48 protein-coding genes (1 of these 48 running past the window's edge) are annotated in these 57,671 nt (G+C 44.2%); 19 read left to right on the plus strand and 29 right to left on the minus strand.

Going from position 1 to position 57,671, the window contains the following annotated elements; all coding sequences use genetic code 11:
• The 7 genes from ACVW0P_RS12855 to ACVW0P_RS12885 form a co-directional block, all read right to left on the minus strand.
• Nucleotides 1–523, minus strand: a 523-nt coding sequence (locus tag ACVW0P_RS12855) for a glycoside hydrolase family 125 protein (RefSeq protein ID WP_457132459.1), incomplete at its 3' end; no start/stop codon positions are given.
• Between the two features lie 69 nt (nucleotides 524–592).
• A complete protein-coding gene (locus ACVW0P_RS12860; RefSeq protein WP_457132460.1) occupies nucleotides 593–1,753 on the minus strand; it encodes a glycoside hydrolase family 76 protein in 1,161 nt (386 codons plus the stop codon).
• 55 nt (nucleotides 1,754–1,808) lie between these two features.
• Nucleotides 1,809–2,948: a SusE domain-containing protein gene (locus tag ACVW0P_RS12865; RefSeq protein WP_457132461.1), complete on the minus strand. Its 1,140-nt coding sequence runs from the start codon at nucleotides 2,946–2,948 to the stop codon at nucleotides 1,809–1,811.
• A gap of 36 nt (nucleotides 2,949–2,984) precedes the next feature.
• Nucleotides 2,985–4,637: a RagB/SusD family nutrient uptake outer membrane protein gene (locus ACVW0P_RS12870; protein ID WP_457132462.1), complete on the minus strand. Its 1,653-nt coding sequence runs from the start codon at nucleotides 4,635–4,637 to the stop codon at nucleotides 2,985–2,987.
• A 12-nt stretch (nucleotides 4,638–4,649) separates the two neighbouring features.
• Nucleotides 4,650–8,000, minus strand: coding sequence for a TonB-dependent receptor (locus tag ACVW0P_RS12875; RefSeq protein ID WP_457132463.1), 3,351 nt, complete (start codon nucleotides 7,998–8,000; stop codon nucleotides 4,650–4,652).
• A gap of 264 nt (nucleotides 8,001–8,264) precedes the next feature.
• Nucleotides 8,265–9,215, minus strand: a complete 951-nt coding sequence (locus tag ACVW0P_RS12880; RefSeq protein ID WP_457132464.1) for a FecR family protein — start codon at nucleotides 9,213–9,215, stop codon at nucleotides 8,265–8,267.
• A 71-nt stretch (nucleotides 9,216–9,286) separates the two neighbouring features.
• Nucleotides 9,287–9,880, minus strand: a complete 594-nt coding sequence (locus ACVW0P_RS12885; protein ID WP_457132465.1) for an RNA polymerase sigma-70 factor — start codon at nucleotides 9,878–9,880, stop codon at nucleotides 9,287–9,289.
• Between the two features lie 174 nt (nucleotides 9,881–10,054).
• On the opposite strand from ACVW0P_RS12885, the gene ACVW0P_RS12890 reads away from it, so the two are divergent.
• Entirely contained in the window at nucleotides 10,055–11,602 is a 1,548-nt protein-coding gene (locus ACVW0P_RS12890; RefSeq protein ID WP_457132466.1) for an MFS transporter, read from the plus strand.
• 99 nt (nucleotides 11,603–11,701) lie between these two features.
• Nucleotides 11,702–12,622 carry a hydroxypyruvate isomerase family protein gene (locus ACVW0P_RS12895; protein ID WP_457132467.1) on the plus strand — a complete coding sequence of 307 codons (921 nt, stop codon included), beginning with the start codon at nucleotides 11,702–11,704 and terminating at the stop codon, nucleotides 12,620–12,622.
• 3 nt (nucleotides 12,623–12,625) lie between these two features.
• On the opposite strand, the gene ACVW0P_RS12900 is transcribed toward ACVW0P_RS12895, so the two are convergent.
• The 6 genes from ACVW0P_RS12900 to ACVW0P_RS12925 form a co-directional block, all read right to left on the minus strand.
• A complete protein-coding gene (locus ACVW0P_RS12900) occupies nucleotides 12,626–13,795 on the minus strand; it encodes a hypothetical protein (RefSeq protein ID WP_457132468.1) in 1,170 nt (389 codons plus the stop codon).
• A 93-nt stretch (nucleotides 13,796–13,888) separates the two neighbouring features.
• Complete coding sequence (locus ACVW0P_RS12905) at nucleotides 13,889–14,701, minus strand: helix-turn-helix domain-containing protein (protein WP_457132469.1); 813 nt, start codon at nucleotides 14,699–14,701, stop codon at nucleotides 13,889–13,891.
• Between the two features lie 82 nt (nucleotides 14,702–14,783).
• Entirely contained in the window at nucleotides 14,784–15,671 is an 888-nt protein-coding gene (locus ACVW0P_RS12910) for an oxidoreductase (protein ID WP_457132470.1), read from the minus strand.
• A 112-nt stretch (nucleotides 15,672–15,783) separates the two neighbouring features.
• The gene (locus ACVW0P_RS12915) at nucleotides 15,784–16,212 is read right to left on the minus strand and encodes a GNAT family N-acetyltransferase (RefSeq protein ID WP_457132471.1); all 429 of its coding nucleotides are present in this window, start codon (nucleotides 16,210–16,212) and stop codon (nucleotides 15,784–15,786) included.
• Nucleotides 16,213–16,358: 146 nt separating this feature from the next.
• Nucleotides 16,359–18,311 carry a glycoside hydrolase family 97 catalytic domain-containing protein gene (locus ACVW0P_RS12920; RefSeq protein WP_457132472.1) on the minus strand — a complete coding sequence of 651 codons (1,953 nt, stop codon included), beginning with the start codon at nucleotides 18,309–18,311 and terminating at the stop codon, nucleotides 16,359–16,361.
• Nucleotides 18,312–18,441: 130 nt separating this feature from the next.
• Nucleotides 18,442–19,293, minus strand: coding sequence for a helix-turn-helix domain-containing protein (locus ACVW0P_RS12925; RefSeq protein ID WP_457132473.1), 852 nt, complete (start codon nucleotides 19,291–19,293; stop codon nucleotides 18,442–18,444).
• Between the two features lie 130 nt (nucleotides 19,294–19,423).
• Between ACVW0P_RS12925 and ACVW0P_RS12930 the strand changes: the two genes are divergently transcribed.
• A complete protein-coding gene (locus tag ACVW0P_RS12930; protein ID WP_457132474.1) occupies nucleotides 19,424–20,404 on the plus strand; it encodes a phytanoyl-CoA dioxygenase family protein in 981 nt (326 codons plus the stop codon).
• 84 nt (nucleotides 20,405–20,488) lie between these two features.
• Here the strand turns inward: ACVW0P_RS12930 and ACVW0P_RS12935 are convergent, their stop codons facing one another.
• From ACVW0P_RS12935 to ACVW0P_RS12950, 4 genes are all read right to left on the minus strand, one after another.
• Nucleotides 20,489–21,031, minus strand: coding sequence for a DUF4199 domain-containing protein (locus ACVW0P_RS12935; protein ID WP_457132475.1), 543 nt, complete (start codon nucleotides 21,029–21,031; stop codon nucleotides 20,489–20,491).
• Nucleotides 21,032–21,145: 114 nt separating this feature from the next.
• Nucleotides 21,146–21,610: a response regulator transcription factor gene (locus ACVW0P_RS12940; RefSeq protein ID WP_457132476.1), complete on the minus strand. Its 465-nt coding sequence runs from the start codon at nucleotides 21,608–21,610 to the stop codon at nucleotides 21,146–21,148.
• Nucleotides 21,611–21,664: 54 nt separating this feature from the next.
• Nucleotides 21,665–22,570: an NAD(P)/FAD-dependent oxidoreductase gene (locus ACVW0P_RS12945; protein ID WP_457132477.1), complete on the minus strand. Its 906-nt coding sequence runs from the start codon at nucleotides 22,568–22,570 to the stop codon at nucleotides 21,665–21,667.
• A 180-nt stretch (nucleotides 22,571–22,750) separates the two neighbouring features.
• Nucleotides 22,751–23,209, minus strand: coding sequence for a hypothetical protein (locus ACVW0P_RS12950; RefSeq protein WP_457132478.1), 459 nt, complete (start codon nucleotides 23,207–23,209; stop codon nucleotides 22,751–22,753).
• Nucleotides 23,210–23,280: 71 nt separating this feature from the next.
• Here ACVW0P_RS12950 and ACVW0P_RS12955 point away from each other — a divergent pair, with 71 nt between their 5' ends.
• Together ACVW0P_RS12955 and ACVW0P_RS12960 are read left to right on the plus strand one after the other, a co-directional pair.
• Nucleotides 23,281–24,204 carry a glycosyltransferase family 2 protein gene (locus ACVW0P_RS12955; protein WP_457132479.1) on the plus strand — a complete coding sequence of 308 codons (924 nt, stop codon included), beginning with the start codon at nucleotides 23,281–23,283 and terminating at the stop codon, nucleotides 24,202–24,204.
• Nucleotides 24,201–25,376, plus strand: coding sequence for a glycosyltransferase family 2 protein (locus tag ACVW0P_RS12960; RefSeq protein ID WP_457132480.1), 1,176 nt, complete (start codon nucleotides 24,201–24,203; stop codon nucleotides 25,374–25,376). The genes ACVW0P_RS12955 and ACVW0P_RS12960 overlap by 4 nt, the downstream gene beginning before the upstream one ends.
• An 11-nt stretch (nucleotides 25,377–25,387) precedes the next feature.
• On the opposite strand, the gene ACVW0P_RS12965 is transcribed toward ACVW0P_RS12960, so the two are convergent.
• Complete coding sequence (locus tag ACVW0P_RS12965; protein WP_457132481.1) at nucleotides 25,388–26,284, minus strand: SMP-30/gluconolactonase/LRE family protein; 897 nt, start codon at nucleotides 26,282–26,284, stop codon at nucleotides 25,388–25,390.
• Nucleotides 26,274–27,809: an alpha-L-fucosidase gene (locus tag ACVW0P_RS12970; protein ID WP_457132482.1), complete on the minus strand. Its 1,536-nt coding sequence runs from the start codon at nucleotides 27,807–27,809 to the stop codon at nucleotides 26,274–26,276. Before ACVW0P_RS12970 ends, ACVW0P_RS12965 begins: the two co-directional genes overlap by 11 nt.
• Before the next feature lie 127 nt (nucleotides 27,810–27,936).
• Between ACVW0P_RS12970 and ACVW0P_RS12975 the strand changes: the two genes are divergently transcribed.
• The 3 genes from ACVW0P_RS12975 to ACVW0P_RS12985 all read left to right on the plus strand — a co-directional run bounded on the left by ACVW0P_RS12975 (nucleotide 27,937) and on the right by ACVW0P_RS12985 (nucleotide 31,865).
• Nucleotides 27,937–30,090 (plus strand): glycoside hydrolase family 3 C-terminal domain-containing protein, encoded by a 2,154-nt coding sequence (locus ACVW0P_RS12975; RefSeq protein ID WP_457132483.1) that lies wholly within the window; start codon nucleotides 27,937–27,939, stop codon nucleotides 30,088–30,090.
• A 3-nt stretch (nucleotides 30,091–30,093) separates the two neighbouring features.
• On the plus strand, nucleotides 30,094–30,549 hold the full coding sequence (locus ACVW0P_RS12980; protein WP_457132484.1) for a DUF4268 domain-containing protein: 456 nt from the start codon (nucleotides 30,094–30,096) through the stop codon (nucleotides 30,547–30,549).
• 113 nt (nucleotides 30,550–30,662) lie between these two features.
• Nucleotides 30,663–31,865 carry a DUF763 domain-containing protein gene (locus tag ACVW0P_RS12985; protein ID WP_457132485.1) on the plus strand — a complete coding sequence of 401 codons (1,203 nt, stop codon included), beginning with the start codon at nucleotides 30,663–30,665 and terminating at the stop codon, nucleotides 31,863–31,865.
• Here ACVW0P_RS12985 and ACVW0P_RS12990 read toward each other — a convergent pair.
• Entirely contained in the window at nucleotides 31,857–32,390 is a 534-nt protein-coding gene (locus tag ACVW0P_RS12990; RefSeq protein ID WP_457132486.1) for a DUF4142 domain-containing protein, read from the minus strand. The two genes, ACVW0P_RS12985 and ACVW0P_RS12990, sit on opposite strands and share 9 nt — an antisense overlap.
• Nucleotides 32,391–32,613: 223 nt before the next feature.
• Nucleotides 32,614–35,187: a phosphoenolpyruvate carboxylase gene (locus ACVW0P_RS12995; RefSeq protein WP_354430630.1), complete on the minus strand. Its 2,574-nt coding sequence runs from the start codon at nucleotides 35,185–35,187 to the stop codon at nucleotides 32,614–32,616.
• 190 nt (nucleotides 35,188–35,377) lie between these two features.
• On the opposite strand from ACVW0P_RS12995, the gene ACVW0P_RS13000 reads away from it, so the two are divergent.
• On the plus strand, nucleotides 35,378–37,537 hold the full coding sequence (locus tag ACVW0P_RS13000) for an FUSC family membrane protein (protein ID WP_457132487.1): 2,160 nt from the start codon (nucleotides 35,378–35,380) through the stop codon (nucleotides 37,535–37,537).
• Nucleotides 37,538–37,544: 7 nt separating this feature from the next.
• Here the strand turns inward: ACVW0P_RS13000 and ACVW0P_RS13005 are convergent, their stop codons facing one another.
• Together ACVW0P_RS13005 and ACVW0P_RS13010 are read right to left on the minus strand one after the other, a co-directional pair.
• Nucleotides 37,545–38,033, minus strand: coding sequence for a PRC-barrel domain-containing protein (locus ACVW0P_RS13005; RefSeq protein WP_457132488.1), 489 nt, complete (start codon nucleotides 38,031–38,033; stop codon nucleotides 37,545–37,547).
• A 20-nt stretch (nucleotides 38,034–38,053) separates the two neighbouring features.
• On the minus strand, nucleotides 38,054–38,701 hold the full coding sequence (locus tag ACVW0P_RS13010; protein ID WP_457132489.1) for an OmpA family protein: 648 nt from the start codon (nucleotides 38,699–38,701) through the stop codon (nucleotides 38,054–38,056).
• 174 nt (nucleotides 38,702–38,875) lie between these two features.
• Here ACVW0P_RS13010 and ACVW0P_RS13015 point away from each other — a divergent pair, with 174 nt between their 5' ends.
• On the plus strand, nucleotides 38,876–40,423 hold the full coding sequence (locus ACVW0P_RS13015) for a M20/M25/M40 family metallo-hydrolase (protein ID WP_457132490.1): 1,548 nt from the start codon (nucleotides 38,876–38,878) through the stop codon (nucleotides 40,421–40,423).
• 96 nt (nucleotides 40,424–40,519) lie between these two features.
• Here the strand turns inward: ACVW0P_RS13015 and ACVW0P_RS13020 are convergent, their stop codons facing one another.
• On the minus strand, nucleotides 40,520–41,248 hold the full coding sequence (locus tag ACVW0P_RS13020; protein WP_457132491.1) for a ThuA domain-containing protein: 729 nt from the start codon (nucleotides 41,246–41,248) through the stop codon (nucleotides 40,520–40,522).
• A 53-nt stretch (nucleotides 41,249–41,301) separates the two neighbouring features.
• Nucleotides 41,302–43,011 carry a GMC oxidoreductase gene (locus ACVW0P_RS13025; RefSeq protein WP_457132492.1) on the minus strand — a complete coding sequence of 570 codons (1,710 nt, stop codon included), beginning with the start codon at nucleotides 43,009–43,011 and terminating at the stop codon, nucleotides 41,302–41,304.
• 142 nt (nucleotides 43,012–43,153) lie between these two features.
• Here ACVW0P_RS13025 and ACVW0P_RS13030 point away from each other — a divergent pair, with 142 nt between their 5' ends.
• The 4 genes from ACVW0P_RS13030 (at nucleotide 43,154) to msrB (ending at nucleotide 50,545) form a co-directional block, all read left to right on the plus strand.
• The gene (locus ACVW0P_RS13030; protein WP_457132493.1) at nucleotides 43,154–43,993 is read left to right on the plus strand and encodes an MOSC domain-containing protein; all 840 of its coding nucleotides are present in this window, start codon (nucleotides 43,154–43,156) and stop codon (nucleotides 43,991–43,993) included.
• Between the two features lie 175 nt (nucleotides 43,994–44,168).
• A complete protein-coding gene (locus tag ACVW0P_RS13035) occupies nucleotides 44,169–46,511 on the plus strand; it encodes a penicillin-binding protein 1A (protein WP_457132494.1) in 2,343 nt (780 codons plus the stop codon).
• A 69-nt stretch (nucleotides 46,512–46,580) separates the two neighbouring features.
• Complete coding sequence (locus tag ACVW0P_RS13040; protein WP_457132495.1) at nucleotides 46,581–49,805, plus strand: eIF2A-related protein; 3,225 nt, start codon at nucleotides 46,581–46,583, stop codon at nucleotides 49,803–49,805.
• Between the two features lie 251 nt (nucleotides 49,806–50,056).
• Nucleotides 50,057–50,545, plus strand: a complete 489-nt coding sequence (gene msrB / locus ACVW0P_RS13045) for a peptide-methionine (R)-S-oxide reductase MsrB (RefSeq protein ID WP_457132496.1) — start codon at nucleotides 50,057–50,059, stop codon at nucleotides 50,543–50,545.
• On the opposite strand, the gene ACVW0P_RS13050 is transcribed toward msrB, so the two are convergent.
• The gene (locus tag ACVW0P_RS13050) at nucleotides 50,535–50,897 is read right to left on the minus strand and encodes a GIY-YIG nuclease family protein (protein WP_457132497.1); all 363 of its coding nucleotides are present in this window, start codon (nucleotides 50,895–50,897) and stop codon (nucleotides 50,535–50,537) included. The genes msrB and ACVW0P_RS13050 overlap by 11 nt on opposite strands.
• A gap of 85 nt (nucleotides 50,898–50,982) precedes the next feature.
• Between ACVW0P_RS13050 and ACVW0P_RS13055 the strand changes: the two genes are divergently transcribed.
• The 5 genes from ACVW0P_RS13055 (at nucleotide 50,983) to ACVW0P_RS13075 (ending at nucleotide 54,992) form a co-directional block, all read left to right on the plus strand.
• A complete protein-coding gene (locus tag ACVW0P_RS13055) occupies nucleotides 50,983–51,759 on the plus strand; it encodes an XRE family transcriptional regulator (RefSeq protein ID WP_354430643.1) in 777 nt (258 codons plus the stop codon).
• Nucleotides 51,760–51,889: 130 nt separating this feature from the next.
• Nucleotides 51,890–52,252: a Spy/CpxP family protein refolding chaperone gene (locus tag ACVW0P_RS13060; RefSeq protein WP_457132498.1), complete on the plus strand. Its 363-nt coding sequence runs from the start codon at nucleotides 51,890–51,892 to the stop codon at nucleotides 52,250–52,252.
• 75 nt (nucleotides 52,253–52,327) lie between these two features.
• Nucleotides 52,328–53,455, plus strand: a complete 1,128-nt coding sequence (locus ACVW0P_RS13065) for an aminotransferase class I/II-fold pyridoxal phosphate-dependent enzyme (RefSeq protein WP_457132499.1) — start codon at nucleotides 52,328–52,330, stop codon at nucleotides 53,453–53,455.
• A complete protein-coding gene (gene bioD, locus ACVW0P_RS13070; protein ID WP_457132500.1) occupies nucleotides 53,448–54,059 on the plus strand; it encodes a dethiobiotin synthase in 612 nt (203 codons plus the stop codon). Before ACVW0P_RS13065 ends, bioD begins: the two co-directional genes overlap by 8 nt.
• Before the next feature lie 45 nt (nucleotides 54,060–54,104).
• Nucleotides 54,105–54,992 (plus strand): 3-hydroxybutyryl-CoA dehydrogenase, encoded by an 888-nt coding sequence (locus tag ACVW0P_RS13075; RefSeq protein ID WP_457132501.1) that lies wholly within the window; start codon nucleotides 54,105–54,107, stop codon nucleotides 54,990–54,992.
• Nucleotides 54,993–55,112: 120 nt separating this feature from the next.
• Here ACVW0P_RS13075 and ACVW0P_RS13080 read toward each other — a convergent pair whose 3' ends face one another.
• The 3 genes from ACVW0P_RS13080 to ctlX form a co-directional block, all read right to left on the minus strand.
• Nucleotides 55,113–56,507: an arginine decarboxylase gene (locus ACVW0P_RS13080; RefSeq protein WP_457132502.1), complete on the minus strand. Its 1,395-nt coding sequence runs from the start codon at nucleotides 56,505–56,507 to the stop codon at nucleotides 55,113–55,115.
• Between the two features lie 228 nt (nucleotides 56,508–56,735).
• Complete coding sequence (locus ACVW0P_RS13085) at nucleotides 56,736–57,248, minus strand: protease (protein WP_457132503.1); 513 nt, start codon at nucleotides 57,246–57,248, stop codon at nucleotides 56,736–56,738.
• Between the two features lie 64 nt (nucleotides 57,249–57,312).
• On the minus strand, nucleotides 57,313–57,671 hold the end of the coding sequence (gene ctlX / locus ACVW0P_RS13090; protein ID WP_457132504.1) for a citrulline utilization hydrolase CtlX. 565 nt of this gene lie beyond the right edge of the window; only the last 359 of its 924 coding nucleotides appear in the window; its start codon lies off the right edge, out of view; it ends in the stop codon at nucleotides 57,313–57,315.

Raw genomic sequence — 57,671 nt, forward strand, 5'->3', positions numbered from 1 at the left:
CTATTTCCCACTTACGTTCGTGCAGGCCGGGTTTCATATCGGTAACATCATCTTTCCACTCTCCTACCTTATTGGCATCATCGTAAAAAGCGTTGGCGTAAGGGTCGCGCAGGATACAGGTAACCTGGCGGTTTATAACCCCTGCAACCAGTTTTTTCAGTTCGGCATCTTTATTTATAAAGGCAATGTATGGCCAAACCTGCGCGCTGCTATCGCGCAGCCACATGGCATCAATATCGCCGGTAATTACATAAGTATCGGGCTTGTTGTTAACCACTTTATAGGTAACGGTAGTATCAAGGGTGTTTGGGAAACAGTTCTCAAAAAGCCACCCCAGCTCCGGGTTTTTAACTTTCGATTTAAACTCCGCAATCACTTTTTCTATCGATGCATTTTTAAATTTACGTGCCGATACGGGTACACGCACAACCGGGAATGCTGGTTTCGCAGCAAACGAAAATTTGCTCATTAATACTCCTGCACCTAATATACTGGTGCTGCCAATAAATTGCCTTCTCTTCATGTTCTCAAATAGGTAAATAAAAAAAATCTTCCGGGCCAAATATAACCCGGAAGACCCAATTCTCAGTGCTTAAAATTTGCCGGCTGCTTTTAACGTGGCTGCGGCCTCCATCGTCGTAACCCCGCTTATTTGCGTGGTTAAGTCTGTTGTACCCGATGGTTTGGTTTTCCAATCCGGACTAACCATAAAATCGGGCCTGCTGATACCTTTTGCAAATAAGGTTTCGGCATTATATTTTAAATATTTGGCGTATGCTTCACGATCTGTAGATGATACGTCTTCTTTAAGTGTCAATAAGGTTAGGTACCTAACCAAAATACCTTTAAATAAGCCACCATCGCCCTGGCCTTCGCTTTTTAGCAAGCCACCCGGTGAAATATCAAGGTCTTTAATGGTAGCGTTGGCCGTACGTACAGCATCGCTCAGGTAAGTACCATCACCTGTTACGTTGTAAAGCTCAAGCGCAGCGCCAATAAACACGCCTTGGTTGTAGGTAAACTTATTTTTGCTGATCTGGCCGTCGTGGTCGCCGTTGATTCCATCCCACACAATACCGCTAACAGGATCAACTAACGTACCTTTTAACCAGGTATATAATTCTTTCGCAAGAGCAAGGTCGGCAGCATTTTTTTGCAGGCGGTAAAGGCGCGCGGCAAAAATAATTGCAGGCGCGTTTGCCGGTGTGTTCTTATAATCCAGCTGCGATTTACGCCACGCTATACCCCCACCCTGGTTGCTGTTAACACCTGTTTTGATGTCTGTCCACAAAGTGGTTGCGGCAGCAAGGTAATCTGCATCGTTTGTAGCTTCGTATGCACGTAGGGTTGACAATGCCAGCCACTCCATATCATCATAGTACTCGTTCTGCAACTTGTTACCGTTAGTGGCTTTTGTACCGTTTAGTAACGATTTGATTCGTTGTTTATAGAGGTCGTTTTTGGTACGTAGATAGCCATCTATAAATACATCCATCGTATGGGCTTGAGGCCAATAGTTGTAATTGGTATTGCCGCCGTTGTTTTGGATAAAATAATTTCCGTTAGATGACAGGAACGTAGTGTAAGTTTTTTCCTGCAAAGTATCGGCCGTTGCCGCAAAAGTATAATTGATCACTGCTGATGCTTTGTTTCCATACAGCGGGAACGGTTTATCCTTTAAGCAGGAAGTGAGCATAACAGGGATAAGCCCTGCCAGTGCTATTATTTTTATATGCTGGGTTACGTTTTTCATATAATATTTTTAATTTATAATGAGCGGCGGGCAAGCCCGCCACCCACTAAACCAATTATTTAATTGTTACCACGTGCGTGTAAGCCGCACCGTCCGAATTAAAAATCACCGAGATATCCGCGTTTTTTGTATCGATATCATGGTTAAACTTAAAAGTGTAATCAAACACCGAATTATTAACAGGCACTACGTAAAAGTAAGAGGCAGGTGTACCTGAGTTCGCCGCACTGTTATCAGAGTTTACACTCCCAAAATATTGCTCGGTGCTTGTGTTATCAGCATTTTTAAACGTAAATCTAAATTTGTAACGTTCCTCAAGGCCGTAGCTTACATGATCAAGCATAATCTTTTGGTTCTCAATCTTCCAGGTTCCGTTACCTGCGTATGGAAGTTCGAACCATATTTTAGCCTGATTAGAAAACCATAATCCTACGTTGGTAACCTCGGTAGTTTTATATGCGGCAACATTAAAGTCAACCTCAATTTTTTCAACCTTAGTCGCACCTGCAAAATCTGTATTGCCAGCTTCGGTTAATTTTGCACCATCGTACGAATACGTTGTTGGCGTTCCTGTTTTACGGTCTGCAAAATGGAAGCTACCGGCTTTTAGTGATGTATAAATTTCAAATTTACCAGGTGCCGTTTGTTTAAACTTAAGTGCTTTAGTCAAGTCGTCACCACCTTCGCTGGCTGTACCTGTAAGGAATAACTCCGTTGGGATATCTGTAAAACCTGCAGGGCGTTGAATTTCAATCACGCGGTTAACACCCGATTTTTGTACGTTAATACCTTTTGACGACATAACCGTCCAGATCACCTTGCCCGATTCCTGTGGTTTAACACCGGCAAGGGTGGCAATTTTATTAAGATCGCTAAAGGTTACGGTTAACTTGTTGTATAAACCGTTACCATCAGAAGGCACCGAATAAAGGGGTTTTGAAAAATCGCCACCCTCTTTATCAAATGCAACCTCATATAAAACTAAACCATTATCTTCAGCACGGGCTTGCTCCCACTCAAATGCTACCGAACCAGATGCACCTGACGCGATTTTTACAAACTTGCCATCCTCCGGTAAAAACAGGTTATTTACTGCCGATACGTTGGCGTTGCCAATTGTTTTGTCTTTTTTGCAGCCGGTTATAACAACCAGGGCTACCATACCTGCAAGCAGGCTATAAAAAATATTTTTCATGATCTTAATTGATTATAATTTTTTCTATAAATAATTTTAGTTCCAGCCCGGGTTTTGTGTAAGGTTTGGATCAACCGCACGCTCATCCCTCGGTACCGGCCACAAGTAGTTTTTACTTGCATCAAATGTGCGCAGGTTGGCACGGATATAACCGTTATCTACCCCCGGTGCGCCAAATTTGGCACCGTGTGCCCAACCGTTCAATACGGTTTCGGCGATCTTCCAGCGGCGGATATCAAATATGCGTAAGCCTTCCATCGCTAATTCCACACGGCGCTCTTCGCGAATTGTGGTACGTAATGATGCCTGGTTGCCGGCAGGGAAGTTCAACGCTTCTGCAGCCGTAAAGCCTGCACGGGCACGGATAACTTTTATGGTTTTATCCCATGTGGTTGCATCCATCTGGCTTAACTCGTTCTTTGCTTCGGCGTACATTAGCAGTACATCTGCATAACGGATCAGGATCAGGTTTAAGCCCGAGCCAAAATCGGCAGTGTTTGATGTAGGGTCGAAGTATTTGCGGGTATAATAACCGGTTGGTGACGATGTAGCACCCGGTGCATACTCATCAAAACGCTTAGTAGGGTCCGGGTTAGGATCGCTGCCAGGTTTGGTGTAAATAGTGCTGGTAACGTTAGCCTGGTTTTTCCATTGATACAGGTGATAAACAACAGTATTGGTAAAACGAGGGTCGCGACCTACATATGGGTTGTTCTCGTCGTAACCGGATCCTGCGGCATTTATCTTTTTACCGTTTGCCATCAGGTAGCTGTCAACCAGTTCCTGTGTTGGTGCAATGGCGTTAAGCCTGCCACCCACAGATATCGGCGCCATATCCCTAAAGTCGGTATAGAACCTGTTACCGGCTGCTACCGGTGCATATTGCAAGTCGAATATTACCTCACTATTATACTCGTTCTGTGGTAAAAACAAACCTTCGTAAGAATTAAACAAAGCGTAGTTACCATTCGTAGCGTTACCAATCAGTTTTTCACACTCGGTAACCACTTCAGCCCAACGGCTGTCGTAAAGTAACACCCTTGCTTTTAGGGCAACGGCGGCACCTTTGGTTACGCGGCCCTTGTCTGCAGCGGCCAACGAGGTGTTTGTAGGTAAATCCGTTGCAGCCTCATCAAGTTCTTTCAAAATAAAAGTAACTACATCGGCTTTTGGTGTACGTGCAACGGTTTTTGATTCGTCGATAGTAATATCTTTCTCTATCAATGGCACATCGCCCCACCAGGTTTCCAGCAAAAAGTAATGCCATGCGCGGATAAACCTCGCTTCGGCTTTCATACGTGCTTTTAACGTAGCATCCATCACGGTAACCTTGTCAACATTTTCTAAAAAGATGTTACAGGTTTTGATACCGCGGTAATGATCGCCCCACTCGCCTTTTAAACGGCCCAGTGACGGATCATAAGTGCCCGCTGCCAATGAAGCAACTCCATTGTTGTCGCCACGGCCGTTGTAAGCATTATCAGACATTGCCTCCATCGAAAAGAAGTAGCCGCTGTTTGAGATTTGCGAATAAGCAGTATTTAAAACGTTGTTTGCTTTATCCGTAGTAGTCCAGTAGTTGGCATCTGTAAACCTGTTCTCGGGCGCCAGATCCAGCTTTTTACAGGCAGCTAAAGCTGTTACCAGCATTATTGCCAAGCCTATTTTATTGATATTAAATTTTTTCATGTCTGTGTAGAATTAAAGTGTTATATCAATACCAAAACCATAATAAATTGGTGTAGGGTAAGAACGCGCGCTGTTAGCGCCACCATTTTGAGGCAATTGAGAACTGCCGTTTAATTCTGATGATTCTGGGTCGATAAACTTCAAGCCCGAGAACGTAAGCACGTTTTGGCCGGTAACATAAGTTCTAACCTTGCGCATACCAATAGCCTTTGCAACGCCTGTTGGCAATGTATAACCGATTTGTATATTTTTAACCCTTAAATAAGAGCCATCAAATAAATACATATCGGACCCCCTGCGGAAGTTATTTTCGTTTGACTGGCTTCCGCTTGCTGCAAGGCGAGGGAAACGGGCATCAGGGTTGTTTGGTGTCCAGTAATCTAACTGGTGCTGGTAAATAACCTGCGAGTAGTTGACGTGGAATGGCTCTACCTGCTCACCCCTTATAAACATACTGCGTTTGCCTACTCCCTGTAAAAATAGGTTTAGGTCAAAGCCTTTAACCGTGAGGTTATAAGTGAAGCCAAATGTTAAGCGCGGGAAGCCACTGCCTAAAACAAACTTATCGTTCTCGTCAATTATGCCATCGCCGTTAACATCTACATAACGGTTGTCACCCGGCTGCACGTTAAGGCCGGCCGGTTTAGGGCCATTGTTAATATCATCCAGGTTTTGGAAATAACCATCACGTTTAAGGCCAACGTATGAACCTATTGGCAAACCAACTTTGTTTATAATTTGCATTTCATCGCTGGTACGGAGCTGATCGCCACCCTCAAGTTTTAAAACTTTGTTTTTGGTATCGGCAACGTTAAAGGCGAAGCTGTGGTTAAACGCACCTGTTTTTAAACGGTAGTTGATGGTTACTTCCCAACCGCGGTTTTGTACTTCACCTGCATTATAATCTCCTAACCCTGCGCCAAATGTACCCGGTACAACGGGTGGCAACAGAATGTCGCGGGTAATTTTGTTGAAGTAATCAGCAGATACGGAAAGCGCGTTTTTAAAGAATGTTGCATCAAAACCAACGTTAAAGGTAGATGCGCGCTCCCAACGTATATCAGGGTTAGCAAAACCGATGGTAGCGGTACTTTGGGGCAAGTTGTTGAACGCGTAGTAGCTATCGGTAGATACGCCAAACGTGTTCAGGAACTGGTAATCGCCAACATTTTGGTTACCCAAAATACCGTAAGAACCACGAATCTTCAGGTCACCAAATCTATCGCGGTAACTCTGCATAAAATCCTCCTCGGTTAAACGGTAACCAATAGTTCCCGACGGGAAGAATGCATTGCGATTGTTTTTAGCAAATTTAGATGAAGCGTCCACCCTGAAATCGAACTCGCCGTAATACTTGTTTTTGAAGTTGTATGACGCGCGGCCAAATACTGAGTTAAGGCTGCTTTCAAATTTGTTATTATTTGTGGCTGATGACGAGGTTTCGATTATTGTACCGGTTGTTGGGGTACCCAATTCCGGATCGGTAAACTTAAGGCGAAGGTAATTCGCATCATTAGTAGATGACTCGTTAGCCACACCTATCAGCACATCAACATTGTGATTTTTTGCAAATGTTTTGGTGTACTGCGCTAAAAACTGCGAATTAACAAATAGGTTCTTCTGATTCTCGTCAAAAGTGTTCCTGTCAGATCCGTAACTGCCTTTTGGCAAGTAGTTAACCTGTATAACACGGCCAAACATATGGTTGGACGTTAGCCTGCCACCAAACACGCCCTTTAGTTTCAGATCTTTGGTGATGCCTAACTCTGCGGTAAGGTTACCAAAGATATCATCGTTATCGCGCTTGCGGTAACCGCCTTTTTCAAGGATACCAAGCGGGTTAAACTCGGCCAACACATCGTTGGTTAAGTAGTTGCCCTGGTCGTCTTTTATTTTGTAGTACGTTGGCGTACGGCCGGCGTCTACTATAAGCGTACCGGTTTGGTAAGAGTGCTCTTTAATCTCGGTACGGGTGTAAGCTAAAATGCTGGTTAACTTTAAGCGCCCAAATTCGGTGGCTAAGTTCATGCGGTAGTTGTAACGCCTTAAACCATAATCCGGGCCGACAAGGTTACTGCGCTGATCGAGTACACCTGCCGAAACCAGGTAGGTAGAGTTTGCACTGCCTCCGCTTAAGCTAAGGTTATGGTTCTGCTGTACCGCATTTTGCAAAATAGCATCCAAAAACCATTGCTGATCGCCCTGTGCCTGAAAATCACGGATTTGCGCAGGGCTGTAAACTGGGGTTAAGCCTGCATTTACAACCGCCTCGTTACGTAAAAGAGCATTTTCGTAAGCGTGTACCGGTTTATAACCAACATGTGGTATTTGCACACCACCCTGGCCATTGTAAGTAAGTACTGCGCCGGCATTCTTGTTACCTTTTTTAGTGGTAACCAAAATCACACCGTTAGCAGCACGCGAACCGTAAATAGCCGCGCTACCCGCATCTTTTAATATCGAAATACTTTCGATATCCAACGGATTAAGCAGGTTAAGATCACCACCGGTAATACCATCAATCACGATAAGCGGTGTGTTATTACCAAATGTGCTGACACCGCGTATGTTAATCAATTGCTGGGCGCCAGGCTCGCTGCTGGTTTGTTGGATAATTAAGTTTGGCGATGTACCCTGTAGTGCCTGTGTTAAGTTAACGGCAGGTTTACCTTCAATATCTTTTGTACCTATCTGATCTACCGCGCCAATAACATTCACACGTTTTTGAGTGCCGTAACCGACAACTACAACCTCGTTCAGCGAACTTTGCGAAGCTACTAACTGGATATTTCCTACAGAAGTTTGACCGTTAAGCGGCACTTCTTTAGAGGTAAAACCAATAAAGCTTAATACCAGGGTGCCATCAGCGTTCGGTAGGTCTAAAACAAAATTACCGTTTACATCTGTAACTGTACCAAGGGTGGTACCCTTAAGCTTAACGCTTACGCCCGGCAATGGTTGGTTGGTATCATCCAATACCTTACCGGTAATTTTTGTTGCTTTTACAGAAACAGAAGACTGGCCTGTAGAAGCAAGCGTCTCGGCCTTATCGCCAATAACGATAACATCGTCAATTAGTTTGTAACTAAGGTTGTATGGAGTTAAAACCTCGTCAAGTACCTCTTTGATACTTTTATTTGTTACGTTAACGTCAACCTTAAATGTCGGCTTCAGTAAGTTATCCGCGTAAGCGAATTTTACTTTTTTATCGGCAGCAATTTTATCAAGCGCATCCGTAAGTTTTAAGTTTTTAAGCTTAAGCGTTACCTGTTGCTCTAAAAATTTTTGGCCATAAGAATTGTTTGCAACGGCGGTAAAGCACATTAAGCAAACAACGAAGCAGGCAAGCGAGGTAAATTTCATTAATATTAATACATAACGAACTACTCCATTTGAAAATAGAGATATATTCATAGATTTGAATAAATTAAAGTGTTTGAAATTCAAGTGCGGCGTTCTCTGAATTCGACCTCTGAAACGTACACTTAATAATAACCCGGCATTTTAATAACCCTGTTTCAATTCCCATTGATCAGGGTTTTTTTATGTATTTATGTCTTCATTCGTTTTTAATTTAGGTGAACTGATAATTGGTTTATCTTTCTATTATAATTGGTCTTTTATTTATTAGCAGCCTTTACCTTTTAATTGGTAACCCCGGCCATCTGCTACGGCTTTGCCCCTCACCAGCTTGGAAATTATTTTGATGATGTTTTGTAGCGATACATTGGTAAAATTGGCCGAGATAGCGCATTTGGTAAGGTTAGCATCAGCCTTTACCGTTACATTGTAGCGATGATAGATTGCGTTAAGCACTTCGGCCAATGGCATGTTCTTAACCACAAAGTCTCCGCTTTTCCAACTGGTAAGGTTTGTAATGTCAACACCTTGAGTGGTAACGGCGCTATGGGTTTTCTTATCCATTAAAACTTCTTGCGCCGGGGTAAGAAATACAGTTTTCACCGAAGGCGCAAGCACACCTACTTTACCGGTAGCTACATCAACTTTTACAAAAGCATCTTCGGGATAAGCCTTAACATTAAAACTGGTACCCAATACCTGCGTTTTAATCGTACCTGTGTGAACAATAAAGGCCTTTTCAGCATTGTGCTCCACTTCAAGGAACGCTTCCCCTGTTAGCGTGATCTCGCGGGTATTGCCACGAAACTCCGCCGGGTAAGTTAATTTACTCCCACCGTTTAGCCATACCTTGGTACCGTCTGATAATGTAAAAGCAGCCACCTGGCCGTTTGCTGCTGTAAATTGTTTTTGTGGAATGGGCGACACTACATCAAGTATCTGTAAGCGATATTCAAAAAACAATGCCGAGAGCGAAGCCACCGCAACTAACGATGCGGCAACCATCCACTTTTTACCATTACCCGCGCGTTTAACCGGCATAGCATCAATGCTATTTATAATGCGGTTATATACCTCATCGCTGTTAAAACCTTTGTCTTTGCCGGCGGCTGGCTCATCGCTAAGCTGCATATCGTCAAAATATTTGGTCACAAGGTTTTCCTGCAAAGCGCGGTCTTTGGCCTGGATTTTTTTTCTCAGAAAAGTAAACTTTCTCATGGTTTATATATGTAAGATGCAATTGCCGGCGGCACCCCCTAAAGGGAAGTAAAAATATTTTAGAGGGATAACTACGCGCCGAAGATCTGCACTAAAATAGCAGCAATTAATACCGGCAGGTAGTCGCTTAAGCCTATACGCAGGTAGCGCAGGGCAATGGTCATTTGGTTTTCTACGGTTTTAACCGAAATGTTTAAACGGGAAGCTATTTCTTTATTGCTAAGGTACTCTTTACGGCTCAGGGTGAAGATCTGGCGGCATTTCTCGGGCAGGCGCTCTACCCCTTCATCAAGTAAATGGCTGATATCGCCTTGCATTAATTTACTGTCGGCAGTGTATCTTTCGGTAAGTGTTGAAATGGCCGACAGGTCAAGCGTGGCCTTTTGGGTGCGTATGTACATCAGCACGCGGTTTTTAATGGCTACTTTTAAATACCATTCCAGCGAATTGATCCATAAGGTGTTCCGTTTTGCCCAAAGATCAATAAACAACTCCTGAACAAGGTCTTCACAAACGTCGCTATCCCTAAAAAGATTATACGCCACCTGGTAGGCCTTACCCGAATATTTATTGTACAGCGTTTCAAACGCCTTACGGTCGTCATGCCTTAGCAGTTCTAAAAGTTCTGCATCGGGCCACATTTGATATTCCTTATCTGGAAGCATAAAATGGACGGTAAATGGTTTGCTGTAATTGGTAAGGCATAATTACAAAGTTTTCTTCAAATAAAAAATAGTTACTTAAATTTCAATACACTAAGTACGCACAATTACGATGGCGGTAACCGAACAATAGTTTTACTGAAGCGTTTTTAGTAGGTTTACTTAAAACCTATAAACATGGCAACAGTTGCACTGGGCAGTAAGGCCGGCAAATGGATAATGGTGTCATCCATTATGGCATCGGCCATGGCATTTATTGATAGTACCGCCTTAAATGTTGTATTGCCATCACTGCAAAAAAGCCTAAACGCCAGCGGCACCGATCTTTTCTGGATCCTGAATGCCTACCTCCTGATGCTTGCCGCCCTCATCCTGATGGGTGGTTCACTTGGCGACAGGCTGGGCCGCAAAAAGGTTTTCATGGTGGGCATTTTAATATTTATATTGGGTTCCGCAGCATGTGGTTTCGCGCCGGGCGTTACGCTGCTTATCGTGTTCAGGATGATGCAAGGTATCGGGGGCGCGCTGATGATACCGGGGAGTTTGTCGCTCATCTCCTCCTCTATCAACCCAAAAGAACGCGGCAAAGCCATAGGTACCTGGAGTGCTTTTACAACAGTAGTTACCATGGGTGGCCCCGTTTTAGGTGGTACCTTTGGCGATGCCGGTTTATGGCGATACATCTTTTTCATCAACATACCCATAGGCATTGTAGCCCTCATCATATTAGCTAAAAACGTAAACGAAATAAAAGACGACAACAGCAAGCAAGGCCTCGATTTTGCAGGTGCTATAGCCATTGCATTGGGCTTGGCGGCAGTTACATTCGGTTTTTTGAGGATCCCTGCCGTAGGGCTACACAACTGGCAAGTTTATACTTCTTTAGGTGGTGGATTGATGCTGTTGATCGCTTTTGTGTTCATCGAAAAAAAGAGCAAATACCCGATGATGCCTTTGCAGCTTTTTGCAAATTTAACCTTTAGCGGAGCCAATTTACTTACGTTTTTCCTTTATGCCGGGCTTGGCGCGGGTATGTTATTTTTAGGTTTGAACATGGTGCAAGTGCAGGGCTACAGTCAGCTACAATCGGGCCTAACATTTTTGCCGTTTACGGTTTTGATGATAACCATTGCAAGGTTTGCAGGCGCATTGGCAGATAAGCATGGCCCGCGCATGCTACTCATTGGCGGCCCTGCGGCGGCTGGTGCTGGTTTGCTCATCCTGTCGTTTGTGAAACAAACAGCCGGGCCGTCTGATTACTGGACCACATTCTTCCCCGGCATATTGGTGTTTGGATTGGGAATGTCGTTTACCGTAGCGCCGCTAACCGCTGCGGTAATGGGTTCCGTAAGCGATCATTTTTCGGGGGCAGCGTCTGGCGTAAATAACGCGCTTACCCGAATAGCTAATGTTTTTGCTAACGCGATACTTGGTGCATTAGCCGTGTTGTTTTTTTCTGGCGCGTTACAAGGCCAGCTTAAAAATGCAAAGTTAAATGATAAGCAAAGAAAGGTTATAGAGCAACAGGCTGTAAATCTGGGCAACGCCAAAGTACCTTACGGGTTTGAGGTGAAGGATAAGGCGGCGATTGAAAAAGCTTACAAGAACAGCTTTATAGCAGCTTACGGTAATATAATGCGCATTGCTGCGGGATTGGGATTTTTAGGTGCGTTAATGGCCGTCCTGTTTATCCGCAATAGCGCTGTGAAGAAAGGTACAGAATAACGCAACATCACCTATAAATTAAAGTATCGTATAGTAGTTATCATAAAAAATGTGATATTACGCCCTCGAAATATCAATCGAATATAAACCCTCTTTACCATGAACAGAAGCAATTTTTTAAAAAATAGCGCATTGGCGGCAGGTTCTATGCTGGCCGGAAACTCGGTTTTGGCAAGTACTAATGCTAACCAAAGCATCGCCCCCGGCAAACCTTTTAACATGAATTATGCCCCACACGATGGCATGTTCAAAAATTCGGGAGGTGCCAATTTTTTAGATCAGATCCGTTTCATGTACGACCAGGGTTTCCGCAGTATCGAGGATAATGGCATGAGCAGCCGCAGCCCCGCCGAACAGGAGAAAATTGGCGGCCTACTTACTAAACTTGGTATGAAAATGGGTGTTTTTGTACTGGATAAAGGAGGAAACGGGGCGAATACCTTAGCCGATGGCAAGCAGGAACACATCGATATATTTTTGAAAGGGTGCCACCAGGCGGTAGAAGTTTCCAAACGTTGCGGCGGAAAATTGGCCACCGTGGTCCCAGGCGATTTTGTCCGCAACTTACCGCTGGATATCCAGAACGCGAACGTGATAACTGCCCTGCGTAAAGGCGCCGAGATATTGGAGCCACACGGCATTGTAATGGTGCTGGAGCCCCTTAGCGATACGCCCGACCTTTACCTGCGCACATCGGCACAAACCTATATGATTTGCAAGGGCGTTAACAGCCCAAGCTGCAAGATATTGTATGATATGTACCACATGGCCAAAAATGAGGGTAATTTGATCAACAATATTAAGCTTACCTGGGACGAGATTGCTTATTTCCAGATAGGCGATAACCCAGGCCGTAACGAGCCTACTACCGGTGAAGTGAACTACAAGAACATCTTTAATTTTTTACACGAGAAAGGCTACAAGGGTGTATTAGGTATGGAGCATGGCAACTCCCGCCCCGGTAAAGACGGTGAACTGAGGGTTATTGAAGCTTACAGGGAAAGCGATATTTTTTTATAGGGATTACCTAACCAACGGCTCATAAGCATATACCACCTGGTAAGGCGTGTTCTTTAATTTAGCAGACATTTGACCAATAGTTAAGTTCTCTAACTGTGGGGTTGGCTCGCAGACCGAATAGGTTTTGCCATTGTAAATAATAGGTTCGCCTACCGGCTTGCTAAATTCTACCGCCATGGTAATGTGCGTTGGGTATAATAGCGCTATCATTGGCAGATTATAGATCTCCTTTACCAGGTAGAAAAATAAAGCTGCACGGTCATCGCAATCGCTGTAGTTTGAGGCCAGGGTTTCTCCCGGAGAAAGGCGTTTTTCCTTGCCGAAATTTTCATTGTCATTTTCATACAGGAAAGCGTAACGGGTAAAGCGCATCAGGTAATCAACACCTTTGTGTTCATCCATTCCTTTCATATTTTTCTTCAACAATGGGATAAGTGAACCGTAGGTTTCTTTACTCAGCGGGATATTAAAGTATGTTTCAAAACTTACACCGGGGTAATTGTTAAATGCCTTCTGCTGATCGGTATTTACCTTTATTTTAAAATGATATTGTTTACGGTCATATTCAAACGACATTTGCTTTTCTATGTCATGCTCGGGTTTAAAATCGGGCATCAGGGTAACCTTGTACGAAAATGCCTTTACTGCTGCCGCGATGGGGATACTTACCGGAATAGGCGGGTCGTCGTTAAGGTCGGCCTTGGCATAATCATGATAGTTAAGGCAAACAAACTGTTTACCATCCACCATAAAATATGGGATATCACTAATATCCTCGTTATTGTAAACGTAAAATATCACTTTTTGATGGGCCAGTGCCAGCCTTGCGTCGTACCCGGACTTATTGAGCATAAACCATTTGTAAAAAGTATATGCACCATAGTTGGCCTCCTTAGGGCTAATCTGTTGCGCCACCCTGCGGATAAGCTGATAGTACATCCAATCGTTTAATTGGTGCTCTTGTTTGTAAGCTAAAAGGGAATCCACCAATACTTGGTATTTACCCACGTTGACAGTGGCGTAATACTTTTTTAAAATATCGGCATTAAGCGGTTGCGGCAAATTCACCAACACCGAATTATCAACCTTAACGATAAAGAGGGCTTTATAAAAATCTACGCGTACCTCGTGCCCCTGCCCGTTCGCAATTGCGAATGGCAATATAAAAAGCATTAAAAAAAATAAACGTAACAGCCGTAGCATGGCTTATAATTTGGTTACATTAAATATACATTATATTAACGTTTAATTAACACTAATAAATATTTAATTTTTTATCCTTGATGGCGCCACGCCGTACTTGTTCTTAAAGGCGAATGAAAAGTGCGAAAGATCCTCGAAACCCAGTTCTAAATATACATCTGAGGCAGATTTACCTTTTTCTTTGATAAGGTAATGTGCCTCTTGTAAACGGCGTTGCTGCAACCAGCGGCTTGGAGTGATGTGGTAAATCTTCTCAAAATCGCGCTTAAAGGTTGCCAGGCTGCGGCCGGTTAGGTACGCAAAACGCTTAAGCTGCACATTAAAGTGAAAGTTTTTCTCCATAAAACCTTCCAGATCTATTTTACCGGGTTCGCTAAAATCAAACAAAACATCCTTCATTTCGGGCTTACTTTGCAACAGTATTAAAATAGCTTCGCGGAGTTTAAGTTCCTGCAGTTTATCATCAATTGTAATATCGTTTGATTGATACGGAATGATGGATTCCATGAAGCTTTTGTACAAGGGTTGTGGCGGTAACACCATCACCGCATTGCCGGTATAATGCCCTGTACACTTGAAGCCGTACTCTATACTAAAATTGCGCAGCGTTTGTTGATCCAGGTAAACCGATACCGATTTAAAGTCGCTGTTTGGCGGTGGTACTTTCAAAAACTTAACCAGGTTATTCCGCATAATGAACCTAAAATCCCCCGGTTTAAAAACAGATTCCTTTTGCCCGTCATTAATTGTCATGGTCCCGGCTATGTGGTAGCTAAATACATGCTCCGGAACAAACTGCTCACCCTCGCGGCTGCGGGTAACGTAGCAAGAGTATGCTATTTTGGGGCGTTCGGTATGTTCTTGTTTGGTTGGCATGGTGCAGATTTAAAAAAAGGTTGATCGGGTGGATGGTACAAAGTTACAAATAGGCAACCATTCACCCGATCAACCGTCACTATTAATTACTTTTCAAACTCATGTAGCGTTTACCGTATTCAGTTTCCAGGAAATTTTCGGCACCATCCGCATCGGTAGAAAGGCTGGTACTTTCCCATTTTTCTAATTCCCTAAGTTTAGCCGCTTCAGAATATTTTACAATACCTACGGCGTCGCTGCCCAGCAACAGGTGTAAAGGCGGCTCGGGGGTATTTACCATATCTATCATTACCTGGGCGGCTTTGCCCGGGTCGCCTGTTGGTGTAAAACTGCCGCTTTTAAATGCATTTACACGGATGTCAACAGTGGTTTCGTAACCTTCTACATGTGGCGCGTACGTCATCGAATCGCCAGCCCAATCGGTACGGAAACCACCCGGCTCAACACAAATAATTTTGATACCTAAAGGCGCAACCTCTACAGCCAAGCCCTCGCTAAATCCGCTAAGGCCAAATTTGGCTGCCTGGTATATACTTACACCGCCGCTACCAACCCTGCCACCTATCGAACTGATCTGCAAGATATGCCCGCTGCGCTGCTTGCGCATGTAAGGTAAAACAGCACGTGTTATTTCTATCGGCGCGTATAAATTAGTTTCCAGTTGGGTGCGTACCTGCTCATCGGTATAGGCTTCAACCGCGCCGGTTATACCAAAGCCTGCATTGTTTACAAACACATCTACTTTACCAAAATGGGCTACCGTATCTGCAATGGCTTTATGTACCCGCGCTTTGTCATTAACATCCAGCTTAACCGGAAAGACTTGGCCGGGATATTTATTTTCAAGCTCGTTTAAACTATCTGTATTGCGTCCCGTTGCGGCTACTTTATCGCCTGTGGCAAGCACCGCTTCTGTAAGGCTGCGGCCTAATCCGCGTGAGCTACCTGTTATGAACCAAACTTTTGTCATTGTTTTAATTATTAATTGTATAAGACAAAAGTAGGTTGTAACGCATAGCTGCGTTTTGTTGCAAAGCTCAAACCGCTTTGCTGAAAAGTTCAAACGATATTAAAGATGATTGCTATTCTTTCAGTTTAAGATTGCTCACATCGTCCAGCAAAAAACAATGGGTAAAATTGGTCATGCCGGTTTTTGGATAATAATTTACCGCAGCCGGTGCCGCAAGCAATATTAACTTTGCCTTTGGAGAATGTGTCTTAGTTTCGGCAATTAAACGTACGCCGATACCCATTTTTTGGTAGGCCTGGTCAACCGCCAAATCTGAAAGATAAGTACAAAAAGCGAAATCTGTGAGCGCACGCGATACACCAACCAATTTGCCATCTATGCGCGCGGTTATAATAAGGTTGGCATTTTGCAGCATATCCTGTATGCGTTCGGCATCATCAACAGGGCGGCGCTCGGCAAGTGTGCTACGCTTTAACACGTCAATAAATTCATCGGCACCAAGCGTTAATTCACGCTGAAATATAATATCTGAGATAGGCATTTTTAAGGGTTTAAGGTTAACAATATCCAAATATGAAAACCTGTGGCTGTTAAGCCATAGTCCAATAAATATAAAGGCTTTAGTCCAGATATATAAACTAAAAAAGCCAGGCTATTCAGACCAGGCTTTCAAGTAAATGTTGTCGACTATTGCGGCTTTAACTCCAACACAAAACCTCCTTTAGGCATCATGGTAATGGCAACCTTGTTATCCTTTTCCTGAACAATCTCTGTATGCACAATTGTACGCGGCGTGTTGCCATCAGTAAATAACGTGCCATGATAAACGTTTTTATTGTACAGGAATGGCAGGCTAAAGTTGTAATTTTTAGATGTATTCTCACCGTTTATACCGGCTATATACCAGTTTTTACCTTTGCGGCGGGCAATGATAGCATCCTTACCCGGCTCCCCCTGTATCAGTTTTGTATCATCCCATGTGTTTGGCACATCACTCAGAAACGCCTTTACTACATTGTCCTGGCTTAGGTATGATTTATCGCTATCGGCAAAATGCATCATCCCCGATTCAAATATCACGCTCAAAGCAAGCTCATGTGTGTTAGTGGTGGTATGCGGGCAGCAAGGAGAGTCAGAAAAAGTAACCGGCGTATAATCCATAGAGCCAACCACGTTGCGGGTGAATACATAAATGCTGTTTAGCTCGGCAGCATCCTTAGCGAAATCGTTAGACCAGCCGTAGTTCTCTGCACCACGTACAGATTCCATCGACAGCAAGTTTGGATAAGTTCTTGCCCAGCCGCGCTGCATGGTGCTGCCGTGGAAGATTACCATTATCTTTTCTTTGGCTGCATCCTTCAAAATATCGATGTATTGTTTGATGATGTCTTGCTTATCGCTTTGGAAGAAATCTACCTTGATGGCTTTTACGCCCCATTCATGCAGTTTTTTCATTTCGGCCTGGCGGGCTGCGGGGTTAAACATTATGTCGCGCGGTTGCTCGCCCACGTTATTATGCGGCCCGCCAGAATTATACCAAAGGGTAAGCTTTACATCTTTTTGTTTGGCGTACTTCACCAGGTCTTCTATGGTCCCACCTTCTGTAGGGATGTTCCAATTGGCATCCACTAACGAGTATTCCCACTTCATTTTCGCAGCGAGGTCTACAAAGCGTTTCAGGGTGGTGATGTTGCGGCTGCTTGCGTGGTCGCTCCACCAGCTCCATGAAGAGCGGCCGGGTTCCACCCAATCCATATCCCCTATCGCGTTTGGCTGCGCTAGATGGTTCACCAAAACCGACTGTACAACCGTTGCCGTACTTTTACCGGCAATAATAACCCGCCATGCGGTAGCAAACGGCGTTTTAGCAACGGGGTATTGCCTGCCCTGACCCAAACCTTCGGTAGCCAATGGGAAATCTATTTTATAAACCCCATTGTCGCAGTTTTGCTGCAGGTGCATAGCGGCATTATCCGCCGTTGTATTGCTTTCAGATATAAGCAACCAGTTATCCTTTGTATGGAACAATGCGGGGAACGCCCACCCGCTATCCTCTTTAGATGCCGTGCCCGTTGGGATGCCATTCTTAAAAACGTTTTCATAAGCAGGGTCGCGGTCATATGCTTGCATCCATGCAGATGCCTCCGGCACGGCAAATTCTGTTAACTCTTTCGTTAACGTTAAAGCACGGGCCGTATCCGGAAAACGGTAACGAAACGCTACCCCATCGTTATACGCCCTCAAATCAATAGTTACCTTGCTTTTATTTTTATTGGCAAACGTGATACTTGCCTGGTTAGCAGTGGCATGGTAAACATGGTACTTTCCGGTAGGGAGTGTGTAGATCTCGTTTATTTTACGGGTTAATTCGTTCAAAAAAGTCAAATCGACCGTAAATTTTTCGGTAGCACTTTCTATACCAAGCTTAGATTCGCGGATAACATCAGTGCTTCCAATTTGGGCATTATAACTTAGCTTACCATCCTTTAACGACAGGTTGATTTGCAGGGAATGATCAGGAGAGTAAACTTTCCACTCATTTTTAGCGGCTTGGGCATTCGCCTGATTTATAAACAGTAACCCTGCTGCAATCATTAGCGCAAGCTTTTTAAATTCGGTTTTGAATTTTTTGTGTGACAAGAGTTGGAGAATTAAAGGGGATATTATAATGTCTGTTTTACGTTTATCAATTGTTTAAGTTACACAAACCGGCCTGTTACGACAAATTTTTTACTTGTAAATTTAAACATTAACCAGAACACTATACATCTTAAATCCTGCCGGAGTAATTACGCTTGAATCCTGACGGGTTTTGCCCAACAATTTTATTGAACAGCTTATTAAAATAAGACAAACTTTCGAAACCGATGGCGTAGCAGGTTTCAGTAATATTTTTTCCCTGCATCAATAAATTCTTGGCCCGCTCCATACGATACTGGTTTACAAAATCGGTAAACGTCATATTAGTTTGGCGTTTAAAATAGCGGCAAAAGGCCGCGGTAGTGAGGTGCACTTTGGCAGCCACCACTTTTACATCTGGCTTTTGGTGGTAATTAGCGTCTATGTATTCATATATGGCCCCCATGCGGATTTTATCCTTAATAATAAAATCCTTGCTACTTTGGTCGGTGTTGAGTATTTCTATATCTGATGCATGAGCTAATATGTTAAAAATACCTATCAGTTCCATTAGTTGTTTATAGGAACTTAGTTCAATTAATTTCGCCAATTTTTCACCAACAATCGTCTTTGTTTCGCCTGTAAATGCAATCCCATGGTCGGCTTTTTTAAATAGCTGGCGAATGGCTGCAAACTCGGGGGAGGTACGGATGGCTTCACCTAAAAAATCGGTGCGCAGCTGGATCACAATTTGGTGATAGTCGCTTCTTAGCCGATAGTCAAAATTCAAATGCGGAATATTACTGCCTATAAAAACAAGGTCGTTTTGTGTATAGGTGGAGATATGTGTACCGACGTGCCTGATACCGGCATCAGCCTTAACATATACCAACTCTATTTCGGGATGATAATGCCAAAGGAATGTATTACGCAGCCGCGGGGAAAATAGCTTAAAAGACTTACCTGGTTCAAAGTCTACCCGCTCTAATTGGATCTCATTCATCTTCCCGTTGCATTAACCGAAGGAATAAATCTACTTAAAATATCAATACAGAGCAAACATTAGTCATTGTACAGAATATCGGTGTTTAATTACCACCTTACTTTTGTTCTATCAAAACCAATAAATAAAAATGAGAACAGAAACTATGACACCAGCAATGGCCACGGGCGCAAAAGCTAACGAAGTGCATAAGGTTATCCCCGGCAACCCATCAACCGCAACAAGCAGCCAGATAAAACTAAACGACCGCAGCAACAGCAAACCACTGCAGGTTTTAAGCGAGGCCGATTGGAAATTTTGGGTGACTAACGGTTACGTGATCATTAAAAACGCCGTACCTAAAGAACAGGTTGAGAAAATGGCCGATTACCTTTGGAAATATGAAGGTAAAGACCAAAATGATATGGAGACATGGTACAAAAAGCCAAATGCCCAAATGCAAATGGCCGAGTTGAACAATACCGGCATGGTAGAGATCTACAACCACCAATACATGTGGGATAACCGCCAGATGGAGAAAGTGCACCAGGCGTTTACCGATGTTTGGGGAACCGAAAAGCTTTGGGTAACTATAGATCGCGCAAACCTAAACTTCCCGCTGCGCCCGGGGTTTGAATATAAAGGTTTCATCCATTGGGATTACGACCCGGAAACCAAACCACAAAACGTGCAGGGTGTATTGGCCCTTGCAGACCAAACAGACGAAACCATGGGCGGTTTCCAATGCGTACCCGAGCTTTACCGTACCTATGATATCTGGAAACTTACCCAACCCGAAAACCGTGATCATTACAAGCCAGATACCACAGGCTTTGATATAGAAAAGGTTAAACTGGAGGCTGGCGACTTGCTGATTTTTAACAGCCTTGAGCCACATGGCATCCGCGCCAATACCAGCGGTAACAAGGTGCGTGTGGCGCAATATATATCAATGATGCCCGCGCAGGAAGACAACGAAGAATTGCGCCAATGGCGTATAAACAGCTGGCAAAGCCGCGAAGCCATGCAAGGCTATGCCTTCCCCGGCGACCCCATGGCACGCGAAAAGAAAAACCCGGTTGCAAAACTATCGGCCCTGGGCAAAAAACTATTGGGACTGGATAAATGGTAGTTATAAATGCAAAAACGCTCAGTATAAATGCTGAGCGTTTTTGCATTGAAATAGTATCGATAACGTATAAGCATAAACAGTAAACTATGCAGCAACCGCTACATCATCGGTGTTTGTTTTTCGTTTTAATATAAGCGCCGCTATCAGCGCAACAATTATACCTACCGGTAGTATTTCGAGATAGGTGTACATAATAAAGCCGAAAACAGAATCATAAACACTTCTCATAGAATTTGCTTGCTTTATTTTCTCAGCTATTTCTGTAGCACTTTTTCCGCTATGCTGGGCTTTATTAACAAGCTGCGTAGCAAATTTGTCCATAAAATCGGGCATAAAAAAGTAATAGTCTATCATCCACGAAACCACATACATGCTGGAACCTATCAAGGCTATTAAAAGCCCCATTTTAAAAGCATTACCGAAACTTATTACGCCACCATTGTACTTATCGCGATAGCCTTTTACTGCGGGGAACATTAGGGAAAAGGCAATAATCATAGACGAAAACCCTATTATCATGTTGCCCTCATAAGTGCCGCTACTGTGGCACCAGCCCATGCTGAAAAGCATCCATATTGATACAATAGCGCCAGACAGTAAACCGAATTTAATTACATTCTTTTTCATTTTAAGTTTTTAAAGTTTATGCTTCAAAGGTGGCGTAAGGCTTTGTATTTAAGCTCATACTTTAGTGTGATTTTGATAACAATAACACTTTTAATACTAAAGTACCGGTAGTATTTATGGGATGATGTTCAATTTTTTAGCCTTATCAACAGCCTGGGTACGGCGCTGAACCTCAAGCTTTTCGAATACCTTTGAGGTATGTGTTTTGATGGTATTGAGCGATACAAACAACTTTTCGGCAATACCCTGATTACTGAGCCCATCGGCCATCAGTTGCAAAACTTCCATTTCGCGTTTACTAAGGCTAAGGCGGGTAAGCGCGTCAGCGTCAAATACAAAATCGTTGGTTTTTACAAGCACATGCTTTTCTACCACCAATGTTTTAGGTTTGGCGATTTTTAAAGCCAACCAAACGCCCAACATGGTAAAGATAAAGGCTGTTGCCCCCGCGTAAAGCTCAAATGAATAATCGACTATAATAAAACGCCACTCCAGCCATTTCATTAAAAATAATAAGGCAGCCAGCGATGCACTGTACAGTAAAACAGACCGGTTCTTTATCCAAAAACTTGTTGCCATAACCTTATTTATGGCTTTAAAATAAGGATATTTACGGCGAATATCAAAGTGAAGTTAAAATTCGTCGCTAATAAGTATTTTATTAATATGCGCACCGGCAGCACTACCCGCTGCAACCGCGGCAGCTACCGAACGCATGGCGGTAGTGTTATCGCCCGCGGCATATATACCGGGAACAGTAGTTGCATAAAAATCATCAACCATGATATGCCCATGTTCGGTAAGGGCGCATCCTAACTGCTCCAATATATTGCAATGCTGCTCAAAAGCAACCCGCGCAAATACAGCTTGTATTGGCTGTAATGTACCATCTACAAAATCTATGGTTTGAATGTTGCCGTTAACACAGTTTATTGCTGCAATTTTTGTTTGGACGATGTTAATGTTATGGTCCTTCAGTTTCTGCTGTTGCCCGTGGTTAAGCGTTGATGGGCCATTGGTATACAGGGTCAAATCATTGCTCCAGTTACTTATCAATTTAGAAAACTCAAAACCATCGTTTCCATTAGAGAACACGGCCAGTTTTTCCTGGTAAACTTCGTAACCATGGCAGTAAGGGCAATGGATAATAGACTTGCCCCAGCAGTCAGCAAAGCCAGGGATGTCTGGCATCAAGTCTTTAATCCCTGTAGCGAATAGGATCTTTTTAGCTGTGAATGTTTCTGCCAGGGCAGTAGTCAATTCAAAATAGTTATCTTTTTGTATCACAGCTTTTGCGGTGCCTGCCAAAAGTTTAACACTGGTATAAAATTCCAATTGCTTACGTGCTTTCAGTGCTATGGCAGCAGGGGTTTCACCATCTTGGGTTAAAAAGTTATGCGATTCCGAAGCCTTCTTATTACAGGGCTCACCGCTATCTATCACCAAAACGTTTCTTACGGACCGCCCTAAAGACAATGCTGCAGATAAACCCGCAAAACTTCCCCCAACTATTATAACGTCAAATTCGATATTGTTCATAATGATTTTCTTATCGTAAAGTAGTGCATACCATAACTAATATTTTGCCATTGCTTTGTCTGCCGCACCTTTTCTACAAAAACAACGTTGTAGTTTTTATTGCAACAAAGTTGCATTTAAAAACTTTACCGAATGTTACCCGATTGCAATAATTAGCTTGATGATTTTAAGAGATCGGCGTTAAGCAACCACCTTTTTAGAAAACGCGCTTAGTGGCAAATATATGCCTGTAAATACAATTACAAGGGCTATCAGGTCCATCAGGGTGACGCCATCACTGGCGTTAAAATGGTATATGGTAAACAGCTCAAAATATGGCGGTGCCGGCATTATGATCATGGCCAGGCCAAGGGTTATCATCACCGCCCCTATCACAACAAGCAGGTATTTTTTTATCGCCTCAAATTCGAAACTATGCTTTGGTGTATCTTTTTGTAACTGGTGGGCCGAAAGCAGCAATTCCAGGTCATTTTGAGGGCGTGATGATAGATTACCACTTTCTTTAAACGCCCTGTTAATTTTCTGATGGATTAATTTCGCATGGTCGGCATCAATCGCCCCGCTTTTAAGTAAAGCTATCAACTCATTTGCTTTAGCATCTAATAATTCGGCGTCTTTAATAACTTGTTTACCTTTCAAAGTTTTAAATACTTATATAATGCTTACTTTTATTAATATTATAGGATTAAAAATATCCATAAATATACTACATGAAAAGAGTATCTGTTGTAACCATAAATTTTAATCAGGATAAAATTACCGAAGAGCTTTTGACATCCATTGCCAAAACCAATACGTACGAAAATCTTGAAGTAATTGTGGTTGATAACGGCAGCACGGTAAACCCTATCCCCTTGTGGACGGCCAAATATCCTGACATTAGATTTATACGGAGCGAAGCCAACCTTGGTTTCTCCGGCGGTAACAATATTGGTATTGCACAAGCCACCGGCGACTATTACTTTTTAGTTAATAACGATACTGAATTTGGCCCCGGCCTTGTTCAAAAATTGGTTGATATTTTAGATTCTCATCCCGAAGTAGGCATTATTTCACCAAAACTGGTTTATGATTTCGATCGTAGCATTATACAATATGTTGGTTTTACCCAGGTAGATTACTACACCTGCCGCAACCAGGCGGTTGGTAAAAACGAAAAAGATCTTGGCCAATATGACAACCTGCTTGGCCAAACCGGTTATTGCCACGGCGGGGCGATGATGGTGAAAAAAGAAACATGTGAAAAGGCCGGATTAATGGCCGATAACTTCTTTATTTATTACGAGGAGGTTGACTGGGGCGAACGTATCAACAAATCGGGCTACCAGGCTTGGGTACGCGGCGATGCTGTTATTTACCACAAAGAATCGATGACGGTTGGTAAGAACAGTCCGGTTAAAGAGTACTTTATGAACCGTAACCGTATCCTGTTCATTCGCCATAACGCTCCGGCCTTTAAAGCATTTGTTTTTTACATCTATTTTGTGCTGTTAGTGGTTCCGCGTAACCTCATCAGGTACATTAAAGAGAAGCGATACAATTTTATACTATTACTGTTCCGCGCCGTTTGGTGGAACATGACGCACGGTAAAAACAGTACCGAATTAGGCTACACCATTAACAAAATTTCATGATAATTGCTCTTTGGATAAGCATTTTTATTGTTGCCTACACTTTTGTGGGTTATGGTTTTCTGTTGTATTTTATCATCAAAATAAAACGCACATTTAAAGGCAAACCTGTGTTGCCTGTTGTTAGCGATGAGGCCCTGCCAAGTTGTACATTGGTAGTTGCCGCCTACAACGAAGAGCATTTTATAGCGGCGAAAATTGCTAATACCCTGCAATTAAATTATCCCGAAGGCAAGCTAAAGTTTGTTTTCGTTACAGATGGATCGTCAGATAATACAGCGGAGATCATTAGCCAACACCCACAGATCAAATTACTCCACCGCCCCGGGCGTGCCGGTAAAATTGCCGCGGTACATCGCGCTATGGAGTACGTTGATACCGAAGTTGTGGTATTTACCGATGCCAATACATTTTTGAATGCCGAAGCCATTACCCGCATTTGCCGACATTACAGCGATAAGACCGTTGGTGCCGTAGCCGGCGAAAAGCGCGTACAGATTGACCAAAGTGCCGACGCCAGCGCGGCAGGAGAAGGCTTTTATTGGAAGTATGAGTCGGCCCTTAAGAAATGGGATTCGGAACTATACTCGGTAGTTGGGGCCGCGGGCGAGTTGTTCAGCGTACGCCGTAACCTTTACCAGGATGTACCTGCTGATACCGTGCTGGACGACTTTATGATATCGATGCTGATAGCCAGCCAGGGTTACCGCATTATTTACGAGCCGGAGGCATATGCTTTGGAAACCGCATCAGAAAACGTAGCCGAAGAACTGAAACGCAAGATCCGTATAGCGGCGGGTGGAATCCAATCTATCTTAAGGTTGAAGAGCTTGCTTTTGCCGTTTAAATTTCCAATATTATCATTCCAATATGTGAGTCACCGTGTTTTACGGTGGACGGTTACGCCGTTCTTTTTGATACTGGCTTTCATAACCAATTTCGCCACAGCATTTGCCGGCGATGGGGTTATTTACACATTGCTATTTGCCGGGCAGGTTGTTTTTTATTCACTTTCCCTATTAGGTTATGTGATGGAAAAACGCCACATCCGTATCAAAGCCCTCTTTATCCCCTACTACTTTTGTGTGATGAACTACGCGGTAATGGCAGGTATAATCCGTTATTTCACCAAAAAACAAAGCGCTGTTTGGGAAAAAGCGCAAAGGAAAATGTAATCGCGATTAGGTTACTCCACTCCCTTGGCATTCATCCGCATAACATAAATAGCTTTAGATGCTGTTATAAACAACGTCCGCCTATCCTTCCCACCAAAACAGACATTAGCGCTCCAGGGCTTGGGGATATCGATGTGGGCTATTTGAATGCCTTGCGGGTTAATAATAGTTATTCCCTTGCCTGCCAGGTATAAGTTACCCTGCTCATCAAGCGTGATGCCATCTACACTCGCATTGGCTATAAATGACCGCCGATGAGTTAGCGTACCATCGGGTTTGATACCGTACTTATATATTTTGCTATCGCCGATGTCTGATACATAAAGGTATTTACCATCGGGGGTGCCGACAATGCCATTCGGCCTAACCATACTGTCTAAAACTATCGGCTTACTTTTGCCCTTCATCAGCACAAAAACCATCCTGGCGGTAAGGTCTGGAGCTTTGCGCGTCCAGTAGTCACGTTGGTAATATGGGTCGGTGAAATAGATGTTATCGTGTTTGTCTACCCAAAGATCGTTAGGGCCATTATACAACTTGCCTTCATAGTCTTTCAAAAGCACTTTAACTTTTTTATCGGGCGATATTTGCCAAAGCTGATTATGTTCATCTGCACAGGCAACCAGGTTACCTTTGCTGTCGAAATATGTTCCGTTCGGCCGCCCGGCGCTGTCCATAAAAACGGAGAGCTTGCCATCGATACCATACTTCCAGATCTTGTTATTAGGCTGATCAGTAAAAAAAATATTGCCCGCTTTATCTACTGCCGGGCCTTCGGTAAAGGCAAACTGGTTTGATATCATTTGAGGCCGTGCAGCAGCAGCAAAAAGCGGCCCTTTTTGACCAAAAACGGGCCCTGAAACAGCAAAAAACAACCAACAAGCAATTAATAAATTCCTATAATCCATTTTTAAATTTCTTACCGTTTGGATTATCTATCATCGACGCCATACCGTTTAATTTTGGCTCCTTGTAAAGCCCGAAATCGCTCAGCGCAATACAAACTTTTGCCTTAGTGATCCGCAGCCTGACTTTGCTTGCCGACACATTGTTTGGCAACCGAATGAGCCTGTTACCGCCAATGCTGGTAGCTTTTGCTATCTCCTCCCATTTTCCCTCCTGCCAGGCATCAACCGCAACTTCATCTATCCGTTGGCCTAATTTGATATTCTCGCGAAGGCGTATCACATTAAAAGTTCTGGGCTGGTGCATGTCGATCACCAACTCCGGTGTTTTTACTTTATCATCGGTAGCCCAGTAGCTGTAACGGTTAGCATCCAGCAGGTTTGCCGCGCCGTATTTACGTTTATTATCGCCGCGGGTGTTGCTTGCGGTAAGCGTTGCGCCTTTAACCAGATTAGCGGCAAAGGTTTGTTTCAATATATCGCCAAATGCCTTAAGCGAGTTAACATCGTTATTGTAAAGCTGGCCGGTCCTGTCCGGAGATAATCCAAGGTCTAAAGCTGCGCCACGGCCAACGCTTTGATAATAGAGGTTCAACAAAGCCTGCGGTGTTTTTACCGAATCGTCCTGCCGTTTATGGTAAAACCATCCCGGCCTTAGTGATACGTCGCATTCGGCAGGCATCCAAAACTTTCCATCCCGGTGGCCTTCCGTGCCTTCGTAATCTTTCACATAACCGTTACCGGGTTTCTTCCCCTTGTCGGGGGCATGTGGGGTGTAGGTAGCCCAACTCGTTTCACCTGCTTGTCCGCGTTCGTTACCAACCCAGCGTACATCCGGACCAACATCGCCAAAGATCACCGCGTTAGGCTGCATTTTACGGGTGATGCCCCAGGTTTCGTCCCACCCATAATAGTTAGATCGGTCTATCTTACGTTCCTGGCGCGCGCCGCCATAAAAACCATCGCCACCATTGGCGCCATCATGCCAGGAAATAAACAACGGGCCATAATTACTGTACAGTTCTTTCAGCTGCTCGCGGTAAACTTTGGTAACATATTCCGGGCTGCCGTAAAGCGGACTGTTCCTGTCCCACGGCGAGCAGTAAACGCCCATCTTCATGCCCAGTTTATCGCACGCCTCGCGGTACTCGCGCAAAATATCGCCTTTGCCATTTTTATATGGGCTTTTTCTGATGTTATGTTCGGTAGTTTTTGTTGGCCAAAGGCAAAAACCATCGTGGTGCTTGGCAACCACAACAATGCCGTTAAAACCGCCCGCTTTGGCCGCTGCCACTATTTGCATCGCGCTAAAGTTTTCCGGATTAATAAGTTTGGGATCTTCATCGCCATAGCCCCACTCTTTGTCGGTATAGGTATCTACTCCCCAGTGGATAATGCAATACATCCCCGTTTCCTGCCAATTTAGCTGCCCTTGAGTTGGCAACGGGCCGTATGGCTTTGGGGCTGGTTGTGCAAATGCGCCAAGCGTTAATGAAACCAGCAATAACAACAACAATAAATTTTTCATGGTAAGAGGTATATAAATCCGAAACGGAAATTCCTAAATCCCGCATTGCTAAAGTAACATTTACCGATAAAATAATTGGCAGAGCGGGCTATTTCTTTTAAGTTAGCTTTCCGTTATCATACCGCTTATGAAAACCCATTTTACTTACCTGTTCCTATTATTATTTGTGCCGATAATCTCCATGGCGCAGCAAAATATCATCTATAAAAACAATAAACAACCTTTGGATAAGCGCGTGAAAGACCTGGTATCGCGCTTAACGCTGGAAGAAAAGATCTCCCTTTTGGGTTACAGCAGCAAAGCAGTTCCCCGTTTGGGCATCCCCGCTTATAACTGGTGGAACGAAGGTTTACATGGTGTTGCCCGCGCAGGCGAAGCGACCATATTCCCTCAGGCAATTGGCATGGCAGCCACGTTTAACGACGATCTGCTGAAACAGGTATCTACCGTAATATCTACTGAAGCACGCGCAAAATATAATCTTGCTATTGCGCAAGACAGGCACCTGCAGTATATGGGTTTAACTTTTTGGACACCCAATATCAATATCTTCCGCGACCCGCGCTGGGGCCGGGGACAAGAAACTTACGGCGAAGACCCGTTCCTTACCTCGCGCATGGGCAACGCTTTTGTAAAAGGCTTACAGGGCGACGATCCGCGTTACCTTAAAACCAGTGCTACAGCTAAACATTATGCCGTACACAGCGGACCGGAAGCAGGCAGGCACGAGTTTAATGCGGTGATAGATGAAAAAGATTTGCGCGAAACTTACCTGTGTGCCTTTAAATATTTGGTTGATGGTGGTGTGGAGAGTGTGATGTGTGCATACAATCGCGTAAACGGCGAACCATGTTGCACCAGCAATACCTTGCTAAGCAATATCCTGCTTAAAGAATGGGCTTTTAAAGGCCACGTAGTTACCGATTGCTGGGCCCTTGATGATATTTACCTGCGCCATAAAACCATGCCCGATGCCGTGCATGTAGCTGCGGCTGCGATAAAAGCAGGCGTAGACCTGGATTGCTCTATCATGCTGCAATCGGAAGTGTTGAAGGCCGTAAAAATGAATTTATTAAAAGTTAGTGATGTAGATAAAGCACTATCGGCCATCTTGCGTACCGAGTTTAAACTTGGCTTTTATGACGACCGTACCCTGAACCCGTATCACGCTTACGGCGCGGATAGCGTGCACAACACCACACACATAAACCTTGCCCGCAAAGTGGCACAGCAAAGCATGGTGATGCTAAAGAACAACAATAACCTGCTGCCACTAAGCAAAAGCAAATACAGTGCTATTACAGTTGTTGGCCCTAATGCAGCCTCATACGATGCCATGGTAGGCAATTATCACGGCGTTAGCAAGGTGATCAACTTTGTGGAGGGTATCACAGCTGCGGTTGGCCCCGGCACACGCGTGGAATACGACTTGGGTGCAGACAGTAAAGACACCACACGTTTCGGCGGCGTATGGGCTGCCCAAAACAGCGATGTTACTGTAGCAGTGCTTGGCCTGTCGCCGGTTAACGAGGGCGAAGAGGGCGACGCATTTTTAGCGGAGGGCGGCGGCGACAGGCTTAACATTAGCCTCCCTGCAAGCCACATCGCTTATTTAAAAAAGCTACGTAAAGATGTAAATAGACCAATCATTGCGGTAATAACCGCGGGCAGCGATGTAGATATTGAAGCCATTGCCCCGTATGCCGATGCCATAATTTTAGCCTGGTACCCCGGCGAGCAAGGCGGCAACGCTTTAGCAGATATAATTTTTGGCGACGTATCTCCATCCGGGCATTTACCTGTTACGTTTTACAAAGCGCTAAGCAACCTGCCCGATTATAAGGATTATAACATGAAAGGCCGCACCTATAGGTACTACAGCGGCCCGGTACAATACCCGTTTGGGTTTGGATTGAGCTATACCAGTTTTGGCTACACCCTTGCCGTTAAACTTAAAAGCAGTTATGCACCTGCAGATAGTATCAGCATTAGCGTAAATATAAAAAACACCGGAAATTTTAACGGGGACGAGGTTGTGCAGGCCTACATTCAGTATCCGCAGGTAAACCGCATGCCCCTCAAGGAACTAAAAAGCTTTAAACGGGTAAGCATAGCAAAGGGGTCGGAACAAACGGTGAGTATCAATATCCCCGTTAAAGAACTACAGAAATGGGACATGGTAACCCACAAATGGAAAGTGTATCCCGGCGAATACAAACTGGTGTTGGGCAGTAATTCGCAGGACGAGAAGTTATCTTTACCTTTTATTGTTAAACTGTAAATAATGTACTCGAAAGATCAGGCATCACAGTTAAAGCAAGAATTTTGGACGGCGTTTGGGCAATATATGGGGCCTATATTATCTGCCGAGGATTTGCGCACTAACTGGATCAATTATAAAACTGGCGTTAAGCACATTTTTTTTAAGATGCACGCCGATAAAAACACGGCCTTGATTGCAATCGAGATATCCCACCCTGATATCGAATTACAGCAACTCTTTTTTGAGCAATTCGGTTCGTATAAAACCATGCTGCACAGCACCCTGGGCGAAGAATGGCAATGGCGACTGCATACTACTGATGATTACGGCAAAACCATCAGTCGCATTTATGCCGAGATTTCGCCCGTAAATATTTTTCAAAAGGATAACTGGCCTACGCTTATCTCCTTTTTTAAACCCCGAATAATCGCGCTGGATGAGTTTTGGAGCGATGTGAAAGTGGCGTTTGAGGTGTAAGAAAGTTTGTCTGAACTCGAATTTACAGAATGTGAGAAATTATTAGAATTTGTTTTTCCAAAATTCTTTAATTCATAAATTCGAGTTTAAACAATTTTGCTAACTTTGTTAGTATGAAACGTTCCGGAAGTGCCGACATGCCTTTGCATTATGGTTATGTGCCTGTTTGGCTTGCCGAGCGTATGGCCAAGCTTGGCCTTGCTGTGCTGGAAACCATTGTGATGGATTACGGTAAAGATGAAGTCCTCCGCCGCCTTAGCGATCCATTCTGGTTTCAGAGTCTTGGTGCCGTGTTGGGTATGGACTGGCATTCATCAGGTATTACCACTTCTGTGATGGGTGCTTTAAAGCGTGCTATCAACCCGCATAGCCGCGACCTTGGTATTTACATTTGCGGCGGCAAGGGCAAGCATTCCACCAAAACCCCGCAGGAGTTGATGGCCGTTTGCAACAGCACCGGGCTTAACGGTGACCACCTGGTTAAATGCAGTAAGCTAAGCGCTAAGGTAGATAATACCGCCATACAAGATGGTTTTCAACTGTACACCCACAACTTTATTTTAAGCGATACGGGCAAATGGGCCGTAGTGCAACAAGGTATGAGCGATGCCAGCAGCACCGCCCGCCGCTATCACTGGCATTCTGAACAATTAATCTCTTTTGTGGAAGACCCGCACACGGGCATCCAAGGCAAAAACAAGGGGTTGATATTGAATATGGCCGATAAATTGGCCCATCCATCCCGCACGGGCGTGATGCAAATAGCTGCCGAGCATCCCGACCGGATGCTAAAAGAGATAAGTCACTTAGTTATGCCCGCACACCACGAGGTAAAAGCAAAAGATGTAGACCTGAAAAGATTAGGCGCCGTACTTTGGCTGGCACACGAAAAGCAACCGAAAGATTTTGAAGAGCTGCTTTTATTGCAGGGCCTTGGGCCGCGCACATTACAATCGCTGGCTTTGGTGAGCGAGGTGATCCATGGCACACCGTCGAGGTTTAAAGATCCTGCCCGGTTCTCGTTTGCCCATGGCGGCAAGGATGGGCACCCCTTCCCCGTCCCTATAAAAGTTTATGACGAAACCATCGGTGTTTTACAGACCGCTATTCAAAAAGCAAAATTGGGTAATGGTGAAAAAAATGAAGCTATTAAGCGCCTAACTAATATAGCCCAGGCCGCAGAAAAGGATTTTACCCCTAATGCCAACTTTGATAAAGTAATTGAAAAGGAAAGAAATGATTCGTGGAAATACGGCGGCCGTACCGTATTTGGTAAAGCTAAACCCTCTGTAGAGCCTCAGTTAAAACTATTTTAGCCCGGCGCCGGTGCAAAGTGTGTTCGCCTTAGTTAGGTGTTCCTGTAGTTTCGGAAGACTTTTTGTCGCAAAATCTTTTAATGTTTTATCGCTGTTAGTTTCGCCTGTTTTAAAAACCTTAATTACGTTTTCGTGGTCTATCACCATCGCCTGGATGTACATCTTATCGAAGGCATTACCTGTCTTTTTGGTAAGGCTGTCTACCTGTGTTTGATGTACAATAGTAAGTGTATCAGTGTTAACTTTGCTACCCGATACCGTTTTTAGCTCCGCATCCATAAAAGTATGGTCGGCAATAACCTGTTTAGCGTATTCCAGCATCTGCGGGTTTTTAGAATTGGTAAGCGCCAGTTGCGATAGTTTTATTTCGGCTGCGCCGGATTCAAGCGCGCTTTTCACAAAGGAGATTCCCTCTTCGTTAGATTGCTTTATGTTGTTGTAATTTTTTGCTTTGCGGTTGTTACAAGCTTGTGTTAAAATCAGGGTGACCAACGCCAAAGCGATACAGAATGTTCTTTTCATCATAAAATGTTAAGCTTATAATACTTAGTTAACAAGTTTTATTACATTCTGTTTACAAAAGTTTAACGATTGCGAACTTAAACGGATTGATACCGAAATTATAAAGCAGTCATTAAGAGGAGCGATAGCGACGCGGCAATCTTCGATAGGCTCTTCGCCTGCTTTTCTATTGAAGATTGCCACACTACGATCGCTATGACGCATCATATTGTAGGCTTTGTGAGGTCTAAGCCAAGTTCCTGCCGGCATTTACAATACCGTACACGGTGCGTACCACCAGCTTATTGTAGATGCCTATCAATTCTTCATCATTTGTATTATTAAGGCATTGCAATGCGTAGTGTTGTACAATAACCAGCGGCAATACGATCTTCTCGCGGATGGCTATAGAGCGGCGATCTACCGGGAACTCTTCCATCAATACCTTGGTGCCGGTAAGTTCTAATAACATATTGCGGGTTAGTTCGTACTCGGCTTTAAGTCCTTTCCAGAATGCGCCGAACTTTTTATCTTTTTCCATGTAAGCCGTAACCCTAAAGTCGGATTTGGTCATAGACATCATACAGTTATCCAGCATCGTTTTAAAGAAACCCGATTGTTGGTAAAGCTCCTGCACTTCTGCCCAGCTACCGTTATCCTTCATTTTTTTGAGGGCAGTACCCACACCATAAAAGCCCGGTATATTTTGTTTCAGTTGGCTCCAGGAGGTTACGAAACTAATGGCGCGCAAATCTTCAAGTTTAAGTTTAGCGCCTGCATTACGTTTGGTTGGGCGACTGCTGATGTTGATCTGCGATAATAATTTCAGCGGACTAAATTTCTCCAGGTATTCCACAAATAGCGGGTGTTCGCGAAGCGCCAGGAACAAGCCGTGACTTTCTTCGGCCATTTCGGCTATTAAAGCTTTATGTCTTTCGTCCAGCAGATCGTGATGGTTCGGGTGCAATGCGCTGGTAATACCTGCGTTGATCAATTGCTCGGTATTGAACCTTGCCGTTTCTATAGAACCATACTGCGAACTTACGGTTTGGCCTTGTATAGTCAATTGGATATGGTCGTTAGCGATCTCTTTACCCATCGAGGCGTAAAAGCGGTGCGTTTTACCACCACCACGTGCCGGGGGGCCACCCCTGCCATCAAAAAAGGCGAGGGTAATGTTATGTTTGCGGGCTATGGCGGTAAGTTCAACTTTGGCTTTGTAAATGCTCCAGTTTGCCATCAGGTAGCCGCCATCTTTAGTACTATCGCTAAAGCCGAGCATGATGGTTTGCCTGTTGCCGCGTTTTTTAAGGTGCGATTTATAGAACGGATGCGTGTATAACTTCTCCATAATATCGCCGGCCTGTTTTAAATCATTAACGGTTTCAAACAGCGGCATAAAATCAACACTCAGTTTATCTTTTTCCCAGCCGCTCCACAAGAACAATGCAATCAGCTGCAAAATATCTGAGGCCTGCTGGCAGTTGCTTATGATAAAACGCTGGCAACCTTTTTCGCCGTTGCTATGCTGAATTTGCTTCATCAGCCTGATGGTATCCAGCGTATCGCTTATCAGAGGATCGGCATTGGCAGGGCATTTGAAATCGGCCTGGTTAAACGGAAGGCTTTTTATTTTCGACTCCTCGTTCATCTCCGCGTAGTTCTTAGGCACGCCGGTATAAACTTTTTCAGTAGTGTATTTAAATACATCGCGCAGCACACGGCTGTCCTGGCGGATATCCAGCGTAGCGAAGTATGAACCAAACAGTTGCACCTTTTGCAACAAGTTATCTACAATGCCTACAAACAAGCTATCGTGCTCGTTAACCAAAGTTTCACGCATTGACCTCAGGAGTTTCAATAACTCGGGCTGTAGATCTTTAGGGGTTTCCTGCGGATTGAAAGCGTTATCGTAAAGCAGTTTCTCCAGTTTGCTCAGCGTATCGGCAAAGCCACGGAAAGTAATGCGGCGTTTCAGGTTACGGAAATCGCGGTAGTAGCAACGATAGATAACCTGCCTCAATAATGACGATACCGAACGCGTGGTTTCCATATGTACGTTAGGGTTACCGTCGCGGTCGCCGCCTGGCCAAAAACCAAGCTCTAATACCTGCTGATTGCCTTCTATATCAAATTCTTCCTCCAGTTTAGCCTGGATGCCTGATAACGCATTGTAAAATATATTCTCCAGGAACCACACTAAACTAACGGCCTCATCAACCGGGGTTGGCGAGGTTTTATTGAAGAAAGGAGTTTTGCCCAATTGCTGTAAAAGGCCGTCGATTGATGGGATGTCATTTGTTTTTAAGGCTTCGATCAAGTCCGTCATGATCCCCAGAACGGTGCCGGGGTAAAACTGGGTTGGGTGAGCGGTAAGCACTAAACGAAGCGAAAAATCTTTCAATTGCTTGCTGATGTTTGCCCTTGCCTGTTCGCTTTGAGATGCCTGCTGCACCATGCTTTGTAAAGTACCGGTATCATCCACACGGCCAACTTTGCTAAACGACGAATCCTCGATAGCGTCAAACAAAACTACCTGGCGTTCAATATATTGTATGAACCTAAATAAACGGTTTAGTTGCTCGCGGTGGTCAACATTAGGCACATATTTTTTAAAGAAAGATTCGATGATGTCGGTTGGTGACGCCTGGTCGGCCGCGCCCTTATCGCAATGCGAACTAAAGAACGGCAGTAAAATACCTGTGTCCTTAACCTGATAAAAAGGCAATGTTTGAAACAAGCTGTTGTACAACTCAAAACGTTTTACAACTTCGTGATTAAAGATAGATTCTTTTTGACTGAGCCTTAAGGTTGATGGCATGTTAGAACAGGTTACAAAAGTTTTACAGGAATAATATCGCCGTGAATTTAACTATCTAAAATTAAAATTAGCTAAAAACTGAAAATTAATAACATTAAGTACATTTTAATGCAATAATGGTTATTGCAAAACCTAACACGTTTTATTTGTTTAATTTTGCACAACAAATCCCCAACCCAACATATAGTAAATGCAAAGCCACAAAAGAGAAATAAAAAGCTTTTTTCATAGTCAGTATTTTTCTGATGGCTTGCGAATGACCATTGGTATCATTACCCCCGCCCTGTTAATGATGCAGTTAGGCTATTTCGATTTAGGCCTTACCCTTTCACTTGGTGCGCTTTGTATTTGTACCATAGATGGGCCGGGGCCTATATCTCACAAACGCAATGCTATGGCCGCGGGCAATGCTATCATGCTGGCTGTCGCTATTATTACAGGTTATGCAAGATTTAATGTAATCACATTAGGGTTAGAGATCACCGTTTTTTCATTCCTGTTTTCGATGCTCACGGTTTACGGCAACCGGGCGGCATCTGTAGGTACATCGGCATTGCTGGTAATGATATTTATGATGGATAAGGCCGTGCCACCACCGGAGGTACCCATCTTTAGCCTCACCATTTTGGCGGGCGGGCTTTGGTATATGGTTTTTAGCCTGGTATTTTTTGGTATCAGGCCATACCGGGCCGCGCAGCAAACTTTGGGCGAGAACGTGGCCGATATAGCCCGTTTCCTGCGCATAAAAGCCGATTTTTATTTAGCAGCGACGGATGTTGACGAGAATTACCGCAAGCTGGTAATCCAACAGATCCAGGTGAGTAACCATCAAGATGCGGTAAGGGAGATCTTATTCAAAAGCCGTTTGCTGGTCAAAGAGTCTACCGCGGCCAGCAGGATATTGGTGCTTACCTTTATTGATCTGGTGGATATGTTTGAGCAGATCATGGCTACCCACTACGATTATAATTACATCCGCGAGAAGTTTGAGAGCACAGGTGTACTATCAGAAATTGCAGATTTTCTTCATCACGTGGCCGACGACCTGGATAATATCGGCTATGCGGTACTTGCCAACCAGCGCCCCGAAAAGTTAAGCAACCTTGAACTTAGACTGGAGCATTTAAAACGGCGTATTGATAGCATTGGTGCCGATGATAAGGAAACCAGCAACCTGGTGCTTAAGAAGATTCTCATTAACCTGCGCGACCTTAGCAAAAGCATTTCCAACATTTATAAATACTATCATTCAAAAGCATCAGACAGTTTAGTGCAAAGCCCTACCAATGTGGAGTATTCTAAATTTGTGACCCATCAGGACTTTGCGCCGCATATCTTTTGGGATAACATTACTTTTAAATCCGGCGCGTTCAAGCATGCTTTAAGGGTGGCATTGGTATGTTTGGTGGGTTTTATTACAGCAAAGAATATATCGCTTGGCGGGCATAGTTACTGGGTGTTGTTAACCATTATTGTAATACTAAAACCCGGTTTTAGCCTTTCTAAACAACGCAATTATCAACGTTTGATAGGCACTATAGCGGGTGGGGCTGTCGGGATCCTGATACTGAATTTTATCCCCGATAAAACAGCGCAGTTCATCATTTTAGTTGTGCTAATGATAGGCACTTATAGCTTTTTAAGGGTAAATTACATTGTGTCGGTGATATTTATGACCCCGTACGTACTTATACTATTTAAATTTTTGGGCTTGGGTACTATAAATATTTTCCAGGAAAGGGTTATAGATACGCTCATCGGTTCTGGCATCGCATTCATAGCCAGTTATGTGTTGTTCCCAACGTGGGAGTTTCAGCAGATAAACGAAACGCTTAAATCCGTTATCACGGCAAATATCAACTACTTGCAAAAGATCTCGGAAAGTATTTCTGGTAAAGTAGTGGAGATCACTGAGTATAAACTTGCACGTAAGGATATTTACGTAAACTCGGCCAACTTATCGGCTATGTTCGAGCGGATGACATCCGAACCAAAAAGCAAACAAAAAAGCGTTAAAGATCTACATAAGTTTGTAGTACTCAATCATATCCTTGCTTCCTACTCGGCCAATATAGCATCGGCATTAATCCGATCCGGGCAGGTGGCACCGCATAAGGATATGCTGAAACTGGTTAAAAAGAGCATTGCAGTATTAAAAGATATCAACAAAAAACTAAGCGGCGAAAGCATTACCCCGGTTGATGCAGCACCAAAAACCAACATGATACCGATACCTGACGCACAGCCTATCCCGCTAACAGAGGATGATGTGCTGATGAAAGACCAGTTAGGGTTTATCAATAAAATTACACTGGATATCGCTAAGATAACAGACAATATTTTAAGGTAAACGAAACTTACTCCGCATTATCATCACCTGCAATAAAACCTTCCTCCTTTTTATTATAAAATTTAGTTTTACCTACATTTAAGGAGCCGGGAGCTATTGGTGCACCTGCTTCCACTTTATCTAACGCAAGGGCTATTTCCCTATCGGTTTCGTGGTTTATAATGCGGCCTTTTTCATATAGCGGCAGGGCCAGCAGGTTAGTAACGCTTATGCCGGGCATCCTTACCTCATCGTTCTCCACATCAAACTCCACGTTTTCTATAGGCACAAGCACACGGCCTTCCTCCAGGTCAATGTCGTTGCTTTCCATATCGACCACAATGTAACGTACCTTTAAGGTATCCTCGTCGAATAATAACTCGTACACCTCGCCTACCTTGTTCTTGTGGGTATCTTTTACATCCCATCCAAAAATTTCGGGTTGCTCGTCAACTATTTCAAAATCGCTTTCGCTTAGTTCGTATAAATCGTAATTTGTTTTATTATCTGATGCCATGATTATAGGTTATATGGTTATTACTTCTCGCCTTCGGCATATGCTACTATCTCTACACTACGGTTTTGCGCACGGCCTTTTTCGGTCGCGTTGGTAGCAAGAGGCTTTTGCTCGCCTAAAGAATGGATAGAAATTTTATCGGGAACGATATCTGCCTTGGTAGATAGCCAATCCTTAACGGCATTTGCCCTATCCTCGCCAAGTTGTTTATTAGCGCCTGCCGTGCCGGTGGAATCGGTGTGGCCGTAAACCGCTATCTCGGCAGTTTTATAACGCCTTGCCAGCGATGCAGCTATCTGTTCCAATTTGGATTCTGCCGATGGTTGCAAAGTGCTTTCATCTGCGGCAAACAATATATTTTCGCCAAGGCTGTATATGGTGTATTTATCATTGCCTTTTACTATAATGGCGGTATCGGTAACCTCGTCATACTTAGATCTTGGGATGTCAAAATCGATGGCGTTCCAATTTGGTTGTGTAGTTACAATAACATTACTGTCGCTTTTAGCAGAGTCGGTTTGAGTTGTATCACTGGTATCCATTTTTATCGGGGCCGATTTATTACACCCGCGGTAAAGCAAAACTGCCGTTGCTATGGCTATGATAGCGAAGATCATCCATATTAATACCGAGCCTTTGCGCTTGGGCTGAACGTCGAGTTGTGCCATTTATTATCGCTTGTTTATTTAATATGTGATAGCATTAATCAGGCCAATAAGCAACTTAAGGCTTTGATTAGCATAATTCAACTTTAACAAACTTGTTACACCGCCAGTCCGAGTATGATTTAAAGCCCGTATTTTATACATTCGCTGTATATAACTAAGCCCTATATATACGAAATGAAAAACTTAACTAAACTATTTTTTGCTTCCGCCCTTCTTGCCGGGAGCACGGCCTATGCGCAAACCAAAAACGCGGTGGTTGATAACATTGTAAAAGAAGGAACTGATAACTCCCAACTGGAGAAACTGGCCCATGAGCTTTTCGATGGTGTTGGCCCGCGTTTGGTTGGCACCCCGCAGTATGATAAAGCCGGTAAATGGGCTTTAGACAAGTATAAAGGCTGGGGCATTACCGCCAAAGAAGAAAAATGGGGTCAATGGCGCGGCTGGGAACGCGGCATATCACACATTGATATGGTTTACCCCCGTGTAAAATCGTTAGAAGGCACGCAACTTGCCTGGAGCCCCGGCATGAAAAAAGCGGTTACCGCCGAGCTAGTGATATTGCCTGAGTTTGCCGATTCTACCGCTTTTCAAAAATGGTTGCCTGCTGTAAAGGGTAAATTTGTGATGATCTCCATGAACCAGCCAACCGGCCGCCCGGATGATAACTGGAAGGAATTTGCATTAACAAGCTCTTTCGACAAAATGAAAGCTGCCCGTACCGAGCAAACCGCCGCATGGCGCAAACGCATCAGCAATACCGGTTTAACTAACCGCACGTTGCCTGTAGCGCTTGAAAAAGCAGGTGCAGCGGGTATCATTACCTCAAACTGGAGTGCCGGTTTTGGGGTAGATAAAATATTTAGCGCATACACAAAGGTTGTACCTACGGTTGACATCGCTTTAGAAGATTACGGTATGCTTTACCGCCTGACCGAAAGCGGCGACAAACCGAAGATCGCTATCCAAACCGAATCAAAAGAGCTTGGCGTTGTGCCAACTTTTAATGTAGTAGGTGAAATAAAAGGCAGCGAAAAACCAAACGAATATGTAATGCTTTCTGCCCACTTCGATTCGTGGGATGGTGGTACGGGCGCTACCGACAACGGTACCGGCACTATTACCATGATGGAGGCTATGCGTATCCTGAAGAAAGTTTATCCGCACCCAAAACGTACTATTTTAGTTGGCCATTGGGCAAGCGAAGAGCAGGGCCTTAACGGTTCGCGCGCGTTTGTTGAAGACCATCCCGAAATTGTTGCCAACCTGCAAGCCCTGTTTAACCAGGATAATGGAACTGGCCGCATTGTTAATATTGGCGGGCAAGGCTACGAAAAATCCGGCGATTTTATCAACCGCTGGTTAGAGGCTGTGCCGGATACTATCCGTCATCAAATAAAAACCAGCTTCCCGGGTTCACCGGGTGGTGGCGGGTCAGATTTTGCATCATTTGTTGCAGTAGGTGCACCAGGCTTTTCCTTAGGTTCAAACAGCTGGTCGTATGGTAACTATACCTGGCACACCAACCGCGACACCTACGACAAACTGGTTTTTGACGATGTACGCAGCAATGCCATTTTAACTGCCATCCTTATTTACATGGCCAGCGAAGACCCTGCAAAGTTCCCGCGTGATAAAGCAGCGCTCCCTGCAAGCAGCAACGGCCAGCCAGCCAAATGGCCTGAGCCGGTTAAAGCTAACCGCCGTGGCGGTTTAGATTAATCACTAATTTAATATTATAAGAAAGCCCGCTTCAAATTTTGAAGCGGGCTTTCTTATTTCAAAATCATTCCCGTGTCGGCTCAATTATTTTTGGGTTTACTTCTTCCCTATCGCATACTTTATGCCACCCAATATATGCGTCAAATAAAGCGGATCAGCGTATGATGCATCAGTATGGCCAAGGGCTGTATAGAATGCGCGGCCTCCATCGTAATTGTGGTACCATGCCATTGGGTGGTTATCGCCGTTTTCGCCGCCCTGGTAGCTTTTTTCGTCTATTTTGATGAGTACCTGCAGGTCGGGTGCCATCCATTTATAGTTGTACCACTCATCTAATCTGCGCCAAGTTGCAGGCAGGTGATTGGTAGCCGGAAAACCACGGTCAACCACATTTAATTTGGCTTCTTGTTGTTTAGCCGGGTGGCTTTTAAAATAGGCGCCCACAAGGTTACCGTACCAGGGCCAATCATACTCTGTATCGGTAGCAGCATGGATGCCTACAAAACCTTTTCCAGATCTGATGTATTGCTCAAACGCAGTTTGTTGTTCATTATTCAACACATCGCCGGTAGTGCTCAGGAATATTACTGCTGCATATTGCTTTAGGTTTACTGCCGTAAACTTTGCCGAATTGGTTGTGGTATCTACATCAAAATTATTCTCCCTACCCAACTTTATTATAGCTGGGATTCCCACAGCTATCGACTCGTGGTGAAAGCCCGCGGTTTTACAAAAGATAAGTACTTTGGGTTTTGGTTTGGCACAGCTAATGACTGTAACAAAGCATATAAGTATTAAAGTGGTTATATTATTTTTGATCTTCATGATTTTGTCTTGTTTCTTATCTCTTGATTCTTATCTCTTGTTTCCTGACTCCCTTAAAGGTTCCCTTTTTTCAACTCATCTGCCGCGAAATTTGCGGCCCGGGCAGTTAAGGCCATGTAAGTTAAAGATGGGTTTTGGCAAGCCGACGAGGTCATACTGGCACCATCGGTAACAAAAACATTTTTAGCATCCCAAACCTGGTTATGCTTATTAAGCACTGATGTTTTCGGATCTCGGCCCATGCGTGCGGTACCCATTTCGTGGATGCCGTCGCCAATATTATGGCCGCTATCGTGCGTTTCTACGTTTTTAACGCCCGCGGCTTCCAGCATGGCTTTGGCCTCTTTTACAATATCGATGCGCATCTTTTTCTCGTTATCCTTTATCTCGGCATCCATAGACAGTACAGGCAAACCCCACTTATCTTTCACGGTTTTATCAAGTGTGATCTTATTCTCGTGATAAGGCAACAGTTCGCCAAAACCGCCTATGCCTATGCGCCAGCCACCCGGTTCTGCAAGGGCATCTTTATAAGTTCCGCCTATGTTTAGTTCGGCAATTTCGCGGCTCCAACCGTTGCGGCTTGCACCACCCTGGTAGCCAAAACCACGCAGATAATCGCGTTTATCATCGCCTATGTTCGCGAAGCGCACAACGTACGGGCCGTTTGCACGGCGGCCGTAGTAATATTTATCATCATAGCCTTCCACATCTCCGCTTGCGCCAAGGTTATAGTGGTGATCCATAATGTTGTGGCCCAGTTCGCCGCTGCTGCTGCCCAGGCCGCCCTGCCAAATGTCTGTAGCGCTGTTCATCAATACCCAGGCGCTATTTAGTGCCGATGCATTTACAAAAACAACTTTGGCATAATACTCATAAGTTTGGTTGGTAACCGCATCCAGCACCTCTACCCCTTTTGCCTTTTTGGTATCTTTATCGTACAATATTTTGGTAACGATAGATTGAGGCCTCACGGTTAAGTTGCCTGTACGCAAAGCAGCCGGCAAGGTTGACGACTGGGTGCTAAAGTACCCGCCAAAGGGGCACCCCTCCCAACACCTGTTCCTGAACTGGCAGGCGGTGCGATACGGGATAGCCTTTGTTAGGTTAGCCACCCTGCCGATGATCATATGCCTGCCAAATTTCTTTTTAATGCTCGCGGCCACGTCCTTCTCCACCCAGTTCAGATCCATGGGTGGTAAAAACTGTCCGTCGGGTAAATTGGGGATGTTTTCAATAGAACCGCTGATACCCGCGAATTTTTCCACATGATCATACCAGGGCGAGAGGTCTTTATAACGGATAGGCCAGTCTATCGCCCAGCCATCTTTATCATTCGCTTCAAAATCAAGGTCGCTCCAGCGGTAGCTTTGTCGTCCCCATAAAATAGAACGGCCACCCAAGCGGTAAGATCGCCACCAGTTAAAAGGTTTCACCTCGGTGTAGGGCGACTCCTGCTCGTTTGTCCAGGCATCCATAATAGCTTCCTGCGCGCCCCAGTTACGGGAAATTACCGGGCGCTCCTTGCGCTGCTTTTGAGTTGCGTTACCGCGGTGTTCAAAATCCCAGGGGTTATAATTAGCTGTTTTATAATCTTTTATATGCTCGTAGTTTGAGCCGCGCTCCAGCATAATGGTTTTGAGACCGCGTTCCGTAAGCTCTTTGGCAGCCCAGCCACCACTAATGCCCGAGCCTATTACAATTGCATCATACGTGTTATTAACCGTTGCCTTGCCATTAATGTTGGGCGCGTTTACTGACATATCCTTATACGTTTAAACCGGCTCAGGGACACCGGATGTTAATTGGTTTAACAATACTATCAATTAACGGCCAATAAATCAAATGTATCTGCAACAATTATAATTCGCTATAAATTGACGGGGCAATGCCTTACATTTGCGTATGTTTCTTGTTAGTCAGCTGTTTATTTACCCCATAAAATCGTTAGGTGGCATTTCGTTAGATACCGCCCAACTAACCGACCGCGGCCTTCAGCATGACCGCCGCTGGATGCTGATAGACGAGAATAACCGCTTCCTGTCGCAACGCGAAAACGCCCAACTTGCACTGTTTAAAATTGAGGTTTTAACAGACGCTTTAAAGGTTGTTTATACTGCCGACGGCACATTTATAAACATTCCATTCGTCCCGCTTAAGCCGGACATGCTTGAGGTTGTTATTTGGGATGATACCTGCGCCGGGCAACTGGTGAGCGATGCTGTTGATGCATGGTTTACGGTTAAACTCGGCAGCCCCGCACGTTTGGTTTACATGCCCGATGAAACCCATCGAGCTACCGATCCACGCTACACAAATTTAGGGTCGATAGCTTCGTTTGCTGATGCATATCCTGCCTTAATTATCGGTCAGGCATCGCTAGATGATCTAAATAGCCGCTTGGCAGAACCCTTGCCTATGAACCGCTTTCGCCCTAATATCGTATTTGAAGGCGGCGACCCGTACAATGAAGACCACATGAACCACATTCGGATAAACGGCATAGATATGTACGGCGTAAAACTTTGCGCCCGCTGCGTAATGACCACTATTGATCAGGAAACCTTGGCTAAAAGGAAAGAGCCGCTAAAAACCCTGGCAGGTTACAGGCGCAAGGGCGCTAAGATCCTGTTTGGTCAAAACCTGGCATTCCGCAGCACGGGGATTATTAGTGTAGGTGATGAATTGAGTGTGCTATCCACCCATACCGACGAACGCTTTTTCATTAACGATCCGGCTACTTAGGCAGTTCAAAATGTTTTTATTAATTGAATGATATATGAAGAATACGCAAATTCTCTTCTATAAAATATTTCTCGCCCCAAACGGCTTAACTTGAAATTTACTTATTAAAATTGCGTTGTTAATTATTGTCAATTGCCCATTATGATTTGGGTGCTTAATTTTACATCTTTACTCAATGTTCAGAGAAATAAAGAACCGCTACCTAAGATATCTTTCCATCTTCATATACGCTATAATTATATTCTTTTGCGCCATAGAAATTAACTTTTTGTGGTTGTTCGGCTACTCACCGGATATGCAGGAGATCAAGCAACCCACCGTATCAGTAGCATCAGAAGTTTATACAGCCGACGGAAAACTGATTGGTAGTTTTTATAAAGAGAACCGCTCTCCTGTCGAATATAAAGCCATATCCCCTAATATTGTACACGCGCTGGTAGCTACCGAGGATGTGCGATTTTACAAACATGGCGGGGTAGATTTCCTGGGCTTTTTTGGCAGTTTGGCATCTACCGCAACCGGCGACCGCCGCGGTGGCAGTACCATTACACAGCAGTTGGCTAAAAACCTTTTCAGCACCCGTAAACGTAAATCGCAGGGATTGATACGCCACATCCCACTTTTGCGTACCGTTGTATTTAAATGTAAGGAATGGATAACGGCCTATAAAATAGAGCACCAGTACAGCAAAGACCAGATCCTGACCATGTACCTCAATACCGTACCGTTCGGCAATAATTCCTTCGGTATAAAAACGGCTACTTTAAAATACTTCAATAAAATACCTGATGCGGTTAACCCCGCCGAAGCCGCGACGCTTATAGGTATGCTAAAGGCTACATCAACCTATAACCCTAAAACTAACCCCGCCCGATCGTTGGAACGCCGTAACGTGGTGCTAAGCCAAATGTTGAAGTACAACTACATAGACAAAGCCGCTTACACAGCAAACACCACACTGCCACTAAACCTCGATCTGAGTTATGTTGACCGCACAGGCCAGGGCGACTCATACATCCGCCGCGCGGTTGAAAAGTGGCTGGACAAATGGTGCAAGAAAAACGATTACGACCTTTACGAGGATGGGTTGAAGATCTACACCACCATAGATTCCAAATTACAGCAATATGCCGAAGAAGCTGTTGCGACCAAGATGAAGATGCTGCAAAAGCGTTTCAATAATTTGTGGGGGAATAAAAACCCCTGGAGGGACAGTAAAGGCGTAGAAATAAAAGATTTTTTGCTGAAGGCCGAGCAAAGGTTGCCCATTTACAAAATGCTGACCAAAAAGTATAAAGGCGATACCACGCAGATCAACAGCTACTTTGAGAAAAAGAAACGCATGAGCGTGTTTACCTGGAACGGCGATAAAGACACCACCTTCTCCAGTGTAGATTCGATAAAATACTACACTAAGATCCTGAACACAGGGATGATGACCATGGAGCCATCAACCGGGAAGATCAAAGTTTGGGTGGGTGGAATTGACCATAAATATTTTAACTATGACCACGTGAATCAGGCCAAACGCCAGGCAGGTTCTACATTTAAACCTTTTGCCTACGTAACCGCTTTGGATAATGGCTTTACCCCTTGTGATAAGTTTACCGATAAACCGGTGACCATTAAGTTTAAGGACAATGGCAAGGATGATGTTTGGCAGCCAAACAATGCCGATTTCCACTTCTCGTACCGCGAAATGTCGTTGCGTTGGGCTATGGGTAAATCGGTAAACTCGATAACCGCCCAAGTAACAGAGCATGTGGGTTGGGATAAGATTGTAGAATATGCGCACAAAATAGGGATCGAGAGCCCGCTAAAATCGGTGCCATCGGTATCATTAGGCTCTAACGATGTTTCTGTTTACGAAATGGTGCGCGCATACAGCACATTCCTTAACAAAGGCGAAAAGGTCGACCCATTATTAGTTACCAAAATAACCGATCAGAAAGGTGATGTGATTGAAGAATTTGTACTGAAGGCAGAGCGCGTTTTAAGCGAAGAAACCGCATGGCTGATGCTCTACATGTTCCGCGGTGGTATGGAAGAACCGGGCGGCACTTCGCAGGCGTTGTGGGAATACCCAAGCCTATGGAAAAAGAACAACCAGATAGGCGGTAAAACAGGCACCTCAAGCGATTACGTGGACGGCTGGTATATGGGGATCACTAAAGACCTGGTAACTGGTATTTGGGTTGGTGCCGATGACCGTAGCGTTCACTTCACCAATTCAGAAACCGGCGAAGGTTCGCATACGGCACTTCCGATTTTTGGAGCATTCATGGAAAAAGTATATGCCGATCCTAATTCGGGCTATACTTACGGCCCATTTCCTAAGCCATGGGTTAAGATCACCAAGGAATATATGTGCCCGTCGCCGATAATACATGAGGATACCACATCAACGGACAGCCTGATGGAAATGCCGATGGATACTACAGCCACGCCGGTTAGCGTGCCTGCAACCGAGGAAAATAAAGAGGAGACACCGGAAAATAAACCGCCGGCTAACAAATAATTCAGGCAACCCGGCTTGCTTGGGGAACGTATTTAATATAAATTAGCAATATCGTATAAACCGCTATGTATGTATAAACGTTATCCTTGCAATTTATCCATCAAGTATCCTTTTATATTATTATGCCTTGTAGCCGCACTGTTATTTAACCAACAGGCTAAAGCCCAGTATTTTGGGCAAAACAAGGTGCGGTACAAAAACCTAAAGTTCAAGGTTTACAAGACCCCCCATTTCGAGATTTACTACTATCTGAAAAACGATAGCCTAATCAAACGCTTCGCGCAAGAAAGCGAATTATGGTACACCCTGCACCAGCAGGTTTTTCGCGATACATTTAACAGGCCCAACCCTATTATCCTTTACGCCAATCACCCCGATTTTCAGCAGACTACGGCCATAGATGGCGAAATTAGCGTCGGCACAGGTGGTATTACCGAAGGTTTAAAAAACCGTGTGGTGATGCCGATAATGGAAACTAACCAAACCACCCGCCACGTGCTGGGGCATGAGTTAGTGCACGCTTTTCAATATCACATGCTGCTTGGCCGCGATTCATCCAACTTTGAGAATATCGGCAACATTCCCCTTTGGATGGTTGAGGGTATGGCCGAATACCTATCGCTTGGTAAAAAAGACGCCTACACCGCTATGTGGATGCGCGACGCTTACCTCAACCACGACATCCCTACTGTCCGGGACCTTACCCAAAGCAATAAATATTTCCCCTACCGTTACGGCGAGGCTTTTTGGTCGTTTTTGGGCTCTACTTATGGTGATACTATTATTGTGCCTTTCTTTAAAAACACCGCGAGGTTCGGCTTAGAGTATGGCATCCGCCGCACTTTGGGTTATGATGATAAAACACTGTCCCGCCTGTGGCAAAATTCCATCGAGAATACTTACAAACCCTATTTAAAAGATACCGTTCAAACGCCGGTGGGCAAACGCATTATCGATGCTAAGGTTGGCGGTGATCTCACCGTCGCCCCTTCAGTTAGCCCGGATGGTAAGTATCTGGCCTTCCTTTCCTCAAAGGGTTTATTCAGTATTGACCTTTACCTGGCGGATGCTAAAACGGGGCGGGTGATTAAACGGCTTACCAGTAAAGTATCTAACACCCATATCGATGAGTTTAACTTTATAGAATCGGCAGGCACCTGGTCGCCGGATAGCAGAAAATTCGCGTTCAGCGTATTCAACAAAGGCCGCAACCGGATGCTGGTTGTGGATGTGCCGGATGGCAGGATAGTGAACGATGTTTCAATGGGCAAAGCAGAGCAGTTCAGTAACCTTACCTGGTCGCCGGATGGTAAGTACGTCGCTTTCCAGGGCATGTCAGAAGGGCAGGGCGATTTGTATATGTACAATCTCGAATCGAAAAAAGTTATACAGCTTACCAATGATAAATACTCAGATTATCAGCCAAATTTTTCAAAAGACAGCAAGCATATCATCTTCTCAAGCGACAGGGCAACTTACGACACCAAACTTTCGCAGGATATTACCTTTAACTTAGCCGAATTAGACATTACCACGGGTAAAGTAAACGATATAAAAGTATTCGACGGGGCTAACAATCTTAACCCCCAATACTCGTCAGATGGTAAACAGGTTTATTTCCTGTCTAACAAGGATGGTTTCCGCAACATGTACCGTTATACTTTTGCAGGTGGCAAAGTAGAGCAAATGACCGACCTGTTTACCGGGATCTGTGGCATCACAGAATATTCGCCCGCGTTGAGTTTATCCGCTAACGATGATGTGGTTTACTCTTATTATCGTTCACAGAAATACGCCATCTACAACGCAAAAGTATCCGATTTTAAGCCTGTAGCGTTTGACCCGGGTATAACAAATTTCACTGCAGCCATGCTGCCGCCATTGCGCGCGGTGGGTGTAGACCTGATCAATTACAACCTGAACAATTATTTGGCATACAGTAAGATCCCGCTCGATTCTATCCATGCCGTACCATACAAACCAAAATTTAAGCTGGATGCATTGGGCAGCAGTGGAGTTGGTGTTTCGGTAAGTTCGTTTGGTACAGGTTTATCAAGTGGTGTACAAGGAATCTTTAGTGATATTTTAGGCAGGAACCAGATATATGCAGGGCTGGCTGTAAATGGAGCGATCTATGATTTTGGCGGCTCGGTATTGTACATTAACCAGCAGGGACGCTGGAATTTTGGGCTGGGTATATCGCATATCCCCTATCAATCGGGTACCTACGGCTACAATTTCACTAACATCGATGTTGGTGGCACATTAACACCTGTTTATGAAGAAAAGACAGACATCATCCGCACATTTGAAGACCAGCTGCAGGCGTTTGCGTCATACCCATTATCGCGTACCCTGCGCACCGAATTTGGAACAACAGCTTCGCGATACTCTTACCGGGTAGATAGGTACAGCAGTTATTATGCCTACACCAACACACCCGATGCAAACGGCGTGGACCAGTTAGCTATAGGCGGCCTGCTGGATTATAAAAAACACAAAATCTCTCGTGCGCAATTCCTTGCCGAAAATGGCATCGACCTAAAACCTTTTAATATTTATGGATTAAGCGCCGCCTTGGTAGGCGACGATTCGTATTTTGGTATTGCAGCACCATTGAACGGGCATCGTTTCCGCATTGAGGCGGAGTATAATGTAGGCACCTACCACTTCTTCTCGCCTACTGTAGACCTTCGTAAGTATGTACGTGTGGCGCCGGTAACCTTTGCTGCAAGGCTATATGGCTACGGTCGTTTTGGTAATAATGTGAGTGGATTGTACCCGTTATACGTGGGTTACCCCTTCCTGATCCGTGGTTACGAGGCGCAAACCTTTTATAATTCAAAAACAGCAAATAAAAATGGGTTCACTATCGATCAGCTTTCGGGCAGCCGCATCGCGGTAGCAAACTTCGAGATCCGTTTACCATTTACCGGGCCGGAGAAATTGGCGGTTATCAAATCAAAATTCCTGTTTAGTGATCTTAACCTGTTCTTTGATGCCGGTTTAGCCTGGAACAAGGGCAACGACATCAAGTTCCAAAAAGCGCCTGACGCCATCGGTCAAACGCCTGTGTTAGGTACTAATGGTAATCCGGTGCTTGATGCTAACGGCAACCCGCAAACACAAACCACCTACAACACTAATCAGCGTGTACCGGCACTTAGCGCGGGTATTTCTTTAAGGGTGAACTTCTTTGGCGCATTTGTGCTGGAACCATACTTCGCTGTTCCGTTTAACCGTACAGATATTAAAAAACCAGTATTTGGGTTGACATTTGCACCGGGATGGTAGGTATTCAGTTAGCTGTTGTAAATTGTAAGGGTGCAGATATTAGGAGATTTAAAATTAGGCAATCAATTATCCTGACAAGTAAAGGCTATGAATGCAAACTGCGTGATATTGACTGCCGACTGAAAACTGCAGGCCAAAGGCTATACTGCAAACTACCTACTATAAGCCATCGGCTGAAACTGCGAACTGTTTACTGCAAACTGTCAATTACATGACATCCGCGTTGGCACGATATTCGTAACTTAAGTATTATGAAAAAATCGATCTTAGCAATACTGGTAGTTAGCATGTTAGCAACTTTTGGGTGCGATAACAGTAACGGACAAAATAAAAAACCGCAGGAGAAAAGGCCAATGGCTAAACCTGCATCTGAGTGGAAACAAAAGCTTACTGCCAACCAATACGAGATAATGGTTGAGCGCGGCACCGAAACGCCTTTTAAAAACGCTTATTACAACAATCACCAAAACGGCATGTACGTAAGCGCTGCTACCGGCGAAGTATTATTTAGCTCGGCCGATAAATTTGAAAGCGGCACCGGCTGGCCAAGTTTTGTAAAGGCTGTCGACCCAAACAAAGTAGAAATTGTGCACGACAGCAGCTTTGGCATGAGCCGCGACGAGGTTATTGAAAAAAGCACAGGCCTGCACCTTGGCCACGTGTTTAACGACGGCCCTAAAGACCGTGGCGGCAAACGCTACTGCATGAACTCGGGCGCATTGGTATTTGTTAAAAAGTAACCGCCCTGCGTGCTGCTTGTATAGAAGGCCTGCCGTAAATGGCGGGCCTTACTCTTACACCACTTTCGTAGTTAAGGCCTGCGGTAAGGTCAACCCAATCCGGATTTACGGGGCGGATCATTTTTTCTTTTTGCGGGCGGGTGTAAGTGCTCACCATTTTAAAACGTTCCATCGCCTGCTCCTCGGTATTTATCTCCTCAAAATAAACCAGTCTGTTGAGTTGCTGCGCGCTATCAAAAAACAGGGTAGGCATTTCGCCGTAAAACTTAAGGGTTTTCAATAGATCTGTGCACATCCCTACGTGCAGGTTTTTCCTGTTTCTGTCTGTGATAATATATACGAACCTTTTCATTTGATAAAAAAATTTGCTGATTAAAAAATAATTACTAATTTTATGAGCATAAAAATACTAACTATTTTAGCAATTCCAAATATTTATGGCAAATATTTCACAAAATATTAAATTCCTTCGCAAAAAGAAGGGCCTAACCCAGCAACAGTTTGCCGACCAGGTAGGTATAAAACGTTCATTAGTAGGCGCATACGAAGAAGAACGCGCCGAACCCAAGTATGAACTACTAAAACAATTAGCAATATTTTTTGACATATCTATTGATGATTTTATTAATGAAACCATCGATGAGAAGTGGGCACCGAAACCAAAAGGCAATCCCGCAAACCTCAGGGTGTTAAGTATTTCGGTAGATAAGGAAGATAACGAGAACATCGAAATGGTGCCACTAAAGGCAAGTGCAGGCTATTTAAATGGTTACGCCGACCCGGAATATGTGGGCCAGTTGCCAAAGCTTTATCTGCCAATGTTTAAACAGGGTACTTACCGTGGTTTCGAGATAAAAGGTGATTCGATGTTGCCGCTGCAATCGGGCACTACTATAATAGGTGAATACCTGGAGAACTGGGCCGATGTTAAGATTGGCGAGACGTATGTTATTATTTCTAAAAACGATGGCGTGGTTTATAAACGCGCGGGTAATAAATACAAAGAAGGCCGTAACATGAAGCTGGTATCTGACAACCCCGTTTACGAGCCTTATGAAATAAGCGCCGATGATGTGCTGGAAGTTTGGAAAGCGAAGGCCTACATATCTACTCACATGCCGATGCCTACCGCCGAACCTACCATGGAAAGCCTTACCAGTATGATGGCCCAAATGCAGCGCTCCATAGCTAATCTTAATAAAGACGTAAATTAAGCGCGGCAACATTTAAGTTACGTTGTGCGGGTCTAAACCGGGTTATAGCAACAATTAAGTTACAGTGCAACAGGTTAAACTATTCGCTGTTATCTTTATCTATAACATCAGTTAAACTAAAATTATAAAAATGAAAAAGATTATGATGATCTGCTTATTCGTATTAGGAATATCAGCAGTAAGCCACGCACAAGGTGGCCGCCAAAGAATGACCACCGCTGACAGGGTTAAAGCCATGAAAGAAAGCTTAAAACTTACTGACGACCAGGTTGCAAAGATCACCGTTGTTTATGATGCGCAAACCAAATCTATGGATAGCCTTCGTACTGCCGGTGGCGATATGCGCACACAAATGCGCCCTATGATGCAAGCTACCAACGATAAAGTTAAAGCTATTTTAACCGCAGAGCAGGCAGCAACATGGCAAAAACGAATGGATGAAATGCGCGCGCAACGCCAAAACGGCGGCGGTGGTGCACCATCTAACAAGTAATAGAGTAAATATGCTAAAATAAAAGAAGCGGCTATATATAGGCCGCTTTTTCTATTTTAGCAGAAATTTAAAAGCGTGGCATCAGCAGAAAAATATATCCAAAGCAAACTTGATGAACGCGAAGCGCTGGGCACTTACCGCGGCCTGCGCCCCGAAAGTATGCTGGTAGATTTTTGCTCTAACGATTACCTCGGCTTTGCCCGCTCCCATGTATTAAAGGAAAATATTCAGTGGGAACTTGATAATCATCCGCTAAGTTTAAACGGTGCCACAGGTTCAAGGCTCATCTCGGGCAACATCGCGTACACCGAAGAACTGGAGCAACAGATAGCTGGTTTCCATCAAAGTGAAGCAGGGTTGTTGTTTAACTCGGGCTATGATGCCAACGTTGGGTTGTTCTCTTCCCTACCACAAAAAGGCGATACGGTTGTACACGACGAGCTGATCCACGCCTCTATAATCGATGGTGCGCGGTTAAGTCACGCCAGCCGCTATACATTTCGCCATAATGATTTAGAGAGCCTGGAGGCTAAGCTAAAGCAGGCGAAGGGTATTTGTTACGTGGCGATAGAAAGTGTTTATTCTATGGATGGCGATACCCCGCCTATTGCAGCGATATTAAAGCTAACCGAACAATACGGCGCTAATTTAATTGTTGATGAGGCACATGCCGTTGGATTGTATCCTGCCGGATTAGTGTCTCATTTAAATTTACAGGATAAGGTATTTGCCCGCGTAATAACCTTCGGCAAAGCATTGGGATGCCACGGGGCAATTGTATTGGGCAGCAATTTGTTGCGCGAATATCTGATCAACTTTTCGCGTGCGTTTATTTACACCACGGCGGCTTCGTTTCACCAATTGGCGGCGGTGAAGATGGCTTATGAGTTATTGAATTCATCGTCGGCAGAAATAGAGAAACTTCACCATAACATACGCTTGTTTAAACAGGGCATAAAACAAAATGGCACTTATCCTTTACTGCAAAGCGACAGCGCTATCCAATGCATTATTTTGAACAGTAATGAAAAGGCTAAACAAGCGGCTCAAGCACTGCAAAATACAGGGCTGGACGTACGGGCAATATTAAGCCCCACCGTTGCTACGGGAGCCGAACGCATCCGCATTTGTCTCCACTCCTATAATACTGCCGAAGAGATCATTTTACTTACCACAACTATTAACAACATCACAAATGAATAAACCGCTGTTTGTAACCGGCATTGGTACCGATATTGGCAAAACGCTTATATCGGCCATATTGGTAGAGAAGTTAAAATGCGATTACTGGAAACCTTTGCAATCGGGCGAGTTGGAAAACTCGGACACGATAAAAGTGCAGCGGCTAATATCAAATAAAATCTCTGTTTTCCATCCCGAAACCTACTGCTTAACCCAACCCTATTCGCCGCATAAATCTGCAATGCTGGACGGTATTACCATAGATGAATCAACCATCATCGCCCCAAAAACTGATAACCAATTGCTGATTGAAGGTGCCGGCGGCTTAATGGTTCCTCTTAACGATCATTGCCTGGTTATTGACCTCATTAAACAACTTGGCGTCGAAGTAATATTGGTATCGCAAAATTACCTGGGCAGCATCAATCATACGCTGCTTTCTATCGAGGCATTAAAAAACCGCGGCATCCCCGTTAAGGGCATTATATTTAATGGCGAAGAGAATGCTTCTACCGAGGAATATATTATAAAATACACTCAAATAAAACATTTAGGTCGTGTACCGCAGTTGCCAACTATCGACAAAAACATAATTGCTGATGCAGGTAAGTATATTTCCTTGTAATTTGCAGCAGATTTCCTTCCCAATGGGAATAAAACCAATTATACCATGAAGAACATTACAGTTATAGGATCGGGCACTATGGGTAACGGGATTGCCCATACTTTTGCACAGAACGGGTTTAACGTGTCACTTGTTGATATCAGCGATGCCGCCCTGCAAAAAGCCCTGCAAACCATAGCCGGTAACCTTGATAGGCAGATAAAAAAAGGCGCCATAGACGCAGCCGCAAAAATCACCACCCTCGGCAACATTAAAACTTATACTGATGTATCTGAAGGCGCAGTCAATGCCGACCTTGTTGTGGAAGCCGCTACTGAGAACCGCGAGATAAAACTAAAACTGTTTAAACAGCTGAGCGAAGTTTGCAAACCTGATGTGATACTGGCGTCAAACACTTCGTCTATCTCCATAACTGAAATCGCAGCGGTTACGGCCAACCCGGCCAATGTTATCGGCATGCACTTTATGAACCCGGTGCCTGTTATGAAACTGGTAGAAGTTATCCGTGGGTATGCCACCACAAATAAAGTAACCAATACCATTATGGAACTTTCGCGCCAACTGGGTAAAGACCCCGTTGAGGTGAACGACTACCCCGGCTTTGTAGCAAATCGCATTTTAATGCCGATGATAAACGAGGCGGTGTACACCCTGTTTGAGGGTGTGGCAGGCGTACACGAAATAGATACCGTGATGAAACTGGGTATGGCCCATCCGATGGGTCCGCTTCAACTGGCCGACTTTATTGGCCTTGATGTTTGCCTGGCTATATTAAGAGTACTGCACAACGGCTTCGGTAACCCTAAGTATGCCCCTTGCCCACTACTGGTTAACATGGTTACAGCAGGTCACCTTGGTGTTAAAAGCGGCACCGGGTTTTATAAATACACAGCAGGCAGCAAAGATTTGGTTGTAGCAGATAAATTTTTATAAAGCTAATAATATGGATACCTCTTTAATAGGTCTTCGACAAGCCCAGAACGACAAAATATTTTAACCAAAGAAGCACCGCTAATTAGCGGTGCTTCTTAATATTAGATCAGATTGGAACCCTTAGGTGGTGTAACCTAAAATTTTCAATACTTGTTTACTGTTTTGTTCTTCGCCAAACACCTCAAAGTTAAAGGTCTCGTCGCGGTTGCGGCGGATAATAACGTGTTTAGGCGATGGCAGCAGGCAATGGTGGATGCCACCATAACCACTTAGCACTTCCTGGTAAGCCCCGGTGTTAAAGAAACCCATGTATTGTACTTTACGCGTTTTCGGCATAAATACACTGTTCATGTGGGCTTCCTGGTTGTAGTAATCCTGCCCGTCGCAGGTGATACCGCCAAGGTTAACACGCTCGTATTCGTTATCCCAGTTATTTATCGGCAATAACACATATTTTTGGTTTAACGCCCAAACATCCGGCAGGTTGGTAATAAATGATCCATCAAGCATAAGCCACTTTTCACGGTCGTTTTGTTGCTTGCGGCCCAATACCTTGTACAGTATACCCGATGCTTCGGCCACGGTGTATTTACCAAACTCGGTAATAATATCCGGTTCCATGGTATCGTGCTCGGCGCAGATCTCTTTGATACGGCTCACAATCTCGTTGATCATGTACTCGTAATCAAAATCAAACACCAGCGAATCTTTAAACGGCATACCACCGCCGATATCCAGCGTATCGAGCGCAGGGTTTATCTTTTTAAATTTGCAGTATAGCGTTACATATTTCTCCAGCTCGTTCCAGTAGTATGGCGTATCAGAGATACCCGAGTTAATGAAGAAGTGTAACAGCTTAACCTGAAAATTAGGGTTGTTCTCTATTTTATTGTGGTAAAAGTCGATGATATCCTCCATACGGATGCCCAGGCGCGAGGTGTAGAACTGCGAATCGGGTTGCTCCTCTGCCGCTATACGGATGCCCAGGTTACAAGGGGTATCCATTTCAACCTCATCGTCGTAAAGATTAAATTCCTCCTTGTTATCCAGCACCGGGATAATGTTGGTGAATCCGTCATGCAGCATATCAATAATATACTGCTTGTACTGAAAGGTTTTAAAACCGTTACAGATAACCGTAATATCCTTGCTTACCGCTCCTTTTTTCTCCAGCGCATCTATCATCGGCATATCAAATGCTGATGATGTTTCCAGGTGGATCTCGTTCTTCAGCGCTTCTTCTACGATGTGCTTAAAATGCGAGCTTTTGGTGCAATAGCAATATTTATAACTACCGCGATAGTTAGATTTGATGATTGCCTGCTGAAAAAGCAGCTTGGCCTGTTGTATTTTCTTGCTGATTATAGGCAAGTAAGTGAAGCGCAACGGCGTACCGTACGTTTCGATCATTTCCATCAAATTAAGATCGTGGAAGTATAATTCATCCTCTATTATCTCATAACCTTCCTGTGGGAAACCAACGCTTAGGTCAAGAAAATCCTGGTAACTCTGCATTCTTTAAAATTTGTGCAAATGTATATTTTTAACGGATTTATTTTGTATTTGTTGGGTGGAAATTTTATAGTAACAATGTAATTTATTTACAGCGTGAATTTACTTATCTCAATATCTTATAAATAAATGGGGTAACGCACATGCTTTATGCAACAATGCACTTGCCAAATGATTGTACTATAGTACAATAACCCAGCAAGTGCATTACAACAAAAATTTTGTAGCTGACTATTTACTATACACGAACGTTACACTTTTGCTAACGGTAAGCCCACTAATGCCGGTGCTGTTGTAAGTTATGGTGTATTTACCTGGTTTATCAATAGCGTAGCCTTTTAAAAGGTCGGCATTTGCAGAAATGCTATCGTTTGCTTGAAGGGTGATGTAAGCGGTAGCAGGTGGCGGCATAATGCGTTTAGCCATAGCGCCTTTGTAATTTACTTCGGCACCGGTTTCGTCTTTAATATCCAGGTATTTGGCTATCCAGGGCTCAAATGGGGTATGCCATTTGCAAAAAGTGACGGTATCTGTGTTGCTGTTTTTCACTGTGAATTTTAACAGCACAGAATCGCCCATTTTAATAGTGTCCTTAATGGTCATCTCTGCAACAAGCGCTTTTTTAATAGCAGCGGTATCTGCTACAGATAAAGCTGAATCTGCCCGTGCCGACTGGTTACCTGTACGCGTACCGCACGATGATAGCGCCAAAAGGGCAATAGCTAATATTTGATAGTTTTTCATAAATGGATATACGTTGTTATATTAACTTATGCAACAATGGCGGGATATAAAACATTTGCATTTTTTAATCTTCGACATCTAAATGCACCTCCGCCATCATGCACCTGGCGCTACCGCCACCATTGGTTTCGATGGTATTAATATCGGCATAAATCAACTTACCATATTTTTCCAAAGTATTTTTCTGTTCTGCGCTAAGCGAATTAAATGCCGTTTGCGACATCACAATTAAAGTTCCCCCATCGTTGTTCTTCACCTCCAGCATATTACCCGCGAAATTGTTCATCTGATCGAAGGTGATATCGATAATATCTTTACCGGATGATTTAAGCGAGGCGATAACTGCTTGCTTTTCATCGGCATCAGTAATACTATCCAAACAGATCACCGCGAATTTACTGCCTATAGCCATCAGCACATTAG

Source organism: Mucilaginibacter sp. UYNi724, assembly GCF_054057495.1.

Coding starts and splice junctions, on each gene's coding strand:
- ACVW0P_RS12860 (WP_457132460.1), bottom strand. CDS start 1,753: ATGAAAAACGTAACCCAGCATATAAAAATAATAGCACTGGCAGGGCTT.
- ACVW0P_RS12865 (WP_457132461.1), bottom strand. CDS start 2,948: ATGAAAAATATTTTTTATAGCCTGCTTGCAGGTATGGTAGCCCTGGTT.
- ACVW0P_RS12870 (WP_457132462.1), bottom strand. CDS start 4,637: ATGAAAAAATTTAATATCAATAAAATAGGCTTGGCAATAATGCTGGTA.
- ACVW0P_RS12875 (WP_457132463.1), bottom strand. CDS start 8,000: ATGAAATTTACCTCGCTTGCCTGCTTCGTTGTTTGCTTAATGTGCTTT.
- ACVW0P_RS12880 (WP_457132464.1), bottom strand. CDS start 9,215: ATGAGAAAGTTTACTTTTCTGAGAAAAAAAATCCAGGCCAAAGACCGC.
- ACVW0P_RS12885 (WP_457132465.1), bottom strand. CDS start 9,880: ATGCTTCCAGATAAGGAATATCAAATGTGGCCCGATGCAGAACTTTTA.
- ACVW0P_RS12890 (WP_457132466.1), top strand. CDS start 10,055: ATGGCAACAGTTGCACTGGGCAGTAAGGCCGGCAAATGGATAATGGTG.
- ACVW0P_RS12895 (WP_457132467.1), top strand. CDS start 11,702: ATGAACAGAAGCAATTTTTTAAAAAATAGCGCATTGGCGGCAGGTTCT.
- ACVW0P_RS12900 (WP_457132468.1), bottom strand. CDS start 13,795: ATGCTTTTTATATTGCCATTCGCAATTGCGAACGGGCAGGGGCACGAG.
- ACVW0P_RS12905 (WP_457132469.1), bottom strand. CDS start 14,701: ATGCCAACCAAACAAGAACATACCGAACGCCCCAAAATAGCATACTCT.
- ACVW0P_RS12910 (WP_457132470.1), bottom strand. CDS start 15,671: ATGACAAAAGTTTGGTTCATAACAGGTAGCTCACGCGGATTAGGCCGC.
- ACVW0P_RS12915 (WP_457132471.1), bottom strand. CDS start 16,212: ATGCCTATCTCAGATATTATATTTCAGCGTGAATTAACGCTTGGTGCC.
- ACVW0P_RS12925 (WP_457132473.1), bottom strand. CDS start 19,293: ATGAATGAGATCCAATTAGAGCGGGTAGACTTTGAACCAGGTAAGTCT.
- ACVW0P_RS12930 (WP_457132474.1), top strand. CDS start 19,424: ATGAGAACAGAAACTATGACACCAGCAATGGCCACGGGCGCAAAAGCT.
- ACVW0P_RS12935 (WP_457132475.1), bottom strand. CDS start 21,031: ATGAAAAAGAATGTAATTAAATTCGGTTTACTGTCTGGCGCTATTGTA.
- ACVW0P_RS12940 (WP_457132476.1), bottom strand. CDS start 21,610: ATGGCAACAAGTTTTTGGATAAAGAACCGGTCTGTTTTACTGTACAGT.
- ACVW0P_RS12945 (WP_457132477.1), bottom strand. CDS start 22,570: ATGAACAATATCGAATTTGACGTTATAATAGTTGGGGGAAGTTTTGCG.
- ACVW0P_RS12955 (WP_457132479.1), top strand. CDS start 23,281: ATGAAAAGAGTATCTGTTGTAACCATAAATTTTAATCAGGATAAAATT.
- ACVW0P_RS12960 (WP_457132480.1), top strand. CDS start 24,201: ATGATAATTGCTCTTTGGATAAGCATTTTTATTGTTGCCTACACTTTT.
- ACVW0P_RS12965 (WP_457132481.1), bottom strand. CDS start 26,284: ATGGATTATAGGAATTTATTAATTGCTTGTTGGTTGTTTTTTGCTGTT.
- ACVW0P_RS12970 (WP_457132482.1), bottom strand. CDS start 27,809: ATGAAAAATTTATTGTTGTTGTTATTGCTGGTTTCATTAACGCTTGGC.
- ACVW0P_RS12975 (WP_457132483.1), top strand. CDS start 27,937: ATGAAAACCCATTTTACTTACCTGTTCCTATTATTATTTGTGCCGATA.
- ACVW0P_RS12980 (WP_457132484.1), top strand. CDS start 30,094: ATGTACTCGAAAGATCAGGCATCACAGTTAAAGCAAGAATTTTGGACG.
- ACVW0P_RS12985 (WP_457132485.1), top strand. CDS start 30,663: ATGAAACGTTCCGGAAGTGCCGACATGCCTTTGCATTATGGTTATGTG.
- ACVW0P_RS12990 (WP_457132486.1), bottom strand. CDS start 32,390: ATGATGAAAAGAACATTCTGTATCGCTTTGGCGTTGGTCACCCTGATT.
- ACVW0P_RS12995 (WP_354430630.1), bottom strand. CDS start 35,187: ATGCCATCAACCTTAAGGCTCAGTCAAAAAGAATCTATCTTTAATCAC.
- ACVW0P_RS13000 (WP_457132487.1), top strand. CDS start 35,378: ATGCAAAGCCACAAAAGAGAAATAAAAAGCTTTTTTCATAGTCAGTAT.
- ACVW0P_RS13005 (WP_457132488.1), bottom strand. CDS start 38,033: ATGGCATCAGATAATAAAACAAATTACGATTTATACGAACTAAGCGAA.
- ACVW0P_RS13010 (WP_457132489.1), bottom strand. CDS start 38,701: ATGGCACAACTCGACGTTCAGCCCAAGCGCAAAGGCTCGGTATTAATA.
- ACVW0P_RS13015 (WP_457132490.1), top strand. CDS start 38,876: ATGAAAAACTTAACTAAACTATTTTTTGCTTCCGCCCTTCTTGCCGGG.
- ACVW0P_RS13020 (WP_457132491.1), bottom strand. CDS start 41,248: ATGAAGATCAAAAATAATATAACCACTTTAATACTTATATGCTTTGTT.
- ACVW0P_RS13025 (WP_457132492.1), bottom strand. CDS start 43,011: ATGTCAGTAAACGCGCCCAACATTAATGGCAAGGCAACGGTTAATAAC.
- ACVW0P_RS13030 (WP_457132493.1), top strand. CDS start 43,154: ATGTTTCTTGTTAGTCAGCTGTTTATTTACCCCATAAAATCGTTAGGT.
- ACVW0P_RS13035 (WP_457132494.1), top strand. CDS start 44,169: ATGTTCAGAGAAATAAAGAACCGCTACCTAAGATATCTTTCCATCTTC.
- ACVW0P_RS13040 (WP_457132495.1), top strand. CDS start 46,581: ATGTATAAACGTTATCCTTGCAATTTATCCATCAAGTATCCTTTTATA.
- msrB (WP_457132496.1), top strand. CDS start 50,057: ATGAAAAAATCGATCTTAGCAATACTGGTAGTTAGCATGTTAGCAACT.
- ACVW0P_RS13050 (WP_457132497.1), bottom strand. CDS start 50,897: ATGAAAAGGTTCGTATATATTATCACAGACAGAAACAGGAAAAACCTG.
- ACVW0P_RS13055 (WP_354430643.1), top strand. CDS start 50,983: ATGGCAAATATTTCACAAAATATTAAATTCCTTCGCAAAAAGAAGGGC.
- ACVW0P_RS13060 (WP_457132498.1), top strand. CDS start 51,890: ATGAAAAAGATTATGATGATCTGCTTATTCGTATTAGGAATATCAGCA.
- bioD (WP_457132500.1), top strand. CDS start 53,448: ATGAATAAACCGCTGTTTGTAACCGGCATTGGTACCGATATTGGCAAA.
- ACVW0P_RS13075 (WP_457132501.1), top strand. CDS start 54,105: ATGAAGAACATTACAGTTATAGGATCGGGCACTATGGGTAACGGGATT.
- ACVW0P_RS13080 (WP_457132502.1), bottom strand. CDS start 56,507: ATGCAGAGTTACCAGGATTTTCTTGACCTAAGCGTTGGTTTCCCACAG.
- ACVW0P_RS13085 (WP_457132503.1), bottom strand. CDS start 57,248: ATGAAAAACTATCAAATATTAGCTATTGCCCTTTTGGCGCTATCATCG.